The sequence below is a fragment of the Algoriphagus sp. NBT04N3 genome, assembly GCF_019443765.1.
Lineage (GTDB): Bacteria > Bacteroidota > Bacteroidia > Cytophagales > Cyclobacteriaceae > Algoriphagus > Algoriphagus ornithinivorans.
The window spans coordinates 2,798,716-2,856,386 of sequence record NZ_CP048415.1 but is presented as its reverse complement, the minus strand read 5'-3'; the positions used below and the strand labels follow the sequence as shown (position 1 = coordinate 2,856,386).

Below are 57,671 nucleotides of genomic sequence, written 5' to 3'. Positions count from 1 at the left end.
GGCAGTAGTTGCTTCTGGGCTCAAGGACGCCACTGTACAGGGAGGGCTCTTGGGTGCAGAAGTAGTTCAAGATTTAGGTACAGCTATAGAAGTTGCTGGAATAGCCACTGCCCAACCTGAAATAACTGCTGCAGGCGGGATGGTTTCGGGTGCAGGAAATTTGCTGGAGGGGACTATAAGAGCTTCAACGGGAGATCTTACTGCCGGTGAAGTCGGCTATCAAGTAGGTAAAGGTATAGTGTTTGGTCAGCTTTTTAAGGGAGGAGATAAAGCAGTTAAGGCTGAGACTCTAAGCAAGGAAGCTAATAATATTTGGCAAGGTATTGTAAAAGGATGGGAAATGCTCAGCGATTGGACTTATGAGGTTACTACGAGTGTTGATGAAGAAAAAACAAATAAGAGCTATGGATATATTTAATATGCTTATTGGCGCTTTGCTAATCCTGGTTTCAATAATCATCTTCATTATTCAAATTAGGGAGGGGACAAATAGGAAAAATGAGGGTTTTACAATTGGGGATGTAAAACTGATTTTTGCCGGATTATTTTCGTTTCTAGGAGGATTATATCTTTTTATTAGTGCGTTTTAGAATTGATGAATAACACAAAAGCCCGGCCAGTGCCGGGCTTTTGTGTTTTTAAGCGCTGAGGGGAGTTCTGTACCTGGCACTTGAAGAGAAATGCGTCCATCAGTGCGAAGATGTGTTCCCGGTCCTCGGGCTGCAGTTTTTCGATGTCCTGGAGGCGTTTGACGGTTTTTTTGTCGAAGGAGCTGTTTACCCCCTCACCGACCAGATAGTCCAGCGACACGCCGAAGGCATCCGCTATTTTTTTTGCCGCCTCGATGGAGGGGACGGCATCCCCGCGCTCGTACTTGCCGATCATCTCCCTGGACACGCCGCTTTCTTCGGCCAGTTTTCCCTGTGACCAGTTTTTTCCTTGCGAAGGTTGGTAATGATAATGCCTGTGTTCATAGCCTATACTTCCTTTTTATGTCCTATAGTAACGGATGTATGGTAAAAATATGGAATTAAAGTTCTTTTTAAAAACCTATAAGACTTGCCTGTTATGGAAAGATAATTTACTTTTATGTCTGATAGTTCCATGATAAAAAAATGAAAATAATTATGGCAGACGAAAAAGAGTACCGCTACGACTACCGGGGGCTGGACAGTTTCCTGGTGCTGGACCATGATCCGCGGCTGCTGGGCGAGCAGCTGGACGCGTTGATGTGCGACCTGGTGTATGTTTCAAGGGATGCCGAGGACTTTGGCCGGGAGCTGAGCGACTATTGTTACACGCTTCGCCGTTTGCGTGACCTGTTCCGGAAGATGCCATTACAGGGTACAGCGGGCTGAGGGGATGGAGATCACCGAGATCAAAACCAGACTGACGCTAAAGGAAGTCCTGGAACATTACGGCCTGAAACCCGATAAGCAACTGAGGCTGAACTGCCCGTTCCATCCGGACAGGACCCCGAGCATGCAGGTGTACTACAAGACCCAGACGGCCTACTGTTTCAGTTCCAACTGCCCCACACATGGCAAGAGCCTTGACGTGATCGACTTTATCATGCACAAAGAAAGCTGCAGCAAACACGAAGCGATCAAAAAAAGCGAACGCCTGTTAGCCGGGAATGTCAGTCCCGCGCAGGAGCTGACCCGGGTTGCGCTGCTCACAAACATGTTTACCTACTTCAGGAATGCGGTACACAACAGCAAACCTGCCCGTGAATACCTGGAAAGCCGTGGGCTGGACTACGGCAAAACGGAGATCGGCTACAACTCCGGGCAGTTCCACCATGGCACAAGGAAGGACGAAGCATTGATAGAAGCCTGCCTGAAATACGGCCTGCTGCTGGACAAAGGGCAAACAAACAACCGCACGGGCGAAAGGGCCTATAGCCCTTTTGGGAAGGGAGGGATCGTGTTCCCGCTCAAAAACCAACAAAACCAGATCGTAAGCCTGTACTTCCGCAGCACGGCAGACGACAGACAGGCACGCCACTTTTACCTCAGGGACAGACAGGGGCTTTACCCAAAGTATCCCAAACCCGAAACGACAAAGCTGATATTAACAGAAGCCATCATCGATGCGGCCACCTTGCTCCAGATTCCGGGGATCGCAACAGAACATGAAATACTTGCCTGCTACGGCACCAACGGGCTGACCGAAGAACATATAAAGGCCATCCAATCACTCAATAACTTAGAAGAGATCATCTTCTTTTTTGACGGGGATGCCGCCGGACTGGAAGGGGCAAGGAAACAGGGCGAAAAGCTGAAAGGCCTGCTGCCGGAAATCAAAATCAGCCGGGTAAACACCCCGGAGAGCGAAGATGTAAACAGCCTGTACATAAACCATGCGGACAGTGCGGAAGCACTCTTTACACACCTATTGGACAGCCGTACCTCTTTTGATGCGCCAAACGGGTCTTTTTATTCTTCAAATGAACCTGTTTCAAATGAAAAGAAAGAAATCCGGGAACAGATACAGTCAACGGTTCCGGAACCGCCCAAACCCACCCCATCGCAAACCATCTCACAAACAAAAACCAATACCCAGAAACCACCACAACCCATTCCCCAGCCAAAAACCAACGCCCAGAAACCAACTTCCGGCCCAAGCCTTGCTGCAGGTAGCTTTGATTCCACGAATCCCCACCGGATCATATACTTTACCGACACGGCGCATTACTATGTAAAAGGCGGGGTGAGACAGGAACCGGACAGATTACAGATCAGCCTGATGGTCGAGGGGAAGGGCAACGGTGCCTACAACCGCTACCGCAACCGCCTGGACCTGTACGAGAACAAGCAGACGGAACGGATAGCAAGGGAGGCGGCGGAAAAGCTGAACCTCAGGGCCGACCTGTTGGAACTCGACCTGTGCAGGCTGACCGACCTTCTGGAAGACTACCGTGACAGCCGGGAAACGGGGCAAAAACCGGAAAGCGCAAGGATAGTCCTGGACAGCACAAAGTCAGGTCATTGCAAAGACTTTTTAAGCAAGCCCAACCTGATCCAACGGTTCAACGGACTGATCGGGAAAGCGGGCGTTGTCGGGGAGGAAAACAACCGGGTGTTTTTGTTCTGCATCGCCGCCAGCTACGGGATGCCCGACACACTGCATGCTTTAATACAGGGCAGTTCGGGCAGCGGCAAAACCCACCTTTTGGTGAAGATCAGCAGCTTTATCCCCGATGAAGATGTAAAAAGGTTTACCAGGGTCACGGAGAGCAGTTTTTATAATTATGGCATGTACGACCTGAAAAACAAACTGATCTGCCTGGAAGACCTGGACGGGATGAAGGAAGAGGCGCAGCTGGCCTTCCGGGAACTGCAGAGCCGTGAAATGTTATCCAGCAGCACCACGGGCCAGGACGAGAAGGGCAACAACCGGGCGTATGAAAAGACCGTCTACGGACCGATCGCCTCGATGGCCTGCACGACCAAGGGGGAAATCTACGAGGACAACATGAACCGCTGTTTTCTGATCGCCGTGGACGAGACCAAAGAGCAGACACAAAGGATCATCGCCTACCAGAACCAGAAGGCATCCGGAAAGATTGACGGGCAGGAAGAAAGGAAGACTACTGAGTTCATACAGAACTGTGTTCGGATGCTCAAACCCCATGAAGTGGTGAACCCCTATGCGGACAGGGTGAACCTACCGGAAGAGGCCCACAAGATCAGGCGGCTGAACGGGCTGTACCAGAGCTTCGTCAAGCAGATGACCCTGATGAACCAGTACCGGAGGAAAAAAGACCAAAAAGGGAGATTGATCACGGAGAAGGAAGACCTGCAGACAGCGGCGGAAATCATGTTCGACAGCATCGTGCTGAAGATAGACGAGCTGGACGGCAGCCTCCGGCTGTTTTACGAGCAGCTGAAAAGCTACATCAAGGGCAAGGGCGAGGCGTATGAATCCTACAGCTTCGGCCAAAGGGAGATCCGGCAGGCACTGAACATCAGCAAGACCCAGCTGCAGCGCTATATCCATGACCTGCTGGGTTTGGAATACATCTGCCAGGCAGGCGGGCATATCAACAAGGGCTACCGCTATAAGATTGTGTACTGGGACGATGTGGCCAAGCTGAAAGGCAAAGTGAAACGGCATTTACAGGGACAGTTGGATCAGTTGGAAATCCTGGCGACCCCTTAGCGACCCAGCCGTTTTGGGTCGCTAGAATCTGCCTCTGAAGCTTCAAAAGGCTGAAAATGGCCCTGAATCAGGCTGGCGACCCGTGACCCGGGAAAACGCAAGCCCCTTCAATAAAAACACCTACGACGATGAAATGCGCAGCATTCCATGACACCCTTAAAAAACAATCAACACTGTCATGAAACACCTACCGATATACAACAAAGCATACCGTGACCTGTTGCTGGACTATAGGCAGTACCTGGAGCGTACGGGTTACAACAAAGGGAGCCGGGAAGCCCTTCCTTCCTGTTTGCGGGAGTTTTTTTACCGGATGGAAGGCCTGGGTATCCATGGGCTTGATAGCATCACGTCCGGCCATATCCTTGATCACTGGGAGTACCTGAAGACAAGACCGAGCCAAAGGGGCGGATCCCTGAGTGAGAGCATGGTCAGCCACCACCTGTATGCCCTGAAAACCTTTATGAACTACGGACAGTCCAGCGGCAACCTAAACAGCAATCCCTTCGGGTCACTGAGCTTCCCCAAGCCGGAACATCCACCCAGAAAGGTGTTGAGCACCGAAGAGATCAAAGCCCTGTACGGAGCCTGTGAGACTCTGAAGGACCGGGCCATACTAAGCCTGTTTTACGGCTGTGGACTGAGAAGGTCGGAGGCTGAAAAGCTGGATATATCCGACATCCATTTTAAAGGAGGACTGCTGTACGTGCGTTCCGGTAAGGGAGGAAAAAGAAGGGTGGTACCGATGGGCGTGCAGGTAACCCAAGACCTGAAGGATTACTATCTGCATGAACGTGAATCCTACAGAAATGGATCTACCTCCGACAGCCTGAAAGCTTTTATGCTCAACAACCGGGGAAACAGGATACGGGGCGGCGCCTACTGGAAGAGACTCAGGTACCTAGCGGAACAGGCGGGCTTTATGGACAGGATCGGCCTTCACTGCCTGCGGCACAGTATCGCCACGCATCTGCTGGAAGGCGGGCTGGGCATCGAGCAGGTCAGGGACTTTCTGGGCCATCGCCACCTGGAAACCACGCAGATCTACACCAGAATCAGCAAACAATACCTGAACGAACAGCTATGTTGAGGGAGAGAGAGCTGAAGGAATACCTGCTGGAAAGGCATACCCCGGAGACGGCGAAGATCTACCTTCGTGACATCCGGATCTATCTGGATTATATGACAGAGGAGAGGGCAGAAAAAGCCATCTACCAGGACATACTGCAGTACGTGGACTACCTGAGGAAGAGACACCAAAACCCAAGGACGGTCAACAGGATGCTGTACGGGGCAAAATCCTGGCACAGCTGGCTGCTGCATACCGGAAGGCGGGAAGACCACCCCTGCAGGTTTTTGAGGCTGAGGGATGCCAAAGGGCAGGATATCCAATTACAAGACCTTTTTTCTTCAACTGAACTGGAACAGCTGATGGAAAGGAAGGAACGCTATGAAGCCGTAAGAACCAGAAACCAGGTTGTTGTCAGTCTGCTGATCTACCAGGGGTTACGGCTAAAGGAAACAGAACAGTTGCGGTTACAGGATATTGATCTGGAAGCCGGGACAGTCCACAGCAGGGGTATGGCGAAAACTTTACCGAGAACCCTGAAGATGAAGCCCAAACAGATCATGCTTTTTTACCGCTACATCCACGAAATCCGACCAGAAATACAAAAAGAAGAAACGGAAAGACTGATCCTGAACATCCGGGGGAAGGCCATCAGGGCGGATGACATCAACTACCTGGTGGAAACCTTCCGGGATCTGTTCCCTGACAGGAAACTGAACGCCCAGACCATCCGGCAGAGCGTGATCGCCAACCTGCTGAAAGAGGAAAAGACCTGAGGGTAGTCCAGGTGTTCGCGGGGCACAAAAACCCGAGTTCGACGGAGCGGTACAGGCAGACGGGATTGGAGGAACTGAAGGCGGCGGTACAGAAACACCACCCGCTGGGGTAGGGTTAAAAAGTTTGGAAAATGCAACTAAATACAGTTACTTTGAGTTTATGTCTAAGAAGGAAAAACTGATCGCCAGGTTTTTGGGCATGCCATCCGACTTTCATTATGACGAGATGGTGAAACTGCTAGGATACTTTGGTTTTGAGGAAGTAAAGAAAGGAAAGACCTCCGGTTCGAGGGTGAAATTCGAGAACGGTGAAGGGGTTCCTGTCATGCTGCACAAACCCCATCCAAGCGGGATTATGAAGCAATACCAAATGAAACAGGTCAGAGAACTATTGGAATTATGAAATATCTGGAATACAAAGGTTATACGGGCAGCATTGAGTACAGTCCTCAGGATAGTCTGCTCTATGGAAAAGTGTTGGGAATCAGAGGTCTGATCTCCTACGAAGGAGAGACAGGGAAACATCTGGAAGAGGATTTTAGGGAGGCTGTAGATGCTTATCTGGCAGATTGTAAAGAAGAGGGCAAGTCTCCCGAGAAGCCGTTCAAAGGGAGCTTCAATGTAAGGATATCGGCTACCTTGCACCAAAGAGCAGCTTTATTGGCGATGGAGGCCAAGACCTCCCTGAACAACTTTGTTGCCGAAGCGATCCGGTTTAGGGTCGACAAAGAGCCTGCCTGATTGTTTTTTGCAGGAATGGGAAACCGTTCCGAGGGGAGGTTTGCGGTAACCACAACGTTCACAGGTTAAGCGGTGTTCGTCCTCGTCATCCGGCAAAAAGCCACGCCAGCCCGTCAGGTAAGCTTCGTGCCTCAGCCCACATGCCGCCCTTCGGGTGCTTGTGCCTCGCAGCCTGTCATGTCTTTTGCGCTCCTTCCTCTTCCTCACGGCTGTTCCAGTGTCTGCTTAGGCCGCTTCACTTCTCCGCCTGAGGCGGATGCGTTCAGCCACCATACATCCACCCACAGCCGGGGTTAAGGCGGGCCTGCTGGCCACCGACAGACCGCAGCTCCCAAGATGACCTTTTGAAAGGCAAAGTGGTATCTTAAGAGCCGCTCACTGCCAGTCACTTCCTACGGTCGTTTTCCCTGTCAGGCTGTCGGCGGCACCCGCAGGCGGCCCGCGAGCCAACGCACAAAAAGGCCGGCCGCCCAAAAAATCACCCCCAACCCCCGATCAAGGGGGCTTTCCCAACCCACAATGCCGGGACAGATCTCCGAAAGCAGGTTGGGTGCAGGAAAAAAACAACAAAAAAGAAGAGGCAAACCGACCAAAGTGAGGTTCGCGAACACCATAAAAAAACAATAAAAAAGTGAGCAAAGTTAGGCGGGTCGCACGAGGCCTGCCCACCGTCAAAAAGCAAGTCCACAGGGCTATTTAACCGCCCGCAGAACAGCCGCACCTTAAACCGCCCGGCTCCCTTGCTTTTTGCCATACCCGCCAGATTGAAGGCTTTCTTTTTTTTTCCTTTTTTCTTTTGGGATGATGTTTTACTGGGGCTATCATGAAAGTTCCCTCTTCTTTTTTCAACTGAAAACATCTTCAGATGAAAGAAAAAACTATCTTTATGGGAGTGTGCCGGGAGTGCATGACGTTCTTTAAAAGTGAGTGGGGGGAGTTGGGAAGAGCCGGAAAAAGGTTGCGCGGGAGTATACCGTTACCTCTACAACGGCAAGGAATATGTCGACGATCTCAACCTGAACATCTACGACTATGGTGCCAGAGGCTATGACCCTGCGATAGGCAGGTGGAGCGTTGTTGACCCCTTGGCAGCACAGTTCCCAAGCTGGTCGCCATATAGTTTTAGCTTCAATAACCCAATTCGATTCATCGACCCAGACGGTAGGGCACCTTGGGATGTAATTATTAAAGGTTCGGAAAGTCAAGCAGCTTTTAATGAATTGCAAGCCTCAGTACAAGGACAACTTAACCTATCAATGGATGCAAATGGCAAAGTTACCTATACTCAAAGTGGTGATGGCAAACTTTCTAAAGATGCTCAACAACTTGCCAATGCAATAGACAATAGCTCAATTGTTGTAAATGTGAATGCAGAAAATACTACTACAACATCATCCGGTGATTTATACATTGGCGGTGCATTTGCCGGGAATACTGTAACAAAAGGAGAAGGCGGAAATACCGTTGTAGCGGAACAGGAAGTAAACCCAGGTGTTTTAGGGAAGATGAGCACTGCCCACGGAAAGCCTGGAGCAGATATGCTACACGAAGTTACCGAGGCTTATCAAGGCGCATTAATCTCGCAGAAGAAAGGTGTGTCATCACCGGCTTCAAATCAAAAGGGCTCAGTTTACAATAAAGCTCATCAGAAAGCGACCAGGCAGTCGGGCCCAGTATTAGAAAGGATTTATGATGCATCGGGCAATGAAATGCAAATGTTGCCGGGGAATGTTTATCCGCCAGGTGTACAACGTGCTGACTGGTATGTCAAGGATAAGAAAGGTAATAAGGTTGTCATCCAAGAATTGAAATAGTTATGAAGATACTACTGTGCATCTGTTCGGTACTGACACTTCTTTCTTGCTCAACGCCAAAAGGAATAGCTCAAGGCCAAAAGGAAGAACCAGGTTACCTGATTAAGAAAATAAAGAGCAAGAACTCCTGGCATATCATATATGCCCAAAAACAGGACAGTCTTTATAAAATAGTTGTTGGGAAAGAAGGTCTATCGAGAGACAATTGCAAAAAGATAGTTGTCGGAAAGTATTATGACCTTGAATTGAAGTCGAGAAGAGAAAATGTACCTGTAATTAATGGCGTTAAGTTAAAACCTGTAAACTATCTTGATGTTAAAAGTCCTGCATATGATAAAGAAGGGGTTGAATGTTACTCGTATGATGAAAAGACTGAGATTTGCATTGAACCAAAAAAAGGCATCTATGACCTGTATTATACGGATGACCTGAAAGGGTTATGTTATTTAAAGTAGAATATAAAATCAAAAGCCCGGACTTACCGGGTTTTTGATTTTATAGAGCAACCACGTTCTTTTGAAAGAAGTCCTTGAACTTTTTTGGTCAGGAAAGTATCAATCATTTTAAATACCATATTTTTTTCTTCAGGTTCGAGTTCAGCAATCAGTTTTACCTGTTCCATCAGGCTTTTATCTTCAATGGTCACTTCATCGGGGATGTTGCCGTCAAAGTTGACCAGTTCATCAATGGTCATTCCGAAATACCTGGCGATTTTGTTCACGGCATCCAAAGACAGATCCCTGTCGCCAGCCTCTACCCTTGAATAATTGGAGCGGTGCATATTGACCAGTTCGGCAATTTGCTGTTGCGTCAGTCCTTTTTCTTCCCGGATGCTCTTTATAGTCTTACCAATGTGCTTCATTGCTGTTCTTTTCTTGCAAAGTTATCAAAAACGCACTAATAACGCCAGTATGATATAAATTGATACACTTACTGTTGTCTAAATGATACTTTATTGATACTTTTGCCCTGTATCAAAAAACACACATAAATTTTTGACTATGGAGATACAGGAAATCAAACAGCGGCTCACCCTTGCAATGCTCCTGCAGCATTACGGGTTGAAAGCCGACAAGCAGAACCGTTTAAAGTGCCCGTTCCACAACGACAAAACCCCAAGCTTGCAACTGTACTACAAAACCCAGACGGCCTATTGCTTCTCCACCAACTGCAATACCCACGGCAAGGCCATTGATGTAATCGACTTCATACTGTACTACGAGAAATGCACAAAGCACGAAGCAATCAAGAAAGCGGAAAGTATCATCAATCCGGGAGCAGTCACAACCCAAACCACAGCACCAAAGCAGGCGAACGAGAAAGCAATGTTTTTGGAGCGGATGTTTACCTACTTCAAAAATGCGGTGCATAACTCCAAACCTGCAAGGGAATACATCGAGAGTCGTAATCTTGACCATAAGCAACTCGAAATCGGTTACAATGCAGGGCAGTTCCACCACGGAGCAAGGAAAGATGAAAGCCTGATAAACGACTGTCTGAAATATGGGATATTGTTGGACTTGGGGCTGAAATCAAGGACAGGCGAAACCGCATACAAGCCTTTTGGTAAATGGTGCATTGTCTTTGCCTAAGAAACCCAAACCACGAAATCACAGGGCTATATTTTAGAAGCACATTAAGCGACAAAGAGCAACGGCATTTTTATCTCGGGATAGAAGCGGACTTTATCCAAGCTATCCCAAAGCGGACACCCAAAACTGATATTGACCGAAAGCATCATTGATGCAGCCAGTTTGTTACAACAGGAAGAAATCAAAAGCAAGTACGAAATATTAAGCCTGTACGGAACCAACGGACTGACAGAGGAACACCAAACAGCCATCCGCAAGCTGAAACACCTGAAAGAAATCATCTTCTTTTTGAACGGAGACGAACCGGGAAACAAGGCAGTGGCCAAGTATGCCCCAATGCTGAAAAGTGAATATCCAAATCTTAAAGTTACCAGTGCAGCCGTTCCGGAGAATGAAGATGTAAACAGCCTTTTGCAAGGCCACAGCCCTGAAATCTTGACCCACTTAATAGAAACAAGAAAGGAAGTGAACTTTTTATTTTCATCTGAAGAATCCCCGAAGGGAAAGGAAATAACTCAATTGTTATCAGATGAAAAAGAAAAATCAGAACAACCCAAAGCACCGATAACCGGACTTGACACCAACAACCCCTACAATCTCAAATACAAAGGCAATGAAGCTGGTTACCAAATCAAAGGCTTTAGGACAGACCAGCCGGACAGCCTGAAAACCACGGTACAGACCATAGCAGAAGCAAGCAGCATTACATTAAAACTCGACCTGTACGAATACAAGCAAGTAGAAAGCTCCTGCAAACTCATAGCGGGAAAATTAGGACTGCGGAAAGACGCCATAGAAGCCGATTTAATGCAACTCACAAGCCTTTTAGAACAGTACAGAGATAAACAACAGTTCAAAGCCAACGGAAGGCAGGAAAGCAAAATACAAGTGCCGGCAGCCACGGCCACCAAATGTATCGAGTTCCTGAAAGCTGAAAAACTCGTGCAACGAATAAACAAACTCATCGGGAAAGCAGGGATAACAGGAGAAGAAACCAACCGCATTTTATTGTTTGTAATCGCAAGCTCTTACAAAATGAACGACACCCTGCACGCATTGATACAGGGCAGTTCAGGAAGCGGAAAGACCAGGTTGTTAAAGATCATCAGCCATCTGATGCCTGATGAAGATGTAAAGCGATACACCCGAGTAACGGACAACAGTTTTTACAACCAGGACGAATATTTTTTGTCAACAAGCTGATATGTTTTGAAGACTTGGACGGGCTGAAAGAAGATGCACAGTTGGCAGTAAGAGAGCTGCAGAGCAACGATATACTACGGACATCCACCAGTATTAAAGATGCAAGCGGAAAAATAAGCGGTGGGGAAAGAACCGTAAGAGGGCCTATTGCATCCCTTGCCTGTACCACCAAAGGAGAAATTTATGAAGACAACATCAGCCGTTCATTCCTGATTGCAGTAGATGAAAGCAAAGAACAGACTTTAAAAATCATCCGCTATCAAAACGAAGTATCTGCAGGTTTAGTAGACAAAGAAGAACAAAAAAGGGTGACGACCTTCGTCCAGAACTGCATCCGCTTACTCAAGCCCTATGAAGTCATTAACCCTTACGCCAACAAAATACAATTACCCGAATCAGCCCACAAGATTAGACGCTTAAACGAACTCTATCAAAGCTTTGTAAAGCAAATCACCTTACTCAACCAATACCAGAGAAAACAGGACAAACAAGGGCGGTTAATCACTGAAACCGAAGACCTGCAGACCGCTTGTGAAATCCTCTTTGAAAGTATCGTGCTGAAAGTAGATGAATTAGACGGCTCACTAAGGCAGTTTTTTGAACGCTTAAAATCCCACTTGAAGGACAAAGAACAGGAATTTACCCAACGGGAAATCAGGCAAATGCTCAACATCAGCAAAGCCCAGTGCAGCCGATTTTTTAACCACCTGCAGGAGATGGAATACATCACGGCCAAGTACTCGGGAAACCAACGGAAAGTGTGCTACAAAGTGGATTATTGGGACAACTACGCCAAAGTAAGAACACAGATAAAGGATGATTTAATGAACCAAATCGCAGGACTATAAACCAAGAAAGGAACAATACGGAACAATAATGGAACAATCTTTTTAAAGTTAAGTGCTTTTAAATCAATGTTTTTAGGTTAGAAATACCCCGATTGTTCCCTGTTCCGAAAAGTGTGTATATATGGGAAGACCTTCAAACATCATAGTGGTAAGCGAAGATTACCGGAAATTGGCAGAACAGTTCTTTACCTATCAAAAGCGGTTGGGCTATACACGCAAGAGCAACAAAGCAAGGTTCAATTACCTGAACGAGTTTTTGGAGTGGTTGGAAAGGCAAGGACTGTTGAGCATTGCCCAAATCCAAGCCCCTGAAATCAACCGTTATTACAGTTACATCAGTTCACGGCCAAGTAAAAAAGACGGAGGGGCATTGAGCCAAAAAACAACCCATAGCCATATGCGGATTATCCGGGATCTGTTTGAAATGCTTTTAAGAAGCGGACAAATACAAACGAATCCCTGCAGTACGCTCAACTTTCCTTATCCCAAAGGCAGTGAAGAAAGAACCGTATTAGACCAGGACGAAATCAAACAGCTTTACCAGGCCACAGAAACCGCACAGGAGCGGGCAATATTAAGCCTTGCCTATGGATGTGGTTTAAGGGTTGGAGAGCTTGTAAAATGCAATGTAGAAGATATAAGGCTAAGGGAAAAGATACTGATAGTGCCGGAAGGAAAAGGCAACAAAAGGCGGGTTGTACCCTGTCAAACGGAGTAGTGAATGACCTTGCAAATTATTTTTACAACGAAAGGGACGAGCTGACCAAAGGACGGGATTATAAGCTCAATCAAAACTCCTTTATGCTTCACTCCAGGGGCGGACGGATGCGAACACACACCTACAACAAATACCTGAAAGCCATTATTGAGAGAACCGGAAATGAAGCCATCAAAGAAAAGCAGATTACCATACACAGTTTACGGCACTCGATAGCCACCCATCTTTTAGAGCAGGGAATAGCAGTAGAACAAGTCAGGATGTTTTTAGGACACTCACAGCTTGAAACAACCCAAATCTATACCCACATCAGTAAAGAACAGTTAAAAGAGTTGATAAAATGAAACTGAAAGAGTTTTTAGAAAAAGAGTACAGCAGAACCAGTATAGACGGTTACGAAAATATGATTGACCGCTACATCTTGGCAATGGGAGACAAAGCAGAGAAAGGAACTTATACGGACGTTTTGGACTATATCGGACTTTTGCGGGAACAGGGCTTACACCCCAAAACACTAAGAAACAACCTGTTTGCCATCAAAATCTACTATCGGTATTTAGTGGCCACAGGAAAGCGGAACGACCACCCGTGTAGATATTTATACCTGAAAGACCAGATAAACCGAGCCATCCAAGTAGAAAGCCTTTACCCAAAGGAAGTATTGGAAGAACTTTACGAAACCCACCAAAGCAAAAAACCGGACAATCAGAACAGGGATAAAATCATCATTAGTCTGCTCATTTACCAGGCGTTGACAGTCCTTGAAATATCCCAACTCCAAACAAGCGATATCGACCTTGAAAACGGAACCATAAAAATCAAATCCAATGTAAAGAACAAAGGCAGGACATTGAGTTTAAAACCCAATCAAATACTGTTGTTCCACAACTATTTAAAGCACGATTACAAACGCTATCAAAGGAGACAGAAACCAAGTAAACGGAAGGATTATTTTTGCTTGGTGACGAAGGTTTACAGCTATGGGCAGGCGGGATAAACCGAATGATCAATCGGGACAGGAACGAGCTTGAAAAGTTAATCCCGTTCAAAATAAGACAGTCCGTAATTGCTCATTTGCTCAAAGAAAACAATGACGTTAGAATAGTCCAGGAGTTTGCAGGACACAGAAGGGCAGCCAGTACGGAAGCCTACAAACAAACAGGATTAGAAGAACTTAAATCAGCAATCGAAAGACTGCATCCTTTACAATGAACGGACGAAAAAAAAGCGGCGGTAAAAATAAATGCCCCCTTCGTTCGGGATGATTTAATGACCCACCCGCCAACGCTCAAAAGGCCATTACAGACTTGGCTTGCAGTGCCCCCGTTTTTTCTGTCATACTTTTTGTGGCTGTGTTGCCCACGCTAACAGGCACATTATTTTTTCATTTGAAAGAGTTGATTTTTAAAGGTCAAATGAAAAATAAAGAGCCTGTCCCAACGCAAAACACAGCAACAAAAAGACGCTTCACTCCAACCACCACCACCGTTCCGCTTATGCCAGAAAAAAACGGGGTAAGCTATTTAACATAAAATCGCTTCCATTATGGTACAGCCGCTCAAAGCCCACCGCACAAAACCAAAGCTGTACCATAATTCATTTTATGTTCAAGGGGACAAGCCCAAATAGCCACTGCAAGCCAGCCTGTAATCAGCCTTTTGCCCACGCTCCCCACCCGGAAAAGCGGTATCCCGAAACAAAGGGGGCATTTATTTTTTGTTTGTTTTATGCCACCCCTCCGGTCAGACAATGGCAGAGCCTCCGGCAGGTAGGAAAGTATGCCTGAGCCGAGAAAAGCCAAAGGGTTGCCACCGCTCAGAGCCGACCCGAAACCCTTTGTCTTTACACGGCATACGGCAGAAAGGCAAGAGCGATAAAGAAGTTTTAAGGAGTTGATTTTTAAAGGTAAAAACTTCTTTGCCGCACTTGCTCCACACACCCCGCCACCCTTTTAGCGGTGTTCCCTGCGGTCACGAGTTGTTAGCCCCACCAACCGCACGAACCGACCAAAAACACAACAAAAAGAAAAGCAAAGGAAAGTTCCGGGCTGACAAAAAAGCAAGGGTATATAAACGGCTCGTTCCTCACCGCCCTTGCTTTTTTGCATCCCTACACTTGAAAGGATGGCTTTCTTTTTTTTCTGTTTTTTTCTTTGTGGAAATGTTTATTAAAGGGGGTTAAAACTTGCTTTTAAGCTCTATTACCCATTGCTCAAAATCATCCCTCTTAGTAAACTCCAAAGGCTTTTGACCTTCTTCCATAATAACCTTTACCCGGTGACCTTCATCCAGTGAAGCTCTTACTGAATCAAATGCTCCTTCTGCAGCAACAGGACTGGCTGCAAGGGTGAAAGCATCCCAAATACTCTTGTAATCAAAATTGTGTGTCATATTTTTAAACTTTATTATAAATACTATGGAAAAACAAAAAAGACAGAAATTATCTATTTTTTTTTTCAAATGAATGCCACGCAGTGAACGGAACGGCTTCAAATCCCTGGCGGGGCTTTGTTCAGATGAAAGAAAAAAGTAAGGTGAAAATTATTATCTTTGTCGTTAATGGGTTGCCTGAAACTGACATATAACCAAGCTTTTGAAACCCCGCTAAAAGTCGTGTATAGGACGGCAGCAGTGGAGCAAAAAAGCGTACAGGGGTTTTTAAGTGTTGACCCCTTGGCAGCACAGTTCCCAAGCTGGTCGCCATATAGTTTTAGCTTCAATAACCCAATTCGATTCATCGACCCAGACGGTAGGGCACCTTGGGATGTAATTATTAAAGGTTCGGAAAGTCAAGCAGCTTTTAATGAATTGCAAGCCTCAGTACAAGGACAACTTAACCTATCAATGGATGCAAATGGCAAAGTTACCTATACTCAAAGTGGTGATGGCAAACTTTCTAAAGATGCTCAACAACTTGCCAATGCAATAGACAATAGCTCAATTGTTGTAAATGTGAATGCAGAAAATACTACTACAACATCATCCGGTGATTTATACATTGGCGGTGCATTTGCCGGGAATACTGTAACAAAAGGAGAAGGCGGAAATACCGTTGTAGCGGAACAGGAAGTAAACCCAGGTGTTTTAGGGAAGATGAGCACTGCCCACGGAAAGCCTGGAGCAGATATGCTACACGAAGTTACCGAGGCTTATCAAGGCGCATTAATCTCGCAGAAGAAAGGTGTGTCATCACCGGCTTCAAATCAAAAGGGCTCAGTTTACAATAAAGCTCATCAGAAAGCGACCAGGCAGTCGGGCCCAGTATTAGAAAGGATTTATGATGCATCGGGCAATGAAATGCAAATGTTGCCGGGGAATGTTTATCCGCCAGGTGTACAACGTGCTGACTGGTATGTCAAGGATAAGAAAGGTAATAAGGTTGTCATCCAAGAATTGAAATAGTTATGAAGATACTACTGTGCATCTGTTCGGTACTGACACTTCTTTCTTGCTCAACGCCAAAAGGAATAGCTCAAGGCCAAAAGGAAGAACCAGGTTACCTGATTAAGAAAATAAAGAGCAAGAACTCCTGGCATATCATATATGCCCAAAAACAGGACAGTCTTTATAAAATAGTTGTTGGGAAAGAAGGTCTATCGAGAGACAATTGCAAAAAGATAGTTGTCGGAAAGTATTATGACCTTGAATTGAAGTCGAGAAGAGAAAATGTACCTGTAATTAATGGCGTTAAGTTAAAACCTGTAAACTATCTTGATGTTAAAAGTCCTGCATATGATAAAGAAGGGGTTGAATGTTACTCGTATGATGAAAAGACTGAGATTTGCATTGAACCAAAAAAAGGCATCTATGACCTGTATTATACGGATGACCTGAAAGGGTTATGTTATTTAAAGTAGAATATAAAATCAAAAGCCCGGACTTACCGGGTTTTTGATTTTATAGAGCGGCCACGTTCTTTTGAAAGAAGTCCTTGAACTTCTTTTTGGTCAGGAAAGTATCAATCATTTTAAATACCATATTTTTTTCTTCAGGTTCGAGTTCAGCAATCAGTTTTACCTGTTCCATCAGGCTTTTATCTTCAATGGTCACTTCATCGGGGATGTTGCCGTCAAAGTTGACCAGTTCATCAATGGTCATTCCGAAATACCTGGCGATTTTGTTCACGGCATCCAAAGACAGATCCCTGTCGCCAGCCTCTACCCTTGAATAATTGGAGCGGTGCATATTGACCAGTTCGGCAATTTGCTGTTGCGTCAGTCCTTTTTCTTCCCGGATGCTCTTTATAGTCTTACCAATGTGCTTCATTGCTGTTCTTTTCTTGCAAAGTTATCAAAAACGCACTAATAACGCCAGTATGATATAAATTGATACACTTACTGTTGTCTAAATGATACTTTATTGATACTTTTGCCCTGTATCAAAAAAACACACATAAATTTTTGACTATGGAGATACAGGAAATCAAACAGCGGCTCACCCTTGCAATGCTCCTGCAGCATTACGGGTTGAAAGCCGACAAGCAGAACCGTTTAAAGTGCCCGTTCCACAACGACAAAACCCCAAGCTTGCAACTGTACTACAAAACCCAGACGGCCTATTGCTTCTCCACCAACTGCAATACCCACGGCAAGGCCATTGATGTAATCGACTTCATACTGTACTACGAGAAATGCACAAAGCACGAAGCAATCAAGAAAGCGGAAAGTATCATCAATCCGGGAGCAGTCACAACCCAAACCACAGCACCAAAGCAGGCGAACGAGAAAGCAATGTTTTTGGAGCGGATGTTTACCTACTTCAAAAATGCGGTGCATAACTCCAAACCTGCAAGGGAATACATCGAGAGTCGTAATCTTGACCATAAGCAACTCGAAATCGGTTACAATGCAGGGCAGTTCCACCACGGAGCAAGGAAAGATGAAAGCCTGATAAACGACTGTCTGAAATATGGGATATTGTTGGACTTGGGGCTGAAATCAAGGACAGGCGAAACCGCATACAAGCCTTTTGGTAAATGGTGCATTGTCTTTGCCCTAAGAAACCCAAACCACGAAATCACAGGGCTATATTTTAGAAGCACATTAAGCGACAAAGAGCAACGGCATTTTTATCTCCGGGATAGAAGCGGACTTTATCCAAGCTATCCCAAAGCGGACACCCAAAAACTGATATTGACCGAAAGCATCATTGATGCAGCCAGTTTGTTACAACAGGAAGAAATCAAAAGCAAGTACGAAATATTAAGCCTGTACGGAACCAACGGACTGACAGAGGAACACCAAACAGCCATCCGCAAGCTGAAACACCTGAAAGAAATCATCTTCTTTTTGAACGGAGACGAACCGGGAAACAAGGCAGTGGCCAAGTATGCCCCAATGCTGAAAAGTGAATATCCAAATCTTAAAGTTACCAGTGCAGCCGTTCCGGAGAATGAAGATGTAAACAGCCTTTTGCAAGGCCACAGCCCTGAAATCTTGACCCACTTAATAGAAACAAGAAAGGAAGTGAACTTTTTATTTTCATCTGAAGAATCCCCGAAGGGAAAGGAAATAACTCAATTGTTATCAGATGAAAAAGAAAAATCAGAACAACCCAAAGCACCGATAACCGGACTTGACACCAACAACCCCTACAATCTCAAATACAAAGGCAATGAAGCTGGTTACCAAATCAAAGGCTTTAGGACAGACCAGCCGGACAGCCTGAAAACCACGGTACAGACCATAGCAGAAGCAAGCAGCATTACATTAAAACTCGACCTGTACGAATACAAGCAAGTAGAAAGCTCCTGCAAACTCATAGCGGGAAAATTAGGACTGCGGAAAGACGCCATAGAAGCCGATTTAATGCAACTCACAAGCCTTTTAGAACAGTACAGAGATAAACAACAGTTCAAAGCCAACGGAAGGCAGGAAAGCAAAATACAAGTGCCGGCAGCCACGGCCACCAAATGTATCGAGTTCCTGAAAGCTGAAAAACTCGTGCAACGAATAAACAAACTCATCGGGAAAGCAGGGATAACAGGAGAAGAAACCAACCGCATTTTATTGTTTGTAATCGCAAGCTCTTACAAAATGAACGACACCCTGCACGCATTGATACAGGGCAGTTCAGGAAGCGGAAAGACCAGGTTGTTAAAGATCATCAGCCATCTGATGCCTGATGAAGATGTAAAGCGATACACCCGAGTAACGGACAACAGTTTTTACAACCAGGACGAATATTTTTTTGTCAACAAGCTGATATGTTTTGAAGACTTGGACGGGCTGAAAGAAGATGCACAGTTGGCAGTAAGAGAGCTGCAGAGCAACGATATACTACGGACATCCACCAGTATTAAAGATGCAAGCGGAAAAATAAGCGGTGGGGAAAGAACCGTAAGAGGGCCTATTGCATCCCTTGCCTGTACCACCAAAGGAGAAATTTATGAAGACAACATCAGCCGTTCATTCCTGATTGCAGTAGATGAAAGCAAAGAACAGACTTTAAAAATCATCCGCTATCAAAACGAAGTATCTGCAGGTTTAGTAGACAAAGAAGAACAAAAAAGGGTGACGACCTTCGTCCAGAACTGCATCCGCTTACTCAAGCCCTATGAAGTCATTAACCCTTACGCCAACAAAATACAATTACCCGAATCAGCCCACAAGATTAGACGCTTAAACGAACTCTATCAAAGCTTTGTAAAGCAAATCACCTTACTCAACCAATACCAGAGAAAACAGGACAAACAAGGGCGGTTAATCACTGAAACCGAAGACCTGCAGACCGCTTGTGAAATCCTCTTTGAAAGTATCGTGCTGAAAGTAGATGAATTAGACGGCTCACTAAGGCAGTTTTTTGAACGCTTAAAATCCCACTTGAAGGACAAAGAACAGGAATTTACCCAACGGGAAATCAGGCAAATGCTCAACATCAGCAAAGCCCAGTGCAGCCGATTTTTTAACCACCTGCAGGAGATGGAATACATCACGGCCAAGTACTCGGGAAACCAACGGAAAGTGTGCTACAAAGTGGATTATTGGGACAACTACGCCAAAGTAAGAACACAGATAAAGGATGATTTAATGAACCAAATCGCAGGACTATAAACCAAGAAAGGAACAATACGGAACAATAATGGAACAATCTTTTTAAAGTTAAGTGCTTTTAAATCAATGTTTTTAGGTTAGAAATACCCCGATTGTTCCCTGTTCCGAAAAGTGTGTATATATGGGAAGACCTTCAAACATCATAGTGGTAAGCGAAGATTACCGGAAATTGGCAGAACAGTTCTTTACCTATCAAAAAGCGGTTGGGCTATACACGCAAGAGCAACAAAGCAAGGTTCAATTACCTGAACGAGTTTTTGGAGTGGTTGGAAAGGCAAGGACTGTTGAGCATTGCCCAAATCCAAGCCCCTGAAATCAACCGTTATTACAGTTACATCAGTTCACGGCCAAGTAAAAAAGACGGAGGGGCATTGAGCCAAAAAACAACCCATAGCCATATGCGGATTATCCGGGATCTGTTTGAAATGCTTTTAAGAAGCGGACAAATACAAACGAATCCCTGCAGTACGCTCAACTTTCCTTATCCCAAAGGCAGTGAAGAAAGAACCGTATTAGACCAGGACGAAATCAAACAGCTTTACCAGGCCACAGAAACCGCACAGGAGCGGGCAATATTAAGCCTTGCCTATGGATGTGGTTTAAGGGTTGGAGAGCTTGTAAAATGCAATGTAGAAGATATAAGGCTAAGGGAAAAGATACTGATAGTGCCGGAAGGAAAAGGCAACAAAAGGCGGGTTGTACCCCTGTCAAACGGAGTAGTGAATGACCTTGCAAATTATTTTTACAACGAAAGGGACGAGCTGACCAAAGGACGGGATTATAAGCTCAATCAAAACTCCTTTATGCTTCACTCCAGGGGCGGACGGATGCGAACACACACCTACAACAAATACCTGAAAGCCATTATTGAGAGAACCGGAAATGAAGCCATCAAAGAAAAGCAGATTACCATACACAGTTTACGGCACTCGATAGCCACCCATCTTTTAGAGCAGGGAATAGCAGTAGAACAAGTCAGGATGTTTTTAGGACACTCACAGCTTGAAACAACCCAAATCTATACCCACATCAGTAAAGAACAGTTAAAAGAGTTGATAAAATGAAACTGAAAGAGTTTTTAGAAAAAGAGTACAGCAGAACCAGTATAGACGGTTACGAAAATATGATTGACCGCTACATCTTGGCAATGGGAGACAAAGCAGAGAAAGGAACTTATACGGACGTTTTGGACTATATCGGACTTTTGCGGGAACAGGGCTTACACCCCAAAACACTAAGAAACAACCTGTTTGCCATCAAAATCTACTATCGGTATTTAGTGGCCACAGGAAAGCGGAACGACCACCCGTGTAGATATTTATACCTGAAAGACCAGATAAACCGAGCCATCCAAGTAGAAAGCCTTTACCCAAAGGAAGTATTGGAAGAACTTTACGAAACCCACCAAAGCAAAAAACCGGACAATCAGAACAGGGATAAAATCATCATTAGTCTGCTCATTTACCAGGCGTTGACAGTCCTTGAAATATCCCAACTCCAAACAAGCGATATCGACCTTGAAAACGGAACCATAAAAATCAAATCCAATGTAAAGAACAAAGGCAGGACATTGAGTTTAAAACCCAATCAAATACTGTTGTTCCACAACTATTTAAAGCACGATTACAAACGCTATCAAAGGAGACAGAAACCAAGTAAACGGAAGGATTATTTTTTGCTTGGTGACGAAGGTTTACAGCTATGGGCAGGCGGGATAAACCGAATGATCAATCGGGACAGGAACGAGCTTGAAAAGTTAATCCCGTTCAAAATAAGACAGTCCGTAATTGCTCATTTGCTCAAAGAAAACAATGACGTTAGAATAGTCCAGGAGTTTGCAGGACACAGAAGGGCAGCCAGTACGGAAGCCTACAAACAAACAGGATTAGAAGAACTTAAATCAGCAATCGAAAGACTGCATCCTTTACAATGAACGGACGAAAAAAGAAGCGGTAAAAATAAATGCCCCCTTCGTTCGGGATGATTTAATGACCCACCCGCCAACGCTCAAAAGGCCATTACAGACTTGGCTTGCAGTGCCCCCGTTTTTTTCTGTCATACTTTTTGTGGCTGTGTTGCCCACGCTAACAGGCACATTATTTTTTCATTTGAAAGAGTTGATTTTTTAAAGGTCAAATGAAAAAATAAAGAGCCTGTCCCAACGCAAAACACAGCAACAAAAAGACGCTTCACTCCAACCACCACCACCGTTCCGCTTATGCCAGAAAAAAACGGGGTAAGCTATTTAACATAAAATCGCTTCCATTATGGTACAGCCGCTCAAAGCCCACCGCACAAAACCAAAGCTGTACCATAATTCATTTTATGTTCAAGGGGACAAGCCCAAATAGCCACTGCAAGCCAGCCTGTAATCAGCCTTTTGCCCACGCTCCCCACCCGGAAAAGCGGTATCCCGAAACAAAGGGGGCATTTATTTTTTGTTTGTTTTATGCCACTCCCTCCGGTCAGACAATGGCAGAGCCTCCGGCAGGTAGGAAAGTATGCCTGAGCCGAGAAAAGCCAAAGGGTTGCCACCGCTCAGAGCCGACCCGAAACCCTTTGTCTTTACACGGCATACGGCAGAAAGGCAAGAGCGATAAAGAAGTTTTAAGGAGTTGATTTTTAAAGGTAAAAACTTCTTTGCCGCACTTGCTCCACACACCCCGCCACCCTTTTAGCGGTGTTCCCTGCGGTCACGAGTTGTTAGCCCCACCAACCGCACGAACCGACCAAAAACACAACAAAAAGAAAAGCAAAGGAAAGTTCCGGGCTGACAAAAAAGCAAGGGTATATAAACGGCTCGTTCCTCACCGCCCTTGCTTTTTTGCATCCCTACACTTGAAAGGATGGCTTTCTTTTTTTTCTGTTTTTTTCTTTGTGGAAATGTTTATTAAAGGGGGTTAAAACTTGCTTTTAAGCTCTATTACCCATTGCTCAAAATCATCCCTCTTAGTAAACTCCAAAGGCTTTTGACCTTCTTCCATAATAACCTTTACCCGGTGACCTTCATCCAGTGAAGCTCTTACTGAATCAAATGCTCCTTCTGCAGCAACAGGACTGGCTGCAAGGGTGAAAGCATCCCAAATACTCTTGTAATCAAAATTGTGTGTCATATTTTTAAACTTTATTATAAATACTATGGAAAAACAAAAAAGACAGAAATTATCTATTTTTTTTTTCAAATGAATGCCACGCAGTGAACGGAACGGCTTCAAATCCCTGGCGGGGCTTTGTTCAGATGAAAGAAAAAAGTAAGGTGAAAATTATTATCTTTGTCGTTAATGGGTTGCCTGAAACTGACATATAACCAAGCTTTTGAAACCCCGCTAAAAGTCGTGTATAGGACGGCAGCAGTGGAGCAAAAAAGCGTACAGGGGTTTTTAAGTGTCGATCCGATGGCCAGTGAAAGGGAGTGGCTCTCACCTTATAATTTTGTGCAGAACAATCCGATACTGAGGATTGATCCTGACGGCATGCTTGACGAGTATAACTTCAACGTTGATACTGGGGAGTTTGAGTGGATCAGTGATAAAGGAGGGGATGAACGTCAATATGTGAATGTAGTCAATAATGAAGGTGATGTTCTAGGTGAAGGAAGTGTTCAGGGCGATGAAGTGCATGCATATAGGCTTAGGGAAAGTGTTGTGTTAACAAATTTTGATGCGGAGTTTGATGATAGATCATATAACCGAGAAAATGGCTATCAATATTCCTTAGGTGATTTTCAGTTAAGAAATGAATATAAAAAAACCGATAATGTATTCGGTAGATTTATAGATAAAGCGGAAAGAGCTGGAAAGGCAGTGCCTATTTCATTAAGAGAACATGAAATGAAATATGGTTATTTAACCAGCAGGCTTATGATGATGGGGACTGCAATTGAGTCAGGTTTAATGCTTGCAGATCCTTTAGGAAAACCATTTTCATTAGGAGGCTCAAGGTATTTTTCTCGGACCGTTGGAGCAACTGGATCTCAGGGAGCTAAGGCTCTGACAAATGCGAATACTGGTTGGAATTCCTTTTTAAAAGCGAATACAGGGAAGTATAGTGGGGCTGGTTGGCAAAAACGAGCTGCTGCTGATTATTATAAATCTTCATTTTATAGAAAATGATAAGAGTATTGTATATAATCATTGTTAGTGCTCTCTTGCAAAGCTGTTCAGGCGAGTATTTAGATAAAAAAGGTGAGGTTATTGAGAGCCATGTGGTTCCGGGGGCAAGAGGATTCGGGTTTAGGGATGTGGCCAAAATCAGATTTGAAAGGGAAGGGAAAGGTGATACGATTACAATAAAACATACCGGAACTAGACTGGCCTCAGGAGATTCGGTACTTTTTAGGCTGGATCTGAAAAACCCCAGAAATTCTAAACTAATACAGGTAATATATCGATATGATGAATCAGAAGCTTATATACCTATTGATATGCCGAGGGAAAAAATCACTCAATACCATGCTATAGATAAAAAACCATTGTTTAAGGGGGTGATGAATTATGTTGATAATGATAGTGTAGTACAGGTTTTTTTGAAACAAGAATTGTTAAAGACTCAGCGGACAATCCCAGATCGAATAGGGTTATATCTGATAATTGATCAGGAAGGCAAAGCATCCTTGGGAAAAGTTTATGACTCAGATGTGGACACCGAAAAAAATCTCAGAAAAGTTATAGAAAGAATGCCGTTGTTTGAACCAGGGGAACATAGGGGTAAAAAAGTAAAGGTATCCTACTTGGTAGAAATCAAATAAGCAAAAAAGCCCGGCACTGCCGGGCTTTTGTTGTTTTAAGCGCTGAGTGAGTTCTGCACCTGGCACTTGAACAGGAATGCGTCCATGAGTGCGAAGATATGTTCCCTGTCTCAATTTGTAATGATCAAAAGTGGAAGTCAAACATTATGGAAGGATCGCTTGCTGGAAGGGGTACAAAATCTTAACTTTTCTCCTGAGATCAATCCGATGTTGATCTATGAGTTTACCCGATTGCTATTGGCAGAGATTGAATCCAAGAAGACCCCCTCTGGGTGTGGAAGGTACTTGATTGGGGCTAGGTGTAGTTTGTAACTACACCTTTCTATACAAACAATCCCGATGATTATCGGGATGTAATTTGCTGATATCGAAAAACATTGTTTTATGGGAGAGGCCTATCAGATAAGAGATCAAGAAATGCCCTATTTCCTTACTTTTCAGGTTGTAGGTTGGGCGGATGTTTTTACCAGAAAAGTATATCGTGATTTTATTTTGGAGAACCTATCATATTGTCGGTTGGAAAAGGGATTGTACTTGTATGGTTTTGTGATTATGAGCAATCATGTTCATTTAGTGGTTCAGCAAAAGGATGGGAAGCTTTCGGATTGGGTGCGGGATTTTAAAAAGTTCACCAGTAAAAAGCTATTGAAAATGATCCTTGAGAATCCGCAGGAAAGCAGGAGAGAATGGATGAAGATGATTTTTGAGTACCATGCTGAGTTTAATAAACGATCAGGCGATTTTCAGTTTTGGACCCATGACAATCATGCGATAGAACTGTATCGGCCTGAAATGATTGAGACTAGGATGAAGTATATTCATGAGAATCCAGTTAGGGCAGGAATTGTCGAAAAGGAGGAAGAATATTTATACTCGAGTGCTAGGAATTATTCTGGTTTGAAGGGTTTGATTGAAGTGGATTATTGGTAAATAAAGTAACTAAGCCAATTGCAAATTGGTAAGGATATTAGGGTGAAGTTGCAAACTTCACCCAGTCCTAACGATGATTTTACTACACCCAGTGGAGACATCCAGTGCGGGAGCGGCTTCTTACACGGTAAAAAAAGTCAAAGAAGATGAAAATAAGTAAAATATCAGGTGATAGGTTGAGGATTAGAAATCTGGCATCTTACATAGTGGTCGTAGTTTTGATAATTGTAGCCTCTGAAAAGTATGGATATGGGCCAGTTTTAAAAGGATTGGGCATATTTATTGGAATAGTGTTGTTTAACTTGGCTGTAGTTAGGTCTTATCAGGAAATTACGTTCTTTTTTAAAACAAAATCTTGGGGGATTTCATCTCTTGTTACTATACTTTTGATATTATTTGTAGTTGGTATCCCTTTTGTTTTTGTTGCTTTTTTAAAAAGCACATTTGTTATATTGGGATCTGTGATTAGTGCCTGTGTATTAGGTGTCTTACTAATATATGATATAGGAAGGAGGACGTTAGGATAATGGGTAAGCGAACAAGTGCCTCTACAAAGGGATCGAGATATTAAGTGATCTGAACTTAGATTTATATGACTTCAAATCAAGGTTTTACGATCCCCAGCCTCAATCGGAACTTCTGAGCTGCTGAGAAGATTTTGCGCCTAGAGGGAAGGCAGTGAGCCTGCTTCCAGTAAGTTTACGGAATACTCTGATGGGAGTGTTGAAATCTTGATCAATCGAGGGTATTTAAATGATCCAGGTTGTTTGGTGGCGTCCATAGCGTTTGAATCGATCCGACTGAAATCAAAGGTTAAGGGATTTTCAGAGGATGAAGTTTATATGGAGGTGGCACTTGTTTTTTATTGCTTTGGGGTGCTCAATGCAAACAACTCTGTTATTAAAATGGATACATCGTCAGGTAATTTAAGGAGTGGGTGGAATATTAAAAAGGGCCCCAGCCAGCATTCTCCGGCAGCCAATGGTTATCTGCTTGCACTGTATTTATGCTATAGAGGTGAACATAATCCAGATTGGGCAGATTCTTTGGTACATGAAGTTGCGAAAGCCTTTTATGTTGGCGTGAAGTATTTAAAATCCAATTCCGAAAGAAAAGAATAAGCATGTCAAAAAAGGGTTCAAACCATTTATTTATAATTCTGTTGACAGTTTCTATTTTATTATTGTTAACGGGCGGAGTAATGTTGGTGAACAACTTGTCAGTTTATGGAATAAACCGAAGAACATTAATGGTATCGGGATATGGCGGGCACCTAATAATACTGATTGGAATTATATCCTTGATTGTCACCTACTATAGTTTATCCCCTTTCAGTAAGATAAGGAACGTTGGCTTCAGTTTTTTCAAAAAGAGAAGGAACGGGGATAAGAAAAAATGATTGATAGTATAATAGGTTCGGTTTTCTTCGAGTTTGTTGGAGCCTTGACAAAATGGGTTGTATATGCGGTGCTTCACAAAGTAAGGGGGAGAGAGATTATAAGTTTTAAAGAAATGTGGGACTGAAGAAAAGGAAGCCAGAAGTCGGAAATCATCATGCATGGTTTTTCGAATATCCTACTTGGTCTTATAGTGGTGGTTGGTCTTTTTGTTCTGGTTATTAAGTTGACCTGATGATACTATATTGAGATAAAAAGCTCCTGAAAGGTGAACAAATAATTTAAAAGAAAAGCCCGGTCATGTCCGGGCTTTTTTGCTTTACAGCGCAGCGACGTTTTTCTGGAAGAAGTCTTTGAATTTTTTGTTGGTGAGCATCTTGTCGATCAGCTTGAAGATGGTCTGCCTGTCCTCTTCTTCGAGCTGCTGGATTAGGCGCAGCTGTTCGAAGGTTGTCTTGTCCTCGATGTGGACTTCGCCGGGATGTCCCCGTCGTATGCAAGTATCCGGTCGGTGGTCATGTTGAAGAACTGAGCAGCTTTGTACAGCTCTTCGGCGGTGATGGCGCCCTGGTTCCCTTTTTTATTTTGCCCCCTCTGGGAGTAGTAGAATCATGATTAGGACTAGGTGTAGGTTCCACCCTGCAAACCGGCTTCTCTCTAAAAAGCTTTACTAAACCTTTTTGTAACGCTCGATCCTACCTTCATTTGAATACAATCCCGATAGCTACGGGATGGTAAGGATATTTGGGTAAAGTTTCAAACGTCACCTAGCGCCTATCCGGACTTCAGAGGTGTTAAAAAATTTCTAAATCAAGATGAGGATACTTTCTCAAGAGGACTGGCTATTTGTCTATAATCAAATTGACCTGATATCTCAGGCTCCGTCCGCCACCTTCTGCAATAAAAATCCCCAAATTCCTCAATTGTTGCAAATCCCTTGTGGCTGTGGCTTTCGAAGCGCCAGTTAAGGACATATATTTTTTGGCATTCATCCCTCCCTGAAATCCCTCAGGACCTTCTTCAAACATACGATTTAAAACTTTCAGCTGGCGCTCATTCAATTCTTTTCTATAGGTATCAAAAAGTTGGGTTTTTAGAAGAGAATACTCGATCAGTTGCTCTACTTTTTCCTGAGCTTTCAGTACCACTTCTGCAAAATAAAGCAACCATCCGTCTATCTGAAGTGTTCTTTGGGCTTGCTTGAGTTGTTTGTAATAAAGATTTCGATCTGCTTCTAATACCTGGGAAAGGCTTATTAAAATAGGTTGATCCACACCTTGATGGAGGGCTTTTTCAGCCAAGGCCCGACCTATTCGACCATTCCCATCTTCGAAAGGGTGAATACTTTCGAAGTATAGATGTGTCAATCCTGAGCGTAATATTGGGTTTAAAATCGGATTTGCTCCACCGGGTGCTGTAGCATTAAACCAAGCAATAAACAGCTCCATTTCCTTTGGGATTTGGTGCGATGGAGGTGCCTCAAAATGGACTGTTTCTTTTCCAATTGTGCCGGAAACTACTTGCATAGGCTCTCTTCCACTTCGCCACTGCCCTGCCTGTACATAACGATCACCTTCCATCAGCATTTTATGCCAAGAAAAAAGCATCGATTCGTTAAGGGGATCCTGCCAAGACTGTCGAACGGCAACCATCAATCTGGCGATTCCTTTAGCACGATGATCCTTGACCAACCGGGCCTGCTCTTCATGAATTCCAAGATTCTTTTTTAGGGAAGACATTACATCTACTCGGCTTAGAAATTCTCCCTCAATTTCGGAAGTCTTCATAGCTTCAGACAACATTATATCCACAAGAAGTTGATCCTTCTTTTCAGAAGGAATTCCAAGGTATTGTCCATTGGATTTACCGGATTTAAGCAGGAATTTGATCTGAACCTCTTCTATTAATCCTGGAGTAAACTGAAATTCCGGCCAACCTTTTTGTTGCCAATTGTAGCTCATGAGTCTTTTAAGATTCTTATTCGGCTCAAATATAGTAAAAATATGAGCCGAATATCCTGTTTATTCGGCTCAAAAATTCAAAGAATAGGAGTTGTTCCCCTCTGGATGAAGATTGGGGTAGGCGCTGTGCATTGTCCTGACGACTGTATAGGATAAAGCACAGCTTGTTTTAAAAATAAATTGTTTAGACTATAGAACCCAATGAAGTAAGATCTATTAGAATTGGTGGAATATACATTGGATTTGTAAACTTTTTCCAGTGCTTAGTTTATCTATAGTGGAGCTAAGAGCAGAGCATATAAAAGTAATTATTAACATAGCCTCTATCTATCAAATATATATAATATTTGAATCTATATATATTCGTAACATTTATTATATATTCACGTTATATATAGTGTAAGTCAATTAAAGATTTATAATAATTTGTTTCATCTTAAATATTAACCAATCATGAAGTTATTTAATTTTAAAAATATATTTAGTTTAATATTTGCTAATTTTCTCCTTGTTGGCTTTGCGTTGAGTCAGACAGTCTACACCGATAAAAGAGAAGGTGCTGATTTGTCTGAATATCAAACCTACAATTGGGTTTTTGAAAAAGATATGATCCCAAACGATCAAATGTTAGTAAGTGATGATATGGTATTAGTCTACAACAATATGACAGCCAGAAGTCATTTGAAAGAAGCTATCGAAACTCAAATGGAAGCTAGAGGATTTATCTTGGATGAAAAAGATCCTGATATGTTAGTCAACTTTCAGATTTTGGAAGAAGACACAGAATTGAGAACCTACACTATGACAAATGGTCAAGATTATTTAGGATTTGGTCCAAGATCAGTATCCACTAAAATGGTACCTGTAAAAGAAGGAACTGTAATAGTTAACTTTATGGATGCTACTACAGGGAACCAATTATGGCAAGGATTTGCCTCAGGTGCCTTCAATGAAGCTGACATGAAAAATTTGTCAGTATTGGATGCCAAAGTGGTTTCAATATTTAATGATTTCAACTTTGACCTATTTGGAGAATAATATAATTAGTTAAATGGAAAGAGGCTGTCTCATAAATAGTTTTCACATTTAGAGATATTCGATTTTGCGCAATAGAGGCCGATTTTTGATTTTCGGCCTCTATTTTTTTGACCGGGGTTCACATGAGTTGTTTTTTAGGGTCATGGATGGATACTGTGCTCCACTTGCTTTTGTCTTTGTTTTGGGATGAAAAAATGGACATTTAAGGCTGTTCATCCCGCCTTTTTGGCCAGGTTGTGGGCAATGGCCAGAAGGCCTGTTTCAACGGCCACTTTTGCGCTACCGCGGAGCATGAAACGGCTTCTGCCCTTGTTGTATTTGAAGTGTCCGAAGACCGGTTCGACATCGATGGCCCGTTGCTTTCTTTTCTGAATACCTCGCTCTGAGGTTAGCCGTTCCTTTGCTTTGGCTTTCTGTTGCTGGAGTCTTGTGTTGACCTTGATGACTTTGTTTCCCTCCCCGGGATGGCAAGCTGCGGAGAGTGGACAGCCGGAACAGTTTTTAGCCTGATAGTGGCGATAGTGTTGAACGAATCCGGTTGATGTTTTACCGGTGCTTTTCCCGCTCTTTTCCATGGGCTGTCCCATGGGGCAGATGTAGCGGTCGTTTTGCGGGTCGTAATGGAGGTTGTCGAGTAGTCCGTAGACTTTCTTTGCTTTGGATTCCTGTTGAAGTTCTTTGTGGAAATAGTTGTACTTGACGAAGGCTTCGATCTGGTTTTCCTCCAGGAAGCAGTAGTTTTCCTCACTGCCGTATCCCGCATCGGCTGTGTAGCTGGAGGGATAGAAACCGTAGAGCTGACAGTATTTTTCCAGATGAGGTTTGAGGGTCAGCGTATCGGTGGGATTGGGATGCAGGGAGTAGTTGACCACAAACTGTCCGTGGGTACTGAGCTGAAGGTTGTAGGCGGGCTTGAGCTGTCCGTTTTTCATGTGGTCTTCCTTCATCCGCATGAAGGTGGCATCGGGATCGGTTTTGGAGTAGCTGTTGCGTCCTGCCAGGATCTGTTCTTTTTGGTCATATTCTTCCAGTTTGGCCGGCCAGTGCTTTTTGGCGTAGTTTAGTTTCTGCTTCACTTTTTTGTCCACAGGCTTGTCCTGCAGGGCCCGGTTGATCTTGTCCACGGTCTGAGACACTTTCTCCGGACTGGGGTTGATAAAGTCGGGCTCTTCGGCTCCCAGCTCCCGGGCGGCTACCGAACCTGCGTATTCCCAGAGTTCCTGGAGCTGTTTGCTGATCCGCTCCTTGTTCTTTTTGATCGCCTTACCCCAGACAAACGTGTAACGGTTGGCATTGGCCTCTATCTTGGTACCGTCGGTATAGACCTCCTTGATATCCAGAAGGCCTTCTTGATGAAGCAGCAGTACCACTTTGGAGAATATATCGCCGATCACCGGCTTGAGCCGTTCGGAACGAAAGCGGTTGATCGTGTGGTGGTCGGGACGCTGCATCCCCGAAAGCCACATGTACACGATGTTTTCCCGGGTAGCCTTCTCCAGCTTACGGGACGAAAAGCAATTTTCAAGATAGCCATAAACCAAAATCTTCAGCAGCATCCGGGGATGGTAGCTGCTGGCACCGTTTTGCCAATAATAGGCATACACCGAGGAAAGATCGATCTGATCCATCACCGAATTAACGGTTCGGGCTGGATGATGGGCTGGAATTAATTCTTCCAAACTCGGAGGAAGAAGCATCAGCTGGTTGGGAGAATAGTCTTTAAAGACTATATTCGTGTCTTGTTTTTGCACACCTCAAAATACCTATTTTGAGTTAAACAAGAAAGGCTAGCCGAGAAATCAGCTAGCCTATTAAACTATCTACTTTTGAGACAGCCTCTTTTTTTTTAGTTTCTTTTTCGAACCAAACTATCAGCAGGGTAGGTAGCTTGCAAATAAGCCATTTGCTCTTTGGCCCAGTTTATTAAAATTTCCCTCTCCTCATCTGATAAATTTGCCTCGGGATGTAATCCGAAATTAGTATAGGAATCTAATGGCATTTCCTTTTCTTCCATTACTTCGACTACCTCCTCCAATTTATGATATTGAATTGCCAATGGGCGATTGGTAAATTCAGAAAAATTCAGGTGTCGCTTGCCATCTGTTACATGACTATTCAACCAATAGCCCACAGGTTCGATCTGACTATACCAAGGATAAACAGTTTGATTGGAGTGGCAATCATTACAGGCATTTTTAAAGATGGTCTGCACATTGTCTGGAATGTTATAGCTTTTTGAAATATCAAACTCGTAATTGGAAGACTCATTTTTTTCATAAGGAATGAATTGAATAGCAATGAGTATAATCAAAATGGCAATGCTGATTTTCTTAATCATGGTGTTGGGTGTTTTAATTTTTCAGAAATATATGACTATGAAGCGTTCATTTAGAAGATTTAGGATGAAATCTCAATCCGTCAATCACTAAACATAGCCCTGCTTGAAATGCAATCAATGCAGCGGTTCCATACCAAAACCATTCATTTCCGGAAAGTTTTTGCAATCCTGCATCAATCGCCATCGAGAGACCAGTTCCCGTGAGAAGCAGACCCAATACAGATTGGATTAACCAGCGAGTGTATAAATTTTTCATGAAGCTAATTTTATCATTTATCTTAATAAAAAAGCCCTTTCGAATGCTTTCGAAAGGGCTTAAGTAGACTTGAAATCTAAACTTCAAATCCTTTTCTATATTGTCTGCCAACAAATTGATTGGCTTCCTCCAAATTGGTAATTCGCATATTTTCGCCGTCCCAAAGTAGTTTCTTTCTGGCAAAAAACTCCATTCTCCCCTGACTGTTTTCTTTGCGAAGCATATAGCTTCGGATGGCCAAATTACCCATCAATACTGTTTCTGTCATAGGACCTGCATAATCAAAGGATGAAGTCAAGCCTTGGTGTTCTTTGCTGCCAAACCCAGCTTTACAGGCTTCGACCCATAATCTTTGATGGCCATATTCTCTTTCAAAACCTTCTTCAGACTGTGGTCCCATTTCTGTGGTTCCATCATTGAGGTAGAGTTTCGGCATCAATGGGGATGAATCATTGATATTGGTGGAAATGATTCCTTTTTCACCAATAATTAATACTCCATTTGCAGAGTTTGCTCCTCCAATATCCTCATTGGCAGGAATGATGTCAGGGTGTGAAGGGCGGATACCTCCGTCGCTCCAGGTCATTTCAATTTTTGACTTACTTTTTGGAGTAGCGTCAAAATGCAAGGTGATGAAAGAGGACGCAGGGCATCCCTCAGGATGGTAATCCGGAGTCCACATTTGACTGAATACAGAGCCTACACTACATTCTGCATCAGTCGGGTATTTCAATCCTAAAGTTCTGAACGGAATATCAATCAAATGACATCCTACATCGCCCAATGCGCCCGTTCCGTAATCCCACCAACCTCTCCAATTGAATGGATGAAGGTTAGGTGTAAATGGAATCTCGGGAGCTGGCCCTAACCATAAATCCCAATTAAGCGCATCCGGCTTCGCTCCTGGCTCTGCTTTGGGGAAAGCTCCGCCTTGTGGCCAAACAGGTCGGTTGGTCCAAACCTGAACTTTGGAAATAGCACCGATTTTATCTTCATCTATCCATTGCTGCACCAGCTTCAATAGGGGGTTGGAACCACCTTGATTTCCCATTTGGGTAACTACCTTCTGGCTTCTTGCCATTTCTGTCAGCATTCTGGCCTCACGGATATTATGGGTCATGGGCTTCTGCACGTACACATGCTTATTTCTCTCCATCGCATATTTGGCTGCAGGGCCATGCACATGATCTGGGGTGGAAATGGTCACAGCATCTATTTCAGGCATCTTATCCAACATTTCCCGGTAGTCGGCAAAGAGCTTGGCTTTGGGGAAATTGTCTACTGAACGTTTGGCTGAGCCTGCAAAATCTACGTCACAAAGAGCGATGACTCTTTCTCTTCCTCCTACCGAAGCAAGTTCTATATCGCTGGCACCTTTTCCTCCGGCACCTATTGCTGCCAATACCAATTGATCAGAAGGAGCTGTAAATCCAACTCCTCCCAGTACATTTCTAGGTACTATAAAAAAAGAAGAGGCAATGGCTGCATTTTTAATAAACTCTCGCCGGGACTGGCCAGAACCGGTTTTTTTTGGGTCTTTCATGGGTTGGTTAATTGAGGTTTAATAGTTTAAAATTGATTGGAGAATCTGAATTTAAGGCTTCTTGAATATTATTGGCAAAGTTTATTGTTAATCGGTTAAATTTTGGGTTGGGATTTTATTCCGCTGCGGTAGCCTTCCTTTTGGGAGTAAAAGCCTCATAGGGGTAGGTTCTCGGTAAAACTTCTACTCCTGAAGACACTTTGAGCGGACTCTTACCTGTATAAGTTAGCTCTACGAAATACGCTCTAAATCCTTCAATCGGCTCTTTCATCATAACTTCCAATTTTCCTGAAGCAGGCATGCTGATTTCTTCGGCTACCCAATTAGGCCCGAATTCATCTATTCTAAAATCTCTAGAAAGGGGATTGAATGCTGACCAAAGTTTTACCGAAGTTGGTAAATAGGTACTGTCAGTTTGAATGAGGATCTTATCCTCCTGAACTTCCCAGCTATAAGTGGGTCTAGGTGTTTGGTTCAAAACTGAGGCATAGAAAGAAATCAAATTTGGCAAGGCATCAGATTCGGATAAGTCATGACCGAAATTGGGAACATATTGCACGTGCTTTTCTCCTTTCAAGTCATTCCAATAAAACTCCCAACTGTCAGGCTGAAAAAACTGATCGCCAGCGGCATTGATTAATAGTTTTGGAATAGTCAGTTCATCGATGAATGAATAAGGTTCTGTCAGCTCCAAAAGCCTTCCAAATTCCGGAGTACCCATCCAGTCCATGATTCCTTCCCGCACATAATCGTTGACAGCAGGTGCCCAATAACCATAATTTCTCCAGTGATGCGCAAAGGAGGGCTCCAAGTTCAGTAGATCTATCACAACCGGAGCTATAGCAATTACCCTTGAGTCCGTGGCAGCCGTTGTCCAGGTGGTCCATCCTCTTTTAGATGCTCCAGCTACAAAATAGTTGTTTATTTCCTGTTGATAGGTGTTTTTTGCCACTTCAGATACAGCATCCATAGCCAATTTTACTGCTTTTGTCATGGGAAATCTGGCCAGCCAAATAGCATCTTCATCATTTGCTCCACCCTCCAAAAATTTCCTCCATCCGTATGCGATTATTGCATCTTCATATCGCTCTCCAAATGAATCATTCGCGAAGGTCAGCGGCTGAAAGGGGATGTTGTGAATTTGCGCTGTGATGGAGTTTGTTTGCTTTGCCGCTTCCAAAATAAGTGGAGGAGCTTTGGTGGGCAGAGGCGTATCTCTTGCCCCGCCACCTATCCACATCATGCCCGTTTGATGTTCTACCTTTTTTGGAACCACAATAGACACCCAATGCCACCATTCAGTTTCATCGACTAGACTATCAGCCAACCAATGCTGGGAGTACATTTTTAAGACATGGTAATCATGGTCTGATTCGGAGCTGCTATGTACGATTTCGTATCTAAAAGTCGGATCAGGAGCTTGAACATAATCCCGAAGTAAATTTCCTGAAGAAATCGGACTTGATTTCTCCTCTTCCTTGGGACTTTGACAGGAAGCTAAAATCAGGCTTGTCAAGAAAAGTAGGAAGAAAATGCCTGATACTCGTAAAGTGCAGATTTTCATAGATGTAGGCTATAGGGTTTTGTTTCAAAATCTAATAATTTAATGGCATTGCTACAATGGCAAGGGGATAAATCCTTTATTTGTAAGCTCAAATTTTATGTTGTTATGCTTAAAAAATCAACCTTCCTGCTACTTGCAGGATTCTTTATTTCGCTTTTTGTTGAGGCACAGGTACTCAGGTCTCCAGACGGGAATTTCCAAATGGAATTTTCTCTTACCGATAAGGGAGAACCTAGCTATCAGCTCAATTTCAAAAATAAGCCGGTGGTGCTTTCCAGTCTTTTGGGCTTTGATTTGAAAAATGATGAGATCGACTTGTTGGAGGGATTTCAGGTCAAAAACTCAGAGACCTCATCCAAAGATGAAATTTGGAATCCGGTTTGGGGAGAAGAAAGCCAAATCAGAAATCATTACAATGAATTTTTGGTAGAGTTAGAGCAGGCAGAAACCAGCAGAATTATCAAAATCAGATTTAGACTTTTTGATACTGGACTGGGCTTTCGCTATGAGTTTCCTGTTCAGGAAAACATGGGACACTTTGTTGTTCAGGAGGAAAGAACACAGTTTGCCATGGCGGGAGATCATACAGCTTTTTGGATTCCGGGAGATTATGATACCCAGGAATACGATTACATGGAGTCCAAGTTGACGGAAATCAGATCTTTGATGGAAGAAGCCATCACTCCAAATGCTTCCCAAACTCCATTTTCAGATACAGGGGTGCAGACAGCCTTGATGATGAAGTCAGCGGATGGTTTATATATAAATATCCATGAGGCCGCTTTGATAGATTATCCTGCTATGCACTTGGATCTAAACGATCAAGACTTGGTTTTTGAAAGCCACTTGACGCCCGACTCTCAAGGCAATAAAGGTTTTTTGGTCACTCTTGCTCAAAGCCCTTGGCGAACAGTTATTGTGGGTGAAAATGCTGCAAAAATTCTGGAATCCCGCATCACTTATAATTTGAATGAACCTTCGAAAATCGAAAATACCTCCTGGATCAAGCCTATGAAATATGTGGGAGTTTGGTGGGAAATGATTACCGGGCAAAGTAGCTGGGCATACACTGATGAGTTAAAAGCGGTCAAATTGGGTGTAACTGATTACTCTCAGGTAAAACCCAATGGCAAACATGGTGCTACCACTGCAAATGTTAAAAAGTACATTGATTTTGCAGCAAAACACGGATTCGATGGAGTACTTGTGGAAGGCTGGAATATTGGATGGGAAGATTGGTTTGGCAATTCCAAGGACTATGTGTTCGATTTTGTAACTCCCTATCCTGACTTTGATATAGATGCTGTGAGGGATTATGCAAAAGGGAAAGGTGTGCAGATGATCATGCATCATGAGACCTCTTCTTCCGTCAGAAATTATGAGCGACATATGGATGAAGCCTATCAGTTGATGAAAGACTATGGATATCCGGCGGTGAAGAGTGGCTATGTGGGAGATATCATTCCAAGAGGAGAATATCATTATTCCCAATGGCTAGTCAATCATTACCAATATGCCATAGAAAAAGCGGCGGAATACCAAATCATGGTCAATGCTCACGAGGCTGTAAGACCGACAGGGGTAGCGAGAACCTGGCCTAACTTGATTGCCAACGAATCAGCCAGGGGAACAGAATACCAGGCTTTTGGCGGTAGCAAAGCAAATCATGTGACCATTTTACCATTTACAAGACAGATTGGAGGTCCAATGGATTATACTCCGGGTATTTTTGAAATGGATGTTTTCAATGGATCCCATGTCAACAGTACTTTGGCTAATCAATTAGCCTTGTATGTAACCATGTACTCACCGCTTCAAATGGCAGCAGATTATCCTGAAAATTATGACCGTTTCCCTGATGCATTTCAGTTTATCCAAGACGTGGCTATAGACTGGGAGAAAAGTTTGTATTTGGAGGCAGAACCTGGCTATTACTTGACTATTGCTAGGAAAGCGAAGGATTCCGGCGATTGGTTTGTCGGAAATGTCAATGGAATGGCCGGAAGAACAGGGCAGGTAAGTTTCAATTTTCTGGACCCATCCAAATCTTATATAGCGGTAATTTATGCAGATAAAGCAGATGCCCATTTCAAAAGCAATCCACAGGCTTATGAAGTCAAAAAGTTTGCTGTGGATGCTAAATCAGTTCTCAAACAATTTTCCGCACCGGGTGGAGGATATGCTGTTCACATCAAGGAAGCTACAAAAGAAGAGTTGAAAGGGTTAAAAAAGTTGAAGTGAAAAAATAATGGCCGTTCACCGGTATTTTGAATCAAATATTTTACAAAAGCGCGAATTCAGTTCGTGCTTTTTTGTTTTCGAGACCACTTTGTATAAAGAGAGTTCCAACTAATAATTATTTGATAAAGCTATGAACAAGTGTTATCTTTCATAAAAAGATGGATTTTTAAACATGAAAAGGCAATACATTATTTTTATCCTTATCCTAGTTGTTTTGATTTCATGCAAAAAGGACGAAGAAACAGAACCGATAGGCCTTCCTTTGGTAAGTTGGGAGGTTAAGGAAGTAGATGTTAATTATTCAGGTCCATATTCAGATTATCTATTTTTGAATGAGAAGAATTTCTTTTTTTTAAGTAATTCACTTTTAAAATCTACAGACGGAGGAAGAAATTTCTCCCAGCTAACAGGTAATTTAACTTCGGTGAATAGGAGAGAATTAGCAGTTCTGGATGAGAATCATATTTGGGTGGCCTTGGATAGTTTGGATGAGGTAAATAGAGAGGTGGTTACTAATTTTTTACGGAGTACCGATTCTGGTGAAAATTGGGAAAAATGGACTGTAAGGAATATCCGATTGGATGAAATCTCTTTTATTTCACCTACCAAAGGCTTTGCATTTGGAGTTCAATTTATACCTGGACAAAATGAAGGAATTAATCAATTATTCGAAACAAAAGATTCTGGAAAAACCTGGTTAAATGTGGAGGAGGTTGAACTGAAAACCACCCTGTCAAAGATCGTTTGGGAGAATTCAAATACAGGTTATCTTGTTGATTTGTCTGCTCCTATTTACATTACGGAGGATGCCGGTGAGACTTGGGGGTTTTTAGGAAGGATTGCGGAACCTACAGATGTTTTCAATTATGCGATAAATGAAAATCAGTTTTTTGTCTTTAGAAATAATGAAACCCTTCGCCTGGATAGATTAACGGGTAAAATTCAGAAAGTTGCAGATCATCCTCTACAAATAATCAGTCATAGAGGAGATGATTTATTAGGGGTATTGCTATTCGATGCCTGCATGATTGTTAGCCCATGTACCAGAAGGTGGGTGACTTCAAATGATTCAGGAAGAACATGGTCAAAAAAAATAATTGCACCCTACGAGATAGGTTATAACTTTTCATCACAACAATTGGGGCCTGGAAAGGCAGTATTTCTAACCCCTAGTTTTACCAGTCCATTGATATTTGTTACTAAAAGGTAGTTTTAAGATTTACTTTTTTCGAAATCTTTTAAAAAGCACTTAAAAGAAGAGGGAAGGATTTCGATAGGTTAATTCAATGATTATTTTTCTTTAGATTATTTCTAAATAGCTTGTTTAGAATTAGTCTAATTAATAGGTTTGTGTCGTTAAATTAAAATCAACAGCATGAACCATAAATTTGTACTCAGTTTTAGTCTGGTTTGCCTGATGGTAATCAGTGCTTTAGGACAAACAGCTACTATCAGAGGGAAGGTTACCACCTCAGATAACCAAGGCGTAGAATTTGTCAATGTTGGAATTAAAGGTAAGTCCAAGGGGGCAAGTACCGATCGTTTTGGAAACTTTGAAATCAAAGGAATAGAGCCTGGAAGGCTGACTGTGTTTGCTTCTTTTGTAGGTGCAGAAAAGCAGGAAAAAACAATAGAATTAAGTGCCGATCAGGTTTTAACCTTGAACTTTCAGCTTCAGCAAAGCTCTACTGATCTGGATGAAATAGTAGTCTCTGATCAATTTTCGAATCGACTTTATGAGGATAGTGCATTTACAATAGCCAAGCTTCCCCTCAAAGACTTGGAAAATCCCCAGGTATATAATTCAATATCTTCCAAGCTTCTCAAAGAGCAGGTTGCAACCAGCGTGAATGAAGCGATGAAAAATGCTACAGGTGTGACCCGACTTTGGGAATCAACCGGTAGAGGGGGCGATGGTGCCGAGTATTATAGCATGAGAGGATTTTCTGTTCAACCTACTATGGTCAATGGACTACCAAGCGTGAATAATGGAAGTTTAGACCCTGCTAATATAGAATCTGTAGATGTGATCAAGGGGCCATCCGGTACGCTCTTTGGAAGTCCTTTGATTTCTTATGGAGGTCTGATCAACATTACCACCAAAAAGCCCATGGATCAATTCAAGGGAGAATTAGGGTTTATAACGGGAAGTTTTGGGTTAAACAGGTTAACGGGTGATATCAATATTCCCTTGACAACTGATGCTGCGATGAGAGTTAATACTGCTTATCAATCTCAAAATTCATTTCAGGATGCCGGAGGAAGAAAATCATTTTTTATAGCTCCTTCTTTCCGATTAAAGGCAAGCGAAAAGCTTACATTTTTAATTAATACTGAGTTCTTAAATGCTGAATCAGTCAATGCACCAATGATATTCTTAAATCGAAATGCCCCATTATCATTTGAGAGTATTGATCTTTTTGAGCAAAATTATTTCCGCTCTTTTACCAGCAATGAATTGTCCATCAGAAATACATCTTATGCCATTCAGGCACAGGCCTTCTATGAGCTTTCACCTAACTGGACTTCCCAAACTGTGCTTTCCAGAAGTTCCACCAAGACGGATGGATACTATCACTATCTCTGGGATCAGACCAATGGAAATGACTTCGTTCGTTTTATTTCAGATCGAAATGGGCAAACCATCACCACAGATGTGCAGCAAAATTTCATAGGGGAATTCAACCTTGGCAGTTTTAAAAACAAAACGGTAATTGGCCTGGATTACTTTCAATCCAATGTCTTGGACGGAAGCACTGCCTGGAGAGCCAATGGAATGATTTCTCTAACAGAAGGAGCCGATACGGGTGATTTAACCCGTGCTGGAGTAGATGATATTTTGAAAGGAACTTTTGTAGGAAATTCCTCAGCGCAAAATCAGGTCATCAGTGCTTACATTTCCAATGTCACAGAACTGCTTCCTCGCTTATCAGTAATGACCAGTTTGAGAGTTGATAGATTCAGTGATCAGACTGAAGGGGTTACGGAGGAGGAAAGAAATGAACAAACTGCACTTTCTCCCAAATTTGGGATCGTGTATCAACCCTTAAAGGATAAGGTTTCCATTTTCGGAAACTATATGAATGGCTTTGTCAATGTCGCGCCCGCCCAAGTGAGTGATGCGGACGGTTCTAATCCGAGAATACGGACTTTTGACCCAGAACAAGCCAATCAGTTGGAATTCGGCGTGAAGACCAACCTGTATCAAAATAAGATTTCAGCAACTGCAAGCTATTATAATATCCTGGTTAAAAACCGGGTAATGGCTGACCCAAACAATATTAATAACTCTATTCAGGGAGGGGAAGTGGTAAGTAGAGGCTTTGAATTTAGCTTGATTGCCAATCCTCTGAGAGGCCTGAACTTGGTGGCAGGTTTTGCAAAAAACCATTCCGAAGTAACAGCAGACAATCCTGAAAATGGCTATTTGGGCTTAAGACCTGAGCAGGCTGGACCAGATCAGTTGGTGAACTTTTGGGCCAGCTATACTTTGACACAAGGATCTTTGAAAGGATTAGGACTAGGATTCGGAGGAAATGCTGCCAGTGAGCATTTGACACTGAATAGGGCCAACACTGGAACCTTTGCACTTCCAGCATACCAAGTGTTGGATGCATCCATCTCTTATACAGGTTCTCAGTATTTGTTAGCCTTGAAAGTCAATAATCTGACAGATCAAAAATACTTTACAGGTTGGTCGACAGTGACTCCTCAAAGTCCGAGAAATATTTCTTTAAGCTTGAATTATAGATTCTAATGCATCTTAAAAAATGGATTGGTAAAATTCACCTCTGGCTCGGATTATCTTCCGGGCTAGTGGTGTTTATAGTTGCGGTCACAGGCTGTATTTATGCCTTTCAATCTGAAATTCAGGATTTGACCCAGGAATATCGATTTGTAGAGCCTCAAGATAAACCGGTATTATATCCTACCGAAATCTGGGAAAAGGCTGATCAGGCATTACCGGGAAAGCATCTTCATGCAGTGCTTTACCCAACTGCTGAAAGAGCTGCCCAGGCTATTTATTATAGTTTTGAAGAGCATTACTATTACTTTGTTTATGTCAACCCTTACACTGGAGAGGTATTAAAAGTAAAGGATGAGTTTGCAGATTTCTTTAGGATAGTGCTTGATGGACACTTTTACTTATGGCTTCCGCCAGAGATCGGTCAACCAGTGGTTGCTGGGTTTACTTTGATCTTTTTAGTCATGTGTATTTCCGGCTTAATCCTTTGGTGGCCTAAATCGAAACAGAAAAAATCCCAAAAATTCAGTATTAGATGGGGTGCCAGATGGAGAAGAAAGAATTATGACCTGCATCAAGTGCTTGGATTTTACGTCTTGACTTTTGCCCTAGTTTTTGCATTGACTGGACTGGTTTGGGGATATACATGGTTTAGAGATGCAGTTTATTTTGCCAGCACAGGTGGTAAAGATTATCAAGAGTATTATACCCCAGTGTCTGACTCCACACAGGTTGCCACAGATTCCCTTCCTGCATTGGATAGAGCTTGGCTCAAAATGAGAGCACTTTATCCCAATGCTGAATGGATTGAAGTTCACCCTCCTGAATTTGAGCATGCTTCCATTGCGACCAATGCAAATCCCGATGCCAGCACTTATTGGAAAATGGATTACAGGTATTTTGACCAATACACTATGGAAGAACTTCCGGTTGATCATATTTGGAACCGCTTTCCAGAAGCATCATTTGGCGATAAGTTGGCAAGGATGAATTATGATATTCATGTAGGAGCAATAGGAGGCTTGGCTGGAAAAATCCTAGCCTTTTGCCTCAGTGCAATCATAGCTTCTTTGCCAGTTACAGGATGTCTAATTTGGTGGGGGAGAAAAAATAAGAAGACGAAAAAAGCCAAACCGATTAATAAAGAAGATGCAGTAATGGCTTAGAAATTTTGGCTCCAAGGCAAAATTTTAAAGATTATTTCCTGATACTGATTTCTCTCATAGAGTATGCCCAGCTTGTTTTGATCGAGTTTTACCAGATCTGAATAAGCTGTCCAAGGTAGTAGAGCAGAATCTCCGGTGTAGTCGACAGGAATGATATGGTCCCAAGTTTGGCCTTCATCATAACTGATTTTGATAGTCAAATAATTGCGTTCTTCCGTATCTGCGGCGTTTGAATGTGCTAAAATGGTTTTACCTTCTCTTTCACCTATAGACAAAATAGATGCCTGACAAACGGGATCTGGCAACTGATCTTCAAAATGCACATTCTCCCATGTTTGCCCTCCGTCTGAGGAATAGGCCAGAATCCTCTGCCGGATATCACCACGTTGATTTCGGATGCTCATGATCATCCGTCCATCGCTTATTTCTGCTGCGATAGATTCATTTGAACCGGGAATATCTACGGACTCAGATAATGAAAAACTGTTGCCATGATCATCTGTGAAAAAACCGTGGGCTTGATACTCTGAAAAATTGTCTTGCGGGTCTCCTTTGGAATGATTGGCTGCTATAAAGATTCTTCCCTTGTAAGGCCCTTCTTGAAACTGAAATGCATGCCCCGGAGTGTTGGCATAATGTCTCCAATCTTCCGGGTTTTGATAGGCAGGATTGAAACTTGGATTATTGGGTTTGTGAACTTGCAGGGTGATGTTTTCTGGAGTTTCCCAAGTTCTTCCCAAATCGTAAGATTTCATCATCCAAACTTCCCGCACCCCCTTATTCATCCGAATATCATATTCATGATTATTTCCGGTATTGTAAAAAAGGATGATGACTCCGTTAGGGTAATTGGGATCAAACATGTCCACAACAGTAGCTGGGTTTCCAGCCTGTAAGCTGTCATAATCCACCAATGTTTGAATAGGAGACCAGGTATGTCCACCATCCAAGCTTCTTTTCATGACCAGGTTGATATCCCCAAAGTCATCAGTTCCATTCACTCTGCCTTCTGCAAAGGCCAATAAATCTCCATTTGGCAAAGAAATAATGGCAGGAATACGGTAGACGGCATGACCTTCTTGACCTGCCTCGAAAACCGGAATTTCCTGACAAAATACGTGTTGAATAAAAAATGAGAGAAAAAGAAAAAGAGCAGTTTTCTTCACAATCTAGGTTGTTTTGGGTGAGTCAAATTTAAATGAATTTGCGAGATAGAACTGTCCAAGGTAAGCCATGGCCTCTTCTTTTAAGTAATCGTATTAAATTTTATATGCTGTAAATGAAAGTATTACGATTAATTTAAAATCTTTATTTAGATTTTTTCCAAATAAGTATTGCTTGAGATTTCGTCCGCATTTACATTTGCATCATTATTTTAAATCAATCTAGATAAAGATAGGAGATGAGGTTCGTTTACAGTTTATTGATTTGCAGTTTGCTGTTTTCTACAGAGCTTTTCGCACAGAAAAACTTGATCAAAGGAAGGATTTCTGACGAAAATGGAAATCCGGTTCGTGGTGCTTCAATTGTTTTGGAAGGAACAGTGAGAGGGGTTCAGTCTGATTTAAATGGCAGATATGAGCTGAAAGATTTTCCAAAAGGAAATTACACCCTTATGGTGAGTTTAGTGGGATTTCAAACTTGGTCTGAAGAATTCTCAATTGGAGAGCAGGAGACCAAAGAGTTTGATATCACGCTTCAAGAGGGCGATTTGCTTTTATCAGAAGTTAATGTTTCCGCAAGCAGGGGGATCTTAGGTCAAGAGAACCTTCCTGAAGTTTCTGACTTCAGAATCAATGCGGGAAAGAAGAATGAAGTCATTAAAATAGGAGAGATCAATGCCAATTTGGCGATGAACAATAGCCGTCAGATTTTTGGTAAAACTCCAGGAATGTCCATCTGGGAAAATGACGGATCAGGTATTCAGTTGGGTGTAGCCTCCCGAGGCTTAAGCCCTAATAGATCTTGGGAATTCAACGTCAGAATGAATGGCTATGATATTACCCCTGATCCTATGGGATATCCTGAGGCTTATTTTACACCTCCTATGGAAGTGGTAGAGCAGATTGAAATCATTAGAGGTGCATCTTCTTTACAATATGGCCCTCAGTTTGGTGGCTTGATGAATTTTGTCTTAAGAAAGCCGGATAAATCTACCCGTTTCACTGCTGAGTCAATTAATACAATTGGAAGCTATGGGCTTTTCAGTTCTTTCAACTACATAGGAGGAACCGAAGGAAAATGGAATTACACAGCTTATTATCAAAAAAGAAGGGGTGATGGCTGGAGAGAAAATGGATTTTTCAATACAGATCATGCTCACTTAGAGGTTAATTATGCTGCCAGCAACCGTCTGAAGTTGGGTTATGAAATGACCTATATGACCACAGAGACTCAGCAACCCGGAGGCGTTACTGATGCACAATTCGAGGAGGATTCCCGTCAAAGCACCAGAAGTCGAAATTGGTTCAATACTCCTTGGTTTATTCCTTCCCTTTCCGCAGAATACATCGTGTCACCTAGCACCAAGTTAAATTGGAAGGCATTTGGAACATTTGCTGAAAGAAATTCCGTAGGCTTTATGCGTCCGATCAATCAGGAGGACGATTTGGGTAACCGCCAGGTGGATAGAGATTTCTACACTACCTACGGAACCGAATTGAGAATGAGTACCAACTATGAGCTGTTTGGCCAGGAACAGACTTTGATCACAGGATTCCGATATTTCAATGGTGCAATTGACAGAAGGCAGCTAGGAACAGGCACTGCTGGCTTTGAAATGGATTTCTCCGTGCAAGAAGGAGACTTCAGAAGACAACTGGACTTCAATAACATCAATACAGCTGCATTTGCAGAAAATGTATTCAGGTTCAATGATAAGTTTCTCTTGACTGCCGGTCTACGCTATGAAAATATCCGCTCTAATATGGAAGGTCAGCTGAATTTGACCAACGGAGTTCCTCAAACTTTAGAGCCGATTACCAGAACTCGAAACTTTGTACTGTTGGGTTTGGGAGCGGAATACCATGTCACTAAGACTACAGAGTTTTACACCAACTTCTCTCAGGCATATAGGCCGGTATTGATTTCAGATTTGACTCCTCCGGCTACAACGGATGTGATTGATCCAAATTTGCAGGACTCCAGAGGATATAATTTTGACTTAGGCTATAGAGGTTCAATTTTCCCTTATGTCAAATTTGATTTGGGATATTTCCAACTCAACTATCAGGACAGAATTGGAACAATTGCCCAAAGTAGACAAGATGGAAGTATCTATCAATTCAGAACCAATCTTGGAAATTCAATCAGCCGTGGATTTGAAGGCTATGTGGAATTTGATCCCGTGACGGCAATTTTTGAAAGTTCTCGATTTGGATACCTGCACCTTTTCGCTTCCTTGGCCTTTATTGACGCCACTTACGGAGATTTTGAAGTGACATCTGTGAGCAATGGAGAGATTGTAACAAGAAATCTGGAAGGAAACCAAGTAGAAAATGCGCCGAGAAAAATCAATCGATTTGGTGCAACCTACAACCTGGGTAAGTTCTCCATGACTTGGCAGTTGAGCGATGTTGGAGAAGCTTTTTCTGATGCATCCAATACGGTTGAACCCAACGCTACCGCTACAGTTGGCTTGATTCCAGCCTATCAGGTTCAGGATCTATCTGCCTCCTGGAATGTTTGGAAGCAGCATTCTATCAAAGCGGGAGTTAATAATCTAACAGATGAAAGATATTTTACCCGAAGAGCGGGGGGATATCCAGGGCCAGGTATTATGCCGGCAGACGGAAGAACCTTTTACTTGACTTTGGGATTGAAATTCTAATTTCTAATTCATATTCAAATAGCCACTTTGGGAAACCATGGTGGCTTTTTTATTTAAATGGAGAGTGTTCTGAAAATAAGTTTTTTAGATTTATAATTCAACAATGAACCCAGCATTGAATTTTATGAAACAGCTCCAAACCTCCTTTTACTTTCTTTTAATCCTGATTTGTATTTGTTCTTGCAAGACTGAAGAAGAACAAAAAGGCCCTCCCAATATTGTATTCATCATGTCAGATGATCATGCATATCAGGCTATTTCCGCCTACAGCGATCATTTAATTGAAACCCCCAATATTGATAGGATTGCAAAAATGGGAATGCTTTTCACCAATGCTACGGTGACAAATTCCATCTGTGCACCTAGCCGGGCTACTATACTGACTGGCTTACATTCCCATTTGAATGGAAAAGTTGATAATTATTTTCCTTTTGACACTACCAATGTTACATTCCCTCAACTCTTTCATGAAGCCGGTTATCAAACTGCCATGTTTGGAAAACTTCATTTTGGGAATAATCCAAAAGGATTTGATCAGTTTAAAATTCTACCCGGACAGGGAGTTTATTATAATCCCACATTTATTACCAAAAACGAGGGTAAAATAGAAGTGGAAGGCTATGTTACCGATGTAATCACTGATATGACCTTAGATTGGCTTCAGAATGAAAGAAAGGCCGATCAACCCTTTATGTTAATGTATCTGCATAAAGCTCCTCACAGAGAATGGGCACCTGCGGGAAGGCATTTAGAAGAGTTTACTCAGAGGACATTCCCTGAACCGGCTACTTTGTTTGATGACTACTCCGGAAGAGGGAGGGCTGCCAAAGAAGCGGAAATGAATTTGCTCAAGCACATGAACTGGGCAGGTGACTCTAAGATTTATCCGGAAGTATTGAAAGAACTGGGTATTCCACCGACTTCGGACTGGGACTGGAGAGCGTTGGAAAATGAAATTGGAAGAATGAATCCTGAGCAAAGAGTAACTTGGGATAAATACTATAGACCTATAGCTGACTCCCTTAAAAAGACTTATGCATCCATGTCAAAGGAAGATTTGATGAGATGGAGATATCAGCGTTACATGCAGGATTACTTGGCTACCATCAAAGCTGTTGATGAAAACGTAGGTCGAGTTTTGGATTATTTGGAAGAGAATGGCTTGATGGAAAATACCATCGTCGTTTACACTTCAGATCAGGGCTTTTATCTAGGAGAGCATGGTTGGTTTGATAAGCGATTTGTCTATGATGAGTCTTTCAAAACTCCATTGTTGGTGGCTTGGCCGGGAAAAGTTAAGCCAGGGACCAAGTCAGATGAGATGGTTCAAAATCTAGACTTTGCTCAAACCCTACTCGAAGCAGCAGGAATTCCGGCTCCTTCACATATGCAAGGTGAAAGTCTGTTGCCTTTACTCAAGGGTGAAAATGAAAAATGGACCAGAGATGCAGTATATTATCATTATTATGAATACCCATCTGTGCATATGGTTAAAAGGCATTATGCGGTAGTAACCAAGGAGTACAAGCTGACGCACTACTATTATGATGTGGACGAATGGGAGTTAATTGACAGGATCAAAGATCCTAAAGAACTCCAGAATGTCTATGATGATCCAGCTTATGCTCAAGTGAAAAAGGAGCTACATCAAAAGTTAGATGACTTGAGAAAAAAATATGGAGATAACTCTGAGATTTCTCAGCGATATCTGAATGAATACTTGGATCACCTGGAAAAGACCCAACAGTTTGGTGGGGGAAATAAGGAGGTGACTAAGCAATTGTTGGAAAATAGGAAAAAATGAAATTCCATTCTTAGACTTTAAATACTTAAATGTTAATAAGCCCAGAACTTAATTTATCTGGGCTTTTTCTTTTTACCTGAAAAAGGGAGCTGCTTTTTTGGCTATTTGCTTTGAAAAATCCTATATCCCCTCAGTTAAACTGAAAATTCAAAAAAGTATGGCAGTTTCTTAATCCATAAAAGTAGCTCCCAAATAAAATATTATTAAGCTTCCTCAAATTGATTTTCAATTAATCTCTGGAAGGATTATTAAAAAAGACAGCTAATTGAAGAATGATTAGCCTCCTAATCAATTAAAATTGCATGATTTTCGGGTGGCCTACTCGATGAAAATCAAATTATATTTCCCAAATGGGTTTGGCCCTTGATCACTTCTACGGCAAGGTGTTTGAGACTCTTGGAGGTTAGCATAATATCAATTTCTTTACGGACCTTTACTACTTCGAAATGAAGTGGGCAGGGATTTTTTTCTGAGCATTTATGAAGCCCCAAGCTACATCCCGAAAATAGCTGATCTCCATCCACGATTTTGACCACGTCTTTCAAATTGAAATTTGCATGGGATTCATCTGCAAAAAAGCCTCCATTAGGGCCTTTGATTGATCCCACAATCTTGGCTTTTGTGAGATTCTGTAAAATTTTGGCAGTAAACGCCTCAGGAGCACCTATTTTTTGGCCAATTTCCTTAGCACTAACCTTCCTGTCTTCTAGACTTTGAGTCCAAATGTAAATCACGGACTTAATAGCGTACTTAGTAGCTTGGGAGAACATATTGGATAATTTTATCCGAAATATAACCTTCACTTATTAAAGGAAAAAAGCCGGAAGTAGCAAAACCCCGGCCTTTCAAGAAAAACCCTAACAAAATTCTTAAATAGTCTCCTATTTTGGAAGTAGGACTTGGTCAATGACGTGGATGATACCATTGGATGCGGTGACAGTACCGATAATTTTTGCTCCATTAATGGTAACCGTTCCATCTTCGGTAACTGTGACGGTGACTGATCGGCCATCTGCTGTTCCAAGATTCCTGGCATTTACAAAATCACCGGGTTTGTAAACTCCCAGTAAAACATGGTATTCGAGGATGTCTCGGAGTTTTCGTTGATTCTCTGGTTTTACTAGATCATCTAGAGTACCGGCGGGTAATTCATCAAACGCGGTGTTGGTGGGAGCAAAGACTGTAAATGGTCCAACATTGGTCAAAGCATCTACATAGTCTGCGGCTTTCAATGCCGCGACAAGTGTGCTGTGATCCGCAGAGCTAATGGCTACTTGTACCACATTAGGATTGGAAACATCGTCCACAACAGCAGATTGTCCAGGCCCCGGAGCAGACTCAGCGGTAGAAGTTGTGCTATCTGTGGCCTGACCGCCACAAGACCAGGCGGCCAGGGCCAGAAACAAAGAAGGGAGATAAAGCAACTTTTTCATAGTGAAGAGAGATAAGAATTTGGATCTTTTTGAAAGTTGAATGCTTAAGGTTATTAAATCATCAGTTAAATGTAAATCCCATAAAAATAAAAGACAAATAAATCCTTTATTATTTTTTAAAAATCTTAAGAAAATTTATCTCAATATATATTAGGCTATTTTAGCGAGATAATTTTATCCTATTTAATAGGTTGATTTGCTAGTATTCTAGTAAGAAAATGCATTCAGAAATTAATTTATTAGCTTATTTTTTAAATGATTGAGTAAGACAATCCTCGATCCTCGGGGCGACTATTTAAATTGAGATCTTTTGAAATCGAGCAAAAGAGGGTGATAAGTTCTTGATGTGATAAAAATTGATGTCCTAAATCTCGGATTCCCTAGAGTAGTTTGAAAATATATCATTTACCTTCTGAAAACTTGGTTTACGACTTGGGATCCTGAAAATAAGCTCAATGAAGTATCTTTTTCCTGCCTTCTCTGTAAATTTTGTTGCCAGATTGGCTGGAAGTACCACCTTTCATTATTTTCCCGATAATGATTCCTGCCATCAGCACAAACTGAATCAAAATCAAGTATCCATTCGCTACTCCTAATACTTTGCGCAGCTCATATTCATCGAGGATACTAGACACAATTCTTCCCAAAAGACTAAGCTGAAAACCGGTCCAAGTGATCCAAAGAACCGGATGATAAGGGGTCTGCCGGATCCCGAAAATTGTAGGGAAAATAATCGGAGCATGTGCCCAAATCATGGAAAAAGTAAATCCCAAAAAGAAGGTGTGAAGGATCAAGTCGTAGTATAAGGAGTGATTTCCCAATCCCATTAAAATCAAGCCATGGATCCCCAGCCATAAATATCCGACCTGTAATCCAATCCCGATATAGCGGAATTGGGCAGCTTTGCGGGAAGCCACCTTTGCCATGTCAAAAACCAACAACCATGCAGCAATCAATAGGGCTGAAATTCCCATAATCTCATTGCCCCAAGCGTGAAAGGGAACGATCAAGCCCACCGTGAATAGGGCAAGGAGGGATTTTAAGGCGTTTTGTGACCAGGACGGGACTGGTAAAAACTGGCTCAATTCAAGCCGTTCGCCCACAATAGTAAACAGGAGGAAGCCAATCCACCAAGTACTTCCCGCCGCAATCAATCCGGTCTGCCATGCAAGAAAATTGCCGATAAACCAGGAGACAGCGCCTCCATACAGCAACGCGGAGTGGAATTTTGGGTGCTTCAGGGTTTGCAGGTGCATAATCAAGCTTAGCCCGAGAGACCCTGTGGTCAATAGGATCAAACCGACTTCAGAGAGGCCAAGGAGAAAAGCGAAAACTGAAATCCCGGTAAGGAAAGGAATCAAAAGCCATGTTTTTTTTGCCATGACCATGGCCCGCTCCAGAGAAATCAAAGTTCCCAAGAATCCACCCGTCATAATCAATCCATGTTGACTTGCGGCTTCGATAAGGGGGATCGCGGGGTAGCCAAGCCTGATCCAGCCTCCGGATATCCCGACCACCAAACCCAAAAGAATAAAGGGGAGCAGGTAGAAGGCCTTGAATGGGGTGGGAATCATTTCTATCAATCAGTTTATGCTCTGGTCAGGCTTCAAGGAAATGGCTTCGGGGAATAAGATATTATGCTCCAAGTGCATATGCTTCTGAAGATTTACATCAAATTCCTGAAGTAATGCAAAGGCTACTTTGTAGGTATTGCAGGCATAGGAGGGAGGATTGTAATCATTTGAAAGTCTCCGAATCTCTTCCAAACACGCTCCTTCTTGAGCATGATCCTCCATTAATTGGTAGATCAATTCTCGGATTTTCCGGAAATTTGGGCTCAAAAGCAGTTTTTTTCTCTCTTCGTCTGTGTAAATCTTGCGGATGAACGGAAAAACTATCAGCTCTTCCTGTTGTAAATGTCTTTTTAAATCTTCGGTGGAATCTTCAAAAAGGGCTTTGATTTTTTTGAGCTGAGGTTCATGGGCGCCGTGAACCTTGACGACTCGCTTTAGGAATTTCCGGATTAGTGGAATCCGTTCCCGGAGCATGGCGTGATGCTTATTCTCAATATAGTTCGCCAATAGGGTTAAAGGCCAACTTTTGTAATCGAAGTGATCCTCAGCAGGTTGGGTGAATGCTTCAACAAGTTTTTCAAACAAAAGCTGGGGGTCTATCTTTTTCTGAGTGCATGCCTCCTGAATTGTCTGATCTCCTTTGCAACAAAAATCTATTCCGAAAGTCCGGAATACCAGAGCAGCTCTGTAATCCCTTGAGACTATTTCGCTTATGGGTAGTTCTGCGATATTTTTCATATAATAAAGGATATTGTTGTCCTCTTTTTAAAGTTAAGAAAAGGGACGATGTCCCGAGTTCATTTGTAAAGTTACAAATCTATTAAAAAAAGATAAAAAAGTCCTTTAATAATTTTCTCAACTTTTTATCTCTAAGACTTAAGATCAATGGATTTCTCTTGAGAGATAACTTTTTAATTTTGCAGGTGAAAAATCATTCTGAATTCATTAGCATATAAAATTCTAGGTATTTTTTTTGAAAATAGTCATTTAAGACTAAAATAAAAGCTTTTTGATTAGCCAACTTCATAGGGTAACCAATTTATTTTTTCAAAAATGAATGGAGGGTACCTTGTTTCGATAAAAATTAATGATAAATATCATGCTGGGATCTGAGGAATATTAGTTCAGATTTTTTTCAGTTGGCTCGCTTTTTATTCAATATTAAAGGATAAAATAATCCCTTAATAAGATGAAATATGGAACAATATGTAATCAAAAGAAATGGAGAATATGAGCCCTTTGCTTCCTTTAAGATTGAAGACGCCCTGAAAAAAGGCTTTCATAGTGTATCCGAAGTCTATGATTCGGTAGTTTTTGATCGAATTCTCAGAAATTTAGCTTCCAAGACCACTTGGGCGGTTGAAGAGATTCAGGATTTGATCGAAAAGGAGCTTTTTCAGTCGGGTTACTTTCAGGTCATGCGGTCCTTTATGCTCTACCGTCATACCCGAAAACTCCAGCGTGAACATGTGGCTGGACTCAACGATGACACCACCTATGTGGACAGTACCCAGACAATCGAAGAATATATCCAGCAGACTGACTGGCGGATCAATGCCAACGCCAATACTTCCTACTCCAATGCCGGCTTGGTCAACAATGTGGCCGGAAAGATCATCGCCAACTATTGGTTGGACAAGGTTTACAATAAGGAGGAAGGCTATGCTCATCGCAATGGGGACCTACATATTCATGATCTTGATTGCTTGACGGGCTATTGTGCAGGGTGGAGCTTGAGGGGCTTACTCAATGAAGGATTTAATGGAGTCCGGGGTCGGGTTGAAAGCCGTCCACCCTCGCATTTTCGTGAAGCCCTGGGACAAATGGCTAATTTTCTGGGTATCCTCCAAAGTGAATGGGCAGGAGCACAGGCGTTCAGTTCTTTTGATACCTATTTGGCACCTTATGTATTCAAGGACCAGCTCAATTATAAGGAGATCGAGAAAGCCATTCGTTCTTTTGTCTATAATCTCAATGTTCCAGCGAGATGGGGTCAATCGCCTTTCACCAATGTGACACTGGACTGGGTAGTTCCCGAGGATCTGAAAGACCAGATGCCGACCAAGAGTGACCTGCATCTATTCCAGGGGATCGATTCTGATTTGTTGATGGAAAAGGCGAGAAAGCGGGGAGTGAATTCCCTGGAAGAACTTACTTACAAGCATTTCCAACCCGAAATGGAGCTGATCAACAAGGCTTACTACAGGATTATGACCGAAGGAGATGCGAATGGGCAGCCTTTCACTTTCCCTATTCCTACGGTCAATATCACCGAAGACTTTGATTGGTACGGACCCAATACGGATTTGCTGTTTGAAAATACGGCCAAAATAGGCTCTTCTTATTTTCAAAATTTCATAGGCAGTCAATATACGGTGGATGAGAATGGTCAAAAGATAGAAAACCCCAATGCCTACAAGCCCAATGCTGTTCGGTCGATGTGCTGTCGCCTTCAACTCGATTTACGGGAGTTGCTGAAGCGTGGAAATGGACTCTTTGGAAGTGCCGAGATGACCGGAAGTATCGGGGTGGTGACGATCAATATGGCACGCTTGGGATATTTATTCTCCGGAAATAAGGCTGGACTTTATGAGCGATTGGACTACCTGATGCAGATTTCCAAATCCACTTTGGAAAAAAAGCGGGTTTTCATCCAAGAAATGTACAACCGTGGGCTCTATCCTTACACTCAACGATATCTGAAGCATTTCCGAAATCACTTTTCGACCATCGGGGTGAATGGTTTGAATGAAATGATTCTGAATTATTCCCAGGGAAAAGAAGATATCACCGGCGACTTCGGACAAAATTTTGCCGCTGAGCTCCTCGAATACATTCGAAATCGCATGAAAGAATTCCAGGAAGAAACCGGCAACCTTTATAATCTCGAGGCTACCCCGGCAGAAGGTACCACTTACCGATTTGCGAAAGAGGATAAGAAACGCTTCCCCGAAATCATCCAAGCTGGAATGGAGGAAAACATTTATTACACCAACAGCTCCCAAATCCCGGTAGACTATACCGATGATCCTTTTGAAGCCCTGTTGCTACAGGACGAACTCCAATGCAAGTACACCGGAGGTACCGTGCTGCACCTGTACATGAGGGAAAAAATCTCTTCGCCTGAGGCTTGTCGCCGCTTGGTGAAAAAGGTGCTTTCCAACTTCAAGTTGCCTTACATCACCGTCACTCCGGTATTCAGTATTTGCCCGGTACATGGATACCTCAACGGCGAACATGAATACTGCCCGCATTGCGATGAAGATCTACTCAAATCACTTAACCAAAAACCAATAAACTATGCAGACCAGCACTGAACCGATCCAAACCAAAGCGCTACTCGATCAGCATGAAGAAAAGCGCACCAAATGTCTCGTGTACACCCGCGTGATGGGCTATCACCGTCCCGTGGAGAGTTTTAACATCGGAAAAAAAGGTGAACACAAGCAGCGCACCCATTTCGTCGAATAGGCTGGAAAAGGGGAGACCTGTCTTCAGTATCTCCCCTTTCACTATGCTGGATTTTCCGGATCGCACAGCTTGCATCCTTTGGTTTGCCGGCTGCAACATGCGCTGCGGCTACTGCTACAATCCCGAGATCGTCCTTGGCAAAGGCAAGCTGAGTTGGGATCATGTCAGGGAATTTCTGCAAAGCCGCCGTCACTTGCTGGATGGGGTGGTGTTCAGCGGAGGCGAATGCACGATACATCCTCAGTTGATTCCATTTGTCAGGGAGGTGAAAAAGATGGGGTTTGAGGTGAAAATCGACACCAACGGCAGTCGGCCTGAGGTAATTGGACAGCTAATTACCGAAGATTTGCTGGACTATGTGGCCCTTGATTTTAAATCTTTACCGGAAAAGTATTGGGAAGTTACCCGCTCTGATTTGTTTTTGGCTTTCGAGAAAACATTGGAAATCATGGTCTCGTCTTCTGTTCCCTTTGAGGTTCGGACTACAGTTCATTCTGAGCAATTGAGGACATCCCACCTTGATGTCATGAACACCTGGCTAAGGGGGAAAGGCTATTTCGGGAGCTATTACTTACAGCCTTTTCGGGGAGATAAGCAGACTCTTGACAATTTGGGTGAGAGCAAAAAGCCAGGATTAAAAAGCAGGGTGGGGGTGTGGAGGAATTGAATGATGGATTTATGAAGAGATGCCAGATGAGCAGTATTCATAAAAATACCTGCCTTTTTTTATTCACTTGGTAGTATGATCGCTTCAAATATTGAAATGTTTTCCGCAATTCCTTCCCGCTCCTAACATTTGAAAGATGTTTTTAATAATGATGGGGCACATACAAATGAGGTGAAATTCAAGAAATAACTTTTTAAACCGAATTTCCAATAAAAAAATATTACAGGATATTTTTATCTTTTATTATTTTTCCATTACATTTGATTCATCAATTAGCGCAAAGATGTTTTCCAAAGCCTGTAAATACGCAATCAATTCCATGGTTTTTCTGGCCACTTTACCGGATGGCAAGGAGCGTGCTGGCATCAAGGACATTGCTTTTGCAATAAATTCTCCGGAAGCTTTTACTGCTAAAATCCTCCAAACTTTGGTAAGAGAAAACTTACTCCTCTCTATAAAAGGTCCAAATGGAGGATTTGAAATCAGCGATTTAGGTAAAAAATCAACTCTTTATAGGATTGTGCAAGTCATTGACGGGGATTCGATCTTCGTGGGCTGTGCACTGGGATTACAGGAGTGTTCAGAGTCACATCCCTGCGCGGTGCATCATAAGTTCAAAGCTATCCGGGATCACCTGACCGGTATGATGATGACCACTACGCTTCGGGATATGGCACTTGGGATTCAAACTGGAGTAAGCTTCTTGAAAACTTAAAAAATTTACTTATATAAAAGATAAAAAGATCCTTTAAAATTAAATCAAATGGCAACTATCATAGACAAAAAAGTAGGCAAAATTGTAGCAGAGAATTTCCGGACTGCCAAGGTATTTACAGAATATGGAATAGACTTCTGCTGTAAAGGAGGAGTCAAACTATCCGATGCCTGCAGCACAAGAGGGCTTAACCTGGAAGAGGTGGTCGAAAAGCTCGAAGTAATCATGCAAGTAGCGGATCAGAGCCCCTATCAGGAAATGTCTCTCAGCCAATTGATTGACCATATTGTGAGTGTCCATCATAAGTATGTGGAAGAGACTCTTCCAGCTTTGAAATTTTATCTCGATAAAATAGAGCGGGTTCATGGCGACCGCCATCCGGAATTGAGTTCAATCCGGAAGGAGTTTTTCGAAGCTGCAGATGCGCTAACCATCCATATGAAGAAGGAGGAATTTGTGCTTTTCCCTTACATCAAAGCAATGGAAGATGCCAAATCCAACAGCTTCCCGCTTTCAAAGCCACATTTTGGACATATCGAAAACCCGATATCTACGATGGAAGAAGAGCATGACACAGAAGGGGAGCGTTTTCGAAGAATTGACTCCTTGACACAGGGTTTTACTTCTCCTGCGGATGCCTGTCAAACTTACCGGGTAGCATTTTCTATGCTGCAGGAGTTTGAGCAGGATTTACATACCCATATCCACTTGGAAAACAATGTTTTATTTCCAAAAGCTATGGTGCTTTATTCAGAATTAAACGCTTCATAAACAAAGTTCTATTAGTTCAAATATCATGAGGATTTCACAACCAAACGAGCTCTTTATTCGCATCTGGAACCGATGGGCGGTAGGATTTTTCCTGATCGCTGCGCTTTTAGGGATGACCATGAGAGCATTTTACATCGTGGAAATCCCTGTTCTCGAATACCGTCATATTCTCCATACCCATTCTCATATAGCCCTCTTGGGATGGGGATTTATGATGCTGATCGGAACCATGATATTTGAGCTGGAAGGAAAGGAAAACTTTGGAAAAAAATACGGAGGGCTATTCATCGCCTTGCTGGTTTCCCTGCTCGGAATGTTGTTCTCCTTCCCAGTGCAGGGCTATGGAGTGGTGAGTATTTCCTTTTCCACCTTGTTTGTGCTCCTTTCCTATGCATTCATCTTCAAGCTTTGGAAGACCCTTGGACAAAGAGAAAACACACTCGGCATTCGGCTTATTCGATGGTCTCTAATCGGGTATCTGATCTCAACCTTTGGCCTATGGGCT

General features: G+C 42.8%; 57 protein-coding genes (2 of these 57 only partly in view). 41 read left to right on the top strand and 16 right to left on the bottom strand.

Going from position 1 to position 57,671, the window contains the following annotated elements; all coding sequences use genetic code 11:
- Positions 1-418, top strand: partial view of an RHS repeat-associated core domain-containing protein gene (locus GYM62_RS12355; protein WP_219956631.1) — the 3' portion only. Its footprint begins 440 nt before the window's first position; only the last 418 of its 858 coding nucleotides appear in the window; the start codon falls outside the window, past its left edge; its stop codon occupies positions 416-418.
- A 158-nt stretch (positions 419-576) separates the two neighbouring features.
- Here GYM62_RS12355 and GYM62_RS12350 read toward each other — a convergent pair whose 3' ends face one another.
- A complete protein-coding gene (locus GYM62_RS12350) occupies positions 577-981 on the bottom strand; it encodes a helix-turn-helix domain-containing protein (RefSeq protein WP_255590693.1) in 405 nt (134 codons plus the stop codon).
- A gap of 146 nt (positions 982-1,127) precedes the next feature.
- Between GYM62_RS12350 and GYM62_RS12345 the strand changes: the two genes are divergently transcribed.
- The 8 genes from GYM62_RS12345 to GYM62_RS12310 all read left to right on the top strand — a co-directional run bounded on the left by GYM62_RS12345 (position 1,128) and on the right by GYM62_RS12310 (position 9,019).
- Complete coding sequence (locus GYM62_RS12345) at positions 1,128-1,358, top strand: hypothetical protein (RefSeq protein ID WP_219956630.1); 231 nt, start codon at positions 1,128-1,130, stop codon at positions 1,356-1,358.
- 4 nt (positions 1,359-1,362) lie between these two features.
- Positions 1,363-4,164 carry a CHC2 zinc finger domain-containing protein gene (locus GYM62_RS12340; RefSeq protein WP_219956629.1) on the top strand — a complete coding sequence of 934 codons (2,802 nt, stop codon included), beginning with the start codon at positions 1,363-1,365 and terminating at the stop codon, positions 4,162-4,164.
- A 178-nt stretch (positions 4,165-4,342) separates the two neighbouring features.
- A complete protein-coding gene (locus GYM62_RS12335; RefSeq protein WP_219956628.1) occupies positions 4,343-5,254 on the top strand; it encodes a tyrosine-type recombinase/integrase in 912 nt (303 codons plus the stop codon).
- A complete protein-coding gene (locus GYM62_RS12330; protein WP_255590372.1) occupies positions 5,248-6,009 on the top strand; it encodes a tyrosine-type recombinase/integrase in 762 nt (253 codons plus the stop codon). Before GYM62_RS12335 ends, GYM62_RS12330 begins: the two co-directional genes overlap by 7 nt.
- Positions 6,010-6,169: 160 nt before the next feature.
- Positions 6,170-6,412, top strand: coding sequence for a type II toxin-antitoxin system HicA family toxin (locus GYM62_RS12325; RefSeq protein ID WP_219956627.1), 243 nt, complete (start codon positions 6,170-6,172; stop codon positions 6,410-6,412).
- Complete coding sequence (locus GYM62_RS12320) at positions 6,409-6,750, top strand: type II toxin-antitoxin system HicB family antitoxin (RefSeq protein ID WP_219956626.1); 342 nt, start codon at positions 6,409-6,411, stop codon at positions 6,748-6,750. The genes GYM62_RS12325 and GYM62_RS12320 overlap by 4 nt, the downstream gene beginning before the upstream one ends.
- A 923-nt stretch (positions 6,751-7,673) precedes the next feature.
- Complete coding sequence (locus GYM62_RS12315) at positions 7,674-8,564, top strand: RHS repeat domain-containing protein (protein ID WP_219956625.1); 891 nt, start codon at positions 7,674-7,676, stop codon at positions 8,562-8,564.
- A 2-nt stretch (positions 8,565-8,566) separates the two neighbouring features.
- Positions 8,567-9,019, top strand: a complete 453-nt coding sequence (locus tag GYM62_RS12310) for a hypothetical protein (protein ID WP_219956616.1) — start codon at positions 8,567-8,569, stop codon at positions 9,017-9,019.
- A 23-nt stretch (positions 9,020-9,042) separates the two neighbouring features.
- Here the strand turns inward: GYM62_RS12310 and GYM62_RS12305 are convergent, their stop codons facing one another.
- Positions 9,043-9,426 (bottom strand): helix-turn-helix domain-containing protein, encoded by a 384-nt coding sequence (locus GYM62_RS12305; protein WP_255590371.1) that lies wholly within the window; start codon positions 9,424-9,426, stop codon positions 9,043-9,045.
- A 139-nt stretch (positions 9,427-9,565) separates the two neighbouring features.
- Between GYM62_RS12305 and GYM62_RS12300 the strand changes: the two genes are divergently transcribed.
- The 7 genes from GYM62_RS12300 to GYM62_RS12270 all read left to right on the top strand — a co-directional run bounded on the left by GYM62_RS12300 (position 9,566) and on the right by GYM62_RS12270 (position 14,137).
- On the top strand, positions 9,566-10,156 hold the full coding sequence (locus tag GYM62_RS12300) for a CHC2 zinc finger domain-containing protein (RefSeq protein ID WP_219956624.1): 591 nt from the start codon (positions 9,566-9,568) through the stop codon (positions 10,154-10,156).
- 132 nt (positions 10,157-10,288) lie between these two features.
- Positions 10,289-11,359, top strand: a complete 1,071-nt coding sequence (locus tag GYM62_RS12295) for a toprim domain-containing protein (RefSeq protein ID WP_219956623.1) — start codon at positions 10,289-10,291, stop codon at positions 11,357-11,359.
- A gap of 14 nt (positions 11,360-11,373) precedes the next feature.
- Positions 11,374-12,207: a hypothetical protein gene (locus GYM62_RS12290; RefSeq protein WP_219956622.1), complete on the top strand. Its 834-nt coding sequence runs from the start codon at positions 11,374-11,376 to the stop codon at positions 12,205-12,207.
- Positions 12,208-12,328: 121 nt separating this feature from the next.
- Positions 12,329-12,925, top strand: a complete 597-nt coding sequence (locus GYM62_RS12285) for a tyrosine-type recombinase/integrase (RefSeq protein ID WP_219956621.1) — start codon at positions 12,329-12,331, stop codon at positions 12,923-12,925.
- Positions 12,925-13,269, top strand: coding sequence for a tyrosine-type recombinase/integrase (locus tag GYM62_RS12280; protein ID WP_255590370.1), 345 nt, complete (start codon positions 12,925-12,927; stop codon positions 13,267-13,269). The genes GYM62_RS12285 and GYM62_RS12280 overlap by 1 nt, the downstream gene beginning before the upstream one ends.
- Positions 13,266-13,922, top strand: coding sequence for a phage integrase N-terminal SAM-like domain-containing protein (locus GYM62_RS12275; protein WP_219956619.1), 657 nt, complete (start codon positions 13,266-13,268; stop codon positions 13,920-13,922). Before GYM62_RS12280 ends, GYM62_RS12275 begins: the two co-directional genes overlap by 4 nt.
- 5 nt (positions 13,923-13,927) lie before the next feature.
- On the top strand, positions 13,928-14,137 hold the full coding sequence (locus GYM62_RS12270; RefSeq protein ID WP_219956618.1) for a tyrosine-type recombinase/integrase: 210 nt from the start codon (positions 13,928-13,930) through the stop codon (positions 14,135-14,137).
- A 965-nt stretch (positions 14,138-15,102) separates the two neighbouring features.
- Here the strand turns inward: GYM62_RS12270 and GYM62_RS12265 are convergent.
- The gene (locus tag GYM62_RS12265) at positions 15,103-15,315 is read right to left on the bottom strand and encodes a hypothetical protein (RefSeq protein ID WP_219956611.1); all 213 of its coding nucleotides are present in this window, start codon (positions 15,313-15,315) and stop codon (positions 15,103-15,105) included.
- Positions 15,316-15,474: 159 nt separating this feature from the next.
- Here GYM62_RS12265 and GYM62_RS12260 point away from each other — a divergent pair, with 159 nt between their 5' ends.
- Both GYM62_RS12260 and GYM62_RS12255 read left to right on the top strand, forming a co-directional pair.
- Positions 15,475-16,326 carry a hypothetical protein gene (locus tag GYM62_RS12260; RefSeq protein ID WP_219956617.1) on the top strand — a complete coding sequence of 284 codons (852 nt, stop codon included), beginning with the start codon at positions 15,475-15,477 and terminating at the stop codon, positions 16,324-16,326.
- Between the two features lie 2 nt (positions 16,327-16,328).
- Positions 16,329-16,781 carry a hypothetical protein gene (locus GYM62_RS12255; protein WP_219956616.1) on the top strand — a complete coding sequence of 151 codons (453 nt, stop codon included), beginning with the start codon at positions 16,329-16,331 and terminating at the stop codon, positions 16,779-16,781.
- A 40-nt stretch (positions 16,782-16,821) separates the two neighbouring features.
- Here GYM62_RS12255 and GYM62_RS12250 read toward each other — a convergent pair whose 3' ends face one another.
- Complete coding sequence (locus GYM62_RS12250; protein ID WP_219956615.1) at positions 16,822-17,190, bottom strand: helix-turn-helix domain-containing protein; 369 nt, start codon at positions 17,188-17,190, stop codon at positions 16,822-16,824.
- A gap of 140 nt (positions 17,191-17,330) precedes the next feature.
- On the opposite strand from GYM62_RS12250, the gene GYM62_RS12245 reads away from it, so the two are divergent.
- The 4 genes from GYM62_RS12245 (at position 17,331) to GYM62_RS12235 (ending at position 21,909) form a co-directional block, all read left to right on the top strand.
- Positions 17,331-19,976 (top strand): CHC2 zinc finger domain-containing protein, encoded by a 2,646-nt coding sequence (locus tag GYM62_RS12245; protein WP_219956614.1) that lies wholly within the window; start codon positions 17,331-17,333, stop codon positions 19,974-19,976.
- Positions 19,977-20,097: 121 nt separating this feature from the next.
- Entirely contained in the window at positions 20,098-20,289 is a 192-nt protein-coding gene (locus GYM62_RS21055) for a hypothetical protein (protein WP_255590368.1), read from the top strand.
- Entirely contained in the window at positions 20,234-21,040 is an 807-nt protein-coding gene (locus tag GYM62_RS12240) for a tyrosine-type recombinase/integrase (RefSeq protein WP_370627626.1), read from the top strand. Before GYM62_RS21055 ends, GYM62_RS12240 begins: the two co-directional genes overlap by 56 nt.
- Positions 21,037-21,909, top strand: a complete 873-nt coding sequence (locus tag GYM62_RS12235; RefSeq protein WP_219956612.1) for a tyrosine-type recombinase/integrase — start codon at positions 21,037-21,039, stop codon at positions 21,907-21,909. Before GYM62_RS12240 ends, GYM62_RS12235 begins: the two co-directional genes overlap by 4 nt.
- 967 nt (positions 21,910-22,876) lie before the next feature.
- Here GYM62_RS12235 and GYM62_RS12230 read toward each other — a convergent pair.
- Positions 22,877-23,089 carry a hypothetical protein gene (locus tag GYM62_RS12230; protein ID WP_219956611.1) on the bottom strand — a complete coding sequence of 71 codons (213 nt, stop codon included), beginning with the start codon at positions 23,087-23,089 and terminating at the stop codon, positions 22,877-22,879.
- Positions 23,090-23,248: 159 nt separating this feature from the next.
- On the opposite strand from GYM62_RS12230, the gene GYM62_RS12225 reads away from it, so the two are divergent.
- The 6 genes from GYM62_RS12225 to GYM62_RS12200 all read left to right on the top strand — a co-directional run bounded on the left by GYM62_RS12225 (position 23,249) and on the right by GYM62_RS12200 (position 26,774).
- The gene (locus tag GYM62_RS12225) at positions 23,249-24,088 is read left to right on the top strand and encodes a hypothetical protein (RefSeq protein ID WP_219956610.1); all 840 of its coding nucleotides are present in this window, start codon (positions 23,249-23,251) and stop codon (positions 24,086-24,088) included.
- On the top strand, positions 24,085-24,723 hold the full coding sequence (locus GYM62_RS12220; RefSeq protein ID WP_219956609.1) for a hypothetical protein: 639 nt from the start codon (positions 24,085-24,087) through the stop codon (positions 24,721-24,723). Before GYM62_RS12225 ends, GYM62_RS12220 begins: the two co-directional genes overlap by 4 nt.
- Before the next feature lie 84 nt (positions 24,724-24,807).
- On the top strand, positions 24,808-25,035 hold the full coding sequence (locus tag GYM62_RS12215; RefSeq protein ID WP_219956608.1) for a hypothetical protein: 228 nt from the start codon (positions 24,808-24,810) through the stop codon (positions 25,033-25,035).
- 72 nt (positions 25,036-25,107) lie between these two features.
- Positions 25,108-25,653: a transposase gene (locus tag GYM62_RS12210; protein ID WP_219956607.1), complete on the top strand. Its 546-nt coding sequence runs from the start codon at positions 25,108-25,110 to the stop codon at positions 25,651-25,653.
- 146 nt (positions 25,654-25,799) lie between these two features.
- Positions 25,800-26,180 (top strand): hypothetical protein, encoded by a 381-nt coding sequence (locus GYM62_RS12205; protein ID WP_219956606.1) that lies wholly within the window; start codon positions 25,800-25,802, stop codon positions 26,178-26,180.
- Between the two features lie 204 nt (positions 26,181-26,384).
- A complete protein-coding gene (locus GYM62_RS12200) occupies positions 26,385-26,774 on the top strand; it encodes a hypothetical protein (protein ID WP_219956605.1) in 390 nt (129 codons plus the stop codon).
- 1,118 nt (positions 26,775-27,892) lie between these two features.
- On the opposite strand, the gene GYM62_RS12195 is transcribed toward GYM62_RS12200, so the two are convergent.
- Entirely contained in the window at positions 27,893-29,011 is a 1,119-nt protein-coding gene (locus GYM62_RS12195) for a Fic family protein (protein WP_219956604.1), read from the bottom strand.
- A gap of 453 nt (positions 29,012-29,464) precedes the next feature.
- Here GYM62_RS12195 and GYM62_RS12190 point away from each other — a divergent pair, with 453 nt between their 5' ends.
- Entirely contained in the window at positions 29,465-30,049 is a 585-nt protein-coding gene (locus GYM62_RS12190; protein ID WP_219956603.1) for a DUF4136 domain-containing protein, read from the top strand.
- 212 nt (positions 30,050-30,261) lie between these two features.
- Here the strand turns inward: GYM62_RS12190 and GYM62_RS12185 are convergent, their stop codons facing one another.
- From GYM62_RS12185 to GYM62_RS12165, 5 genes are all read right to left on the bottom strand, one after another.
- Positions 30,262-31,800, bottom strand: coding sequence for an IS1182 family transposase (locus GYM62_RS12185; RefSeq protein WP_115080484.1), 1,539 nt, complete (start codon positions 31,798-31,800; stop codon positions 30,262-30,264).
- A 95-nt stretch (positions 31,801-31,895) separates the two neighbouring features.
- A complete protein-coding gene (locus tag GYM62_RS12180) occupies positions 31,896-32,387 on the bottom strand; it encodes a heme-binding domain-containing protein (RefSeq protein WP_219956602.1) in 492 nt (163 codons plus the stop codon).
- Positions 32,388-32,433: 46 nt separating this feature from the next.
- Complete coding sequence (locus GYM62_RS12175) at positions 32,434-32,643, bottom strand: hypothetical protein (RefSeq protein ID WP_219956601.1); 210 nt, start codon at positions 32,641-32,643, stop codon at positions 32,434-32,436.
- Between the two features lie 76 nt (positions 32,644-32,719).
- Positions 32,720-34,186 carry a Gfo/Idh/MocA family protein gene (locus tag GYM62_RS12170; protein WP_144605802.1) on the bottom strand — a complete coding sequence of 489 codons (1,467 nt, stop codon included), beginning with the start codon at positions 34,184-34,186 and terminating at the stop codon, positions 32,720-32,722.
- 115 nt (positions 34,187-34,301) lie between these two features.
- Complete coding sequence (locus GYM62_RS12165; RefSeq protein ID WP_219956600.1) at positions 34,302-35,750, bottom strand: PhoPQ-activated pathogenicity-related family protein; 1,449 nt, start codon at positions 35,748-35,750, stop codon at positions 34,302-34,304.
- A 105-nt stretch (positions 35,751-35,855) separates the two neighbouring features.
- Here GYM62_RS12165 and GYM62_RS12160 point away from each other — a divergent pair, with 105 nt between their 5' ends.
- The 4 genes from GYM62_RS12160 (at position 35,856) to GYM62_RS12145 (ending at position 42,902) form a co-directional block, all read left to right on the top strand.
- Positions 35,856-37,991: a glycoside hydrolase family 97 protein gene (locus tag GYM62_RS12160; RefSeq protein ID WP_219956599.1), complete on the top strand. Its 2,136-nt coding sequence runs from the start codon at positions 35,856-35,858 to the stop codon at positions 37,989-37,991.
- A gap of 172 nt (positions 37,992-38,163) precedes the next feature.
- Positions 38,164-39,201 (top strand): hypothetical protein, encoded by a 1,038-nt coding sequence (locus GYM62_RS12155; RefSeq protein WP_219956598.1) that lies wholly within the window; start codon positions 38,164-38,166, stop codon positions 39,199-39,201.
- A 165-nt stretch (positions 39,202-39,366) separates the two neighbouring features.
- Positions 39,367-41,748, top strand: a complete 2,382-nt coding sequence (locus tag GYM62_RS12150) for a TonB-dependent receptor (protein ID WP_219956597.1) — start codon at positions 39,367-39,369, stop codon at positions 41,746-41,748.
- Entirely contained in the window at positions 41,748-42,902 is a 1,155-nt protein-coding gene (locus GYM62_RS12145; RefSeq protein WP_219956596.1) for a PepSY domain-containing protein, read from the top strand. Before GYM62_RS12150 ends, GYM62_RS12145 begins: the two co-directional genes overlap by 1 nt.
- Here GYM62_RS12145 and GYM62_RS12140 read toward each other — a convergent pair.
- Positions 42,899-44,068, bottom strand: coding sequence for an exo-alpha-sialidase (locus GYM62_RS12140; protein ID WP_219956595.1), 1,170 nt, complete (start codon positions 44,066-44,068; stop codon positions 42,899-42,901). The genes GYM62_RS12145 and GYM62_RS12140 overlap by 4 nt on opposite strands.
- A gap of 236 nt (positions 44,069-44,304) precedes the next feature.
- Here GYM62_RS12140 and GYM62_RS12135 point away from each other — a divergent pair, with 236 nt between their 5' ends.
- Positions 44,305-46,731, top strand: a complete 2,427-nt coding sequence (locus GYM62_RS12135; RefSeq protein ID WP_219956594.1) for a TonB-dependent receptor — start codon at positions 44,305-44,307, stop codon at positions 46,729-46,731.
- Between the two features lie 124 nt (positions 46,732-46,855).
- Positions 46,856-48,535 (top strand): sulfatase, encoded by a 1,680-nt coding sequence (locus GYM62_RS12130; protein WP_219956593.1) that lies wholly within the window; start codon positions 46,856-46,858, stop codon positions 48,533-48,535.
- A 332-nt stretch (positions 48,536-48,867) separates the two neighbouring features.
- On the opposite strand, the gene GYM62_RS12125 is transcribed toward GYM62_RS12130, so the two are convergent.
- The 4 genes from GYM62_RS12125 to ric (GYM62_RS12110) form a co-directional block, all read right to left on the bottom strand.
- Positions 48,868-49,305 (bottom strand): Rrf2 family transcriptional regulator, encoded by a 438-nt coding sequence (locus GYM62_RS12125; protein ID WP_091649239.1) that lies wholly within the window; start codon positions 49,303-49,305, stop codon positions 48,868-48,870.
- A 111-nt stretch (positions 49,306-49,416) separates the two neighbouring features.
- The gene (locus GYM62_RS12120; RefSeq protein WP_219956592.1) at positions 49,417-49,968 is read right to left on the bottom strand and encodes a fasciclin domain-containing protein; all 552 of its coding nucleotides are present in this window, start codon (positions 49,966-49,968) and stop codon (positions 49,417-49,419) included.
- A 452-nt stretch (positions 49,969-50,420) separates the two neighbouring features.
- The gene (locus tag GYM62_RS12115; RefSeq protein WP_219956591.1) at positions 50,421-51,542 is read right to left on the bottom strand and encodes a hypothetical protein; all 1,122 of its coding nucleotides are present in this window, start codon (positions 51,540-51,542) and stop codon (positions 50,421-50,423) included.
- A gap of 9 nt (positions 51,543-51,551) precedes the next feature.
- Positions 51,552-52,280, bottom strand: a complete 729-nt coding sequence (ric, locus tag GYM62_RS12110; RefSeq protein WP_219956590.1) for an iron-sulfur cluster repair di-iron protein — start codon at positions 52,278-52,280, stop codon at positions 51,552-51,554.
- A 458-nt stretch (positions 52,281-52,738) separates the two neighbouring features.
- Here ric (GYM62_RS12110) and GYM62_RS12105 point away from each other — a divergent pair, with 458 nt between their 5' ends.
- The 6 genes from GYM62_RS12105 to GYM62_RS12080 all read left to right on the top strand — a co-directional run.
- Positions 52,739-54,859 carry a ribonucleoside triphosphate reductase gene (locus GYM62_RS12105; RefSeq protein ID WP_219956589.1) on the top strand — a complete coding sequence of 707 codons (2,121 nt, stop codon included), beginning with the start codon at positions 52,739-52,741 and terminating at the stop codon, positions 54,857-54,859.
- Positions 54,843-55,013, top strand: a complete 171-nt coding sequence (nrdD, locus tag GYM62_RS12100) for an anaerobic ribonucleoside-triphosphate reductase (protein WP_139217417.1) — start codon at positions 54,843-54,845, stop codon at positions 55,011-55,013. Before GYM62_RS12105 ends, nrdD begins: the two co-directional genes overlap by 17 nt.
- Positions 54,979-55,680, top strand: coding sequence for an anaerobic ribonucleoside-triphosphate reductase activating protein (locus GYM62_RS12095; RefSeq protein ID WP_255590367.1), 702 nt, complete (start codon positions 54,979-54,981; stop codon positions 55,678-55,680). The genes nrdD and GYM62_RS12095 overlap by 35 nt, the downstream gene beginning before the upstream one ends.
- A 283-nt stretch (positions 55,681-55,963) precedes the next feature.
- On the top strand, positions 55,964-56,395 hold the full coding sequence (locus GYM62_RS12090) for an Rrf2 family transcriptional regulator (protein ID WP_091649252.1): 432 nt from the start codon (positions 55,964-55,966) through the stop codon (positions 56,393-56,395).
- Between the two features lie 48 nt (positions 56,396-56,443).
- Positions 56,444-57,166 carry an iron-sulfur cluster repair di-iron protein gene (ric, locus tag GYM62_RS12085; RefSeq protein ID WP_219956588.1) on the top strand — a complete coding sequence of 241 codons (723 nt, stop codon included), beginning with the start codon at positions 56,444-56,446 and terminating at the stop codon, positions 57,164-57,166.
- A gap of 25 nt (positions 57,167-57,191) precedes the next feature.
- A protein-coding gene (locus GYM62_RS12080) for a c-type cytochrome (RefSeq protein WP_091649259.1) crosses the window boundary here: on the top strand, positions 57,192-57,671 show its start. Its footprint extends 1,296 nt past the window's final position; 480 of the gene's 1,776 nt are visible here — the first part of the coding sequence; its start codon is at positions 57,192-57,194; its stop codon lies off the right edge, out of view.

What these genes read in the sequence shown, in the direction of transcription:
- GYM62_RS12165 (WP_219956600.1), bottom strand. Translation starts at nt 35,750, where the DNA reads ATGAAAATCTGCACTTTACGAGTATCAGGCATTTTCTTCCTACTTTTC.
- GYM62_RS12305 (WP_255590371.1), bottom strand. Translation starts at nt 9,426, where the DNA reads ATGAAGCACATTGGTAAGACTATAAAGAGCATCCGGGAAGAAAAAGGA.
- GYM62_RS12130 (WP_219956593.1), top strand. Translation starts at nt 46,856, where the DNA reads ATGAAACAGCTCCAAACCTCCTTTTACTTTCTTTTAATCCTGATTTGT.
- GYM62_RS12265 (WP_219956611.1), bottom strand. Translation starts at nt 15,315, where the DNA reads ATGACACACAATTTTGATTACAAGAGTATTTGGGATGCTTTCACCCTT.
- GYM62_RS12335 (WP_219956628.1), top strand. Translation starts at nt 4,343, where the DNA reads ATGAAACACCTACCGATATACAACAAAGCATACCGTGACCTGTTGCTG.
- GYM62_RS12300 (WP_219956624.1), top strand. Translation starts at nt 9,566, where the DNA reads ATGGAGATACAGGAAATCAAACAGCGGCTCACCCTTGCAATGCTCCTG.
- GYM62_RS12245 (WP_219956614.1), top strand. Translation starts at nt 17,331, where the DNA reads ATGGAGATACAGGAAATCAAACAGCGGCTCACCCTTGCAATGCTCCTG.
- GYM62_RS12345 (WP_219956630.1), top strand. Translation starts at nt 1,128, where the DNA reads ATGGCAGACGAAAAAGAGTACCGCTACGACTACCGGGGGCTGGACAGT.
- GYM62_RS12255 (WP_219956616.1), top strand. Translation starts at nt 16,329, where the DNA reads ATGAAGATACTACTGTGCATCTGTTCGGTACTGACACTTCTTTCTTGC.
- GYM62_RS12155 (WP_219956598.1), top strand. Translation starts at nt 38,164, where the DNA reads ATGAAAAGGCAATACATTATTTTTATCCTTATCCTAGTTGTTTTGATT.
- GYM62_RS12195 (WP_219956604.1), bottom strand. Translation starts at nt 29,011, where the DNA reads ATGAGCTACAATTGGCAACAAAAAGGTTGGCCGGAATTTCAGTTTACT.
- GYM62_RS12210 (WP_219956607.1), top strand. Translation starts at nt 25,108, where the DNA reads ATGGGAGAGGCCTATCAGATAAGAGATCAAGAAATGCCCTATTTCCTT.
- GYM62_RS12220 (WP_219956609.1), top strand. Translation starts at nt 24,085, where the DNA reads ATGATAAGAGTATTGTATATAATCATTGTTAGTGCTCTCTTGCAAAGC.
- GYM62_RS12325 (WP_219956627.1), top strand. Translation starts at nt 6,170, where the DNA reads ATGTCTAAGAAGGAAAAACTGATCGCCAGGTTTTTGGGCATGCCATCC.
- GYM62_RS12340 (WP_219956629.1), top strand. Translation starts at nt 1,363, where the DNA reads ATGGAGATCACCGAGATCAAAACCAGACTGACGCTAAAGGAAGTCCTG.
- GYM62_RS12170 (WP_144605802.1), bottom strand. Translation starts at nt 34,186, where the DNA reads ATGAAAGACCCAAAAAAAACCGGTTCTGGCCAGTCCCGGCGAGAGTTT.
- GYM62_RS12235 (WP_219956612.1), top strand. Translation starts at nt 21,037, where the DNA reads ATGAAACTGAAAGAGTTTTTAGAAAAAGAGTACAGCAGAACCAGTATA.
- GYM62_RS12285 (WP_219956621.1), top strand. Translation starts at nt 12,329, where the DNA reads ATGGGAAGACCTTCAAACATCATAGTGGTAAGCGAAGATTACCGGAAA.
- GYM62_RS12250 (WP_219956615.1), bottom strand. Translation starts at nt 17,190, where the DNA reads ATGAAGCACATTGGTAAGACTATAAAGAGCATCCGGGAAGAAAAAGGA.
- GYM62_RS12175 (WP_219956601.1), bottom strand. Translation starts at nt 32,643, where the DNA reads ATGAAAAATTTATACACTCGCTGGTTAATCCAATCTGTATTGGGTCTG.
- ric (WP_219956588.1), top strand. Translation starts at nt 56,444, where the DNA reads ATGGCAACTATCATAGACAAAAAAGTAGGCAAAATTGTAGCAGAGAAT.
- ric (WP_219956590.1), bottom strand. Translation starts at nt 52,280, where the DNA reads ATGAAAAATATCGCAGAACTACCCATAAGCGAAATAGTCTCAAGGGAT.
- GYM62_RS12230 (WP_219956611.1), bottom strand. Translation starts at nt 23,089, where the DNA reads ATGACACACAATTTTGATTACAAGAGTATTTGGGATGCTTTCACCCTT.
- GYM62_RS12120 (WP_219956592.1), bottom strand. Translation starts at nt 49,968, where the DNA reads ATGAAAAAGTTGCTTTATCTCCCTTCTTTGTTTCTGGCCCTGGCCGCC.
- GYM62_RS12310 (WP_219956616.1), top strand. Translation starts at nt 8,567, where the DNA reads ATGAAGATACTACTGTGCATCTGTTCGGTACTGACACTTCTTTCTTGC.
- GYM62_RS12090 (WP_091649252.1), top strand. Translation starts at nt 55,964, where the DNA reads ATGTTTTCCAAAGCCTGTAAATACGCAATCAATTCCATGGTTTTTCTG.
- GYM62_RS12320 (WP_219956626.1), top strand. Translation starts at nt 6,409, where the DNA reads ATGAAATATCTGGAATACAAAGGTTATACGGGCAGCATTGAGTACAGT.
- GYM62_RS12190 (WP_219956603.1), top strand. Translation starts at nt 29,465, where the DNA reads ATGAAGTTATTTAATTTTAAAAATATATTTAGTTTAATATTTGCTAAT.
- GYM62_RS12330 (WP_255590372.1), top strand. Translation starts at nt 5,248, where the DNA reads ATGTTGAGGGAGAGAGAGCTGAAGGAATACCTGCTGGAAAGGCATACC.
- GYM62_RS12275 (WP_219956619.1), top strand. Translation starts at nt 13,266, where the DNA reads ATGAAACTGAAAGAGTTTTTAGAAAAAGAGTACAGCAGAACCAGTATA.
- nrdD (WP_139217417.1), top strand. Translation starts at nt 54,843, where the DNA reads ATGCAGACCAGCACTGAACCGATCCAAACCAAAGCGCTACTCGATCAG.
- GYM62_RS21055 (WP_255590368.1), top strand. Translation starts at nt 20,098, where the DNA reads ATGGGAAGACCTTCAAACATCATAGTGGTAAGCGAAGATTACCGGAAA.
- GYM62_RS12215 (WP_219956608.1), top strand. Translation starts at nt 24,808, where the DNA reads ATGAGTGCGAAGATATGTTCCCTGTCTCAATTTGTAATGATCAAAAGT.
- GYM62_RS12105 (WP_219956589.1), top strand. Translation starts at nt 52,739, where the DNA reads ATGGAACAATATGTAATCAAAAGAAATGGAGAATATGAGCCCTTTGCT.
- GYM62_RS12115 (WP_219956591.1), bottom strand. Translation starts at nt 51,542, where the DNA reads ATGATTCCCACCCCATTCAAGGCCTTCTACCTGCTCCCCTTTATTCTT.
- GYM62_RS12145 (WP_219956596.1), top strand. Translation starts at nt 41,748, where the DNA reads ATGCATCTTAAAAAATGGATTGGTAAAATTCACCTCTGGCTCGGATTA.
- GYM62_RS12205 (WP_219956606.1), top strand. Translation starts at nt 25,800, where the DNA reads ATGAAAATAAGTAAAATATCAGGTGATAGGTTGAGGATTAGAAATCTG.
- GYM62_RS12125 (WP_091649239.1), bottom strand. Translation starts at nt 49,305, where the DNA reads ATGTTCTCCCAAGCTACTAAGTACGCTATTAAGTCCGTGATTTACATT.
- GYM62_RS12160 (WP_219956599.1), top strand. Translation starts at nt 35,856, where the DNA reads ATGCTTAAAAAATCAACCTTCCTGCTACTTGCAGGATTCTTTATTTCG.
- GYM62_RS12270 (WP_219956618.1), top strand. Translation starts at nt 13,928, where the DNA reads ATGATCAATCGGGACAGGAACGAGCTTGAAAAGTTAATCCCGTTCAAA.
- GYM62_RS12180 (WP_219956602.1), bottom strand. Translation starts at nt 32,387, where the DNA reads ATGATTAAGAAAATCAGCATTGCCATTTTGATTATACTCATTGCTATT.
- GYM62_RS12150 (WP_219956597.1), top strand. Translation starts at nt 39,367, where the DNA reads ATGAACCATAAATTTGTACTCAGTTTTAGTCTGGTTTGCCTGATGGTA.
- GYM62_RS12135 (WP_219956594.1), top strand. Translation starts at nt 44,305, where the DNA reads ATGAGGTTCGTTTACAGTTTATTGATTTGCAGTTTGCTGTTTTCTACA.